The sequence below is a fragment of the Micromonospora sp. CNZ295 genome (genome assembly GCF_004217535.1).
The window spans coordinates 737,667-793,951 of the sequence record NZ_SHKZ01000001.1; the positions used below are offsets into that span (position 1 = coordinate 737,667).

The window sequence follows — 56,285 nt, forward strand, 5'->3', positions numbered from 1 at the left end:
GGTTCCAGGATGCTGCACGAGCCGTACCCGACCCACAGCGGACGCGCCGCGTCCAGCCCGTCCTCGATGGGCTCGAGCAGTGGCCGCGGGTCGGTGGCGGTGAGCAGCTCGGTGACCCGCTCCACCGCGGCGCCCCGCGCGGCGGCGAGCGCGGCGGCCAGCACGTTGGCGAAGCCGTGGTGGGTGAAGCCGGTCGGCGGATCCAGGTGCCGCACCGCGTGGTGCAGCCCGGCGGTCAGCTTGAACGGCAGCCCCCGGTCCCGGCAGCCGCAGATCACTGCGGCCAGCTCGGCGGGCGTGGGGAACAGCTCGGCGGCGAGCCCGCCGGTGCGGAACTTGGCCGCGACCGGGAGCCCACCCGCGCGCGCGTCGGCGAGGGTGTCCAGTGCGCCCATCAGGCCGAAGGCCAGCGGGATCTCGGCGTAGACGGGGGTGCCGCCCAGCCCCTCGGTGACCTTCCGCAGCTCGGTCAGGCCCGGCTGCGGGTCCTCGCCGCGCTTGGCGACCGGCACCTCTACCTGGCGGAGGCTCACGCCGGCCGGCAGCGCCGCCAGTGCGGCCGGGAGGCCGGGCAGACCGGTGTCGCCGATCAGTCCGATCACGAGGCCCTCGGCCGGGTCGACCTCGGGATGCAGCTCACGGGCGGCCACCGCGGACGCGGGCACCAGCAGCGGGCCGACCAGGTCGGCGTACCAGGCGGTGCGGTGCTCCCGGTGGGCCCGGACGGCGTCGGGCAGCGGCGCGCTGCCGGGCGGGAAGACCGCGGCGTCGTCGACGAGACCGGCCAGGAGCCGGGGCAGCTGCGTTGACACGACACAAGAATGTACGGGACGCTACAAGGAGCGGACAACCGCGTCCGATAATCGGACGCCTCGGTCTACGGGAGGGCGAGATGCCGTACTACCGCCGCGTCGGCGAGGTGCCGCGCAAACGCCACACCCAGTTCCGTCAGCCCGACGGGCGCCTCTACGCCGAGGAGCTGATGGGCCAGGAGGGCTTCTCCTCCGACTCCTCCCTGCTCTACCACCGGCACGCGCCGACCGCGATCGTGGCGGCCGAGGAGTTCACCCCGCCGGCCGTCACCCGAACGCCGAACCTCCCGCTCAAGCCCCGCCACCTACGCACCCACAAGCTGGACGCCGCCGGCGCCGACCCGGTGCTCGGCCGGCAGTACCTGCTCGCCAACGACGACGTCCGCATCGCGTACGTGCTGGCCGACCGGCCATCCCCGCTGTTCCGCGACGCCACCGGCGACCACTGCCTGTACGTCGAGTCCGGTGCCCTGCGGGTCGAGTCGACGTTCGGCGTGCTCGACGCGGTCGCCGGTGACTACGTGATCATCCCGACCTCGACCGTCCACCGGCTCGTCCCGACCGGCACCGAGCCGGTCCGGCTGCTCGCGATCGAGGCGGCCGGTCACATCGGCCCGCCCAAGCGGTACCTGTCGGTGCGGGGCCAGTTCCTGGAGCACTCGCCGTACTGCGAGCGCGACGTCCGCGGGCCGGACGCGCCGCTGCTGGTCGACGGCACCGACGTGGAGGTGCTGGTCCGGCACCGGCGCGGGTGGACGCGCCACGTCTACGCCAACCACCCGTTCGACGTGGTCGGCTGGGACGGGCACATGTACCCGTGGGCGTTCTCCATCCACGACTTCGAACCGATCACCGGCCGGATCCACCAGCCGCCGCCGGTGCACCAGACCTTCCAGGGCCCGAACTTCGTGGTCTGCTCGTTCGTCCCGCGCAAGGTCGACTACCACCCGGACGCCATCCCGGTGCCGTACAACCACCACAACGTCGACTCGGACGAGATGCTCTTCTACACCGGCGGCAACTACGAGGCCCGGCGCGGCTCCGGGATCGAGCAGGGCTCGATCTCGCTGCACCCGTCCGGCTTCACCCACGGCCCGCAGCCCGGTGCCGCCGAGCGGTCGATCGGTGTGGACTTCTTCGACGAACTGGCCGTCATGGTCGACACGTTCCGCCCGCTCGACCTGTGCGACGCCGCCACGACCTGCGCGGACGACGCCTACGCCTGGACCTGGGCGCGCCGGGCGTGACGGGTTACCGGGCGACCGGGCGGGCGATCACCGTCAGTTCGGCGACGGTCGCCACGGCGATCGCCAGGACCAGTGGCCACGGCGTCCCGACCAGGGCGTAGATCAGGATCAGCACCGGGGCGGCGGCAGCCGCGTACACGGCCATCGCCAGGCCGCGGTCCGAGCGCAGCAGGCTCGGCAGGATCGTGCGCGCCGGGGCGGGCAGCTTCGCGGCGTACCGCCACAGCACCAGCGCGCCGCCGAGCGCCGCGAACACCGCGGCGACGCGCGACAGGCCCCCACCGCCGAGGGCGACGCACGCGAGCACCACGGCCGCGACGATCGACCAACCGGCACCGAACACGACGAGCTGGCGCAGGCCGACGGAGATCGTCCGGCCCGAGTCGACCCGGCCGGGGCTCATCGCCGCGGCCTCGGCGAGGTGCTCCAGCGCCTCACTCCAGCGGCGCTGCTCCAGCCGCAGCACACCGATGTCGTGCCGCGCCTCGGCGAGCTGCGGGTCCAGCCGCAGGGCCTCGGCGTAGGCGCGCTCGGCCAGGTCGTACATCTGCATGTTCGCCGCGACCAGCCCGAGCACCAGATGCGCCTCCGGCTCCTCGGGGGCCAGCTCCACACCCCGCCAGGCCGCGTTCAGCGCCGGCTGGCCGTTCCGGGAGCCGGCCAGGATCGCGGCGGCGCTGCGCTGGGCGTACGCGTCGTCCGGGCCCAGGGCGAGGATGCGGTCGGCGGTACGGGCGGCCTCGGCGTACTCCTCCAGGTCGGCCAGTGCCATCGCCCGGGCGACCAGGGCGGGAACCCAGTCGGGGGCGGCGGCGACGGCACCGTCGGCGGCGGTGCGCGCGTCGGCGGGCCGGCCGGCGGCCAGGTGTACGCGGGACAACGCGGTCAACACCGCGGCGTTCTCCGGTTCGAGCGCGACCGCGTAACCCAGCTCGGCGGCGGCCTCGTCGTAGCGGCCCAGCTCGGCGAGGAGCTGCGCGCGCTGGAGGTAGCCGTCGGCGGCGGAACGGTCGGCGGGGGCGTCGCTGGACATCGCGGCGAGCCTAAGCGGCCGACGCCTCGTAGACCAGGGCCACCGCGATGCCGGTCAGCCCCTCCCCACGGCCCGGGAAGCCGAGCCCGTCGGTGGTCGCGGCGGAGACGCTGACCGGGGCGCCGACGGCCGCCGACAGCACCCGCTGCGCCTCGTCCCGGCGTGGACCGATCTTGGGGCGGTTCCCGATCACCTGCACCGACACGTTGCCGATGGCGAAGCCGGCCGCCCGGACCCGGCGGGCGCTCTCGGCGAGCAGGGCCACTCCGGAGGCGCCGGCCCACTCCGGCTGGCCCACGCCGAAGTTGGCGCCGAGGTCGCCGAGGCCGGCGGCGGAGAGCAGGGCGTTGCAGGCGGCGTGCGCGGCCACGTCGGCGTCCGAGTGCCCGGCCAGACCGTCCTGGTCGGGCCAGTGCAGGCCGGCCACCCAGCACGGCCGACCGGCCTCGAAGGCGTGCACGTCCGTGCCGATGGCCACCCGCGGAACGATCATGACCAGAGCGTACGCGTCAGGCGCCGGTGTTCAGCAGGTGCTCGGCCAGCGCCAGGTCGAACGGCCGGGTGATCTTCAGGGCGTACTCCGATCCCGGGACGCACACCACCGGGACGCCGAGCTTCTCGACCAGGCCGGCGTCGTCGGTGAGCGGGTCGGTGGCGGCGGCGTGCGCGGCGGCCAACACGGCCCGGCGGAATCCCTGCGGCGTCTGCACCGCCCGCAGGGCCGCCCGGTCGACCGTGCCGAGGACCTGCTCGCCGGCACCGACCTCCTTGATCGTGTCGACCACCGGCAGGACGGGGATCACCGCGTCATGACCGGAACGGACCGCCGCGGCGACGGACTCGACCAGCCCGGGCGGAGTCAGCGCCCGGGCCGCGTCGTGCACCAGGACGATCTCGGGGCCGGCGGGCACCGCGGCCAGCGCGGCGGCGACCGACGCCTGCCGTTCGGCGCCGCCGGGCACAACGGTGACCGGCGCCACCGGCGCGAGCAGCTCCCGGACGGCGGCCAGCTCCCCGGCCGGGGCGGCCACCACGACGGTGTGCACGGACGCGGCGGCGGCGAGCCGGCGGACCGCGTGCACCAGCAGCGGCTCGCCGCCGAGCAGGCGCAGCGCCTTCGGCCGGCCGGGGCCCAGGCGTACACCGGCACCCGCCGCAGGCACGAGGACCGCGACGTCACCGCGCGGATTGAGCTGCGCGGTCACGTCGCGGTCCTCGGTGGTTTCTTCGCTTCGAATCGGGTACGACGATGGGGTGCGGATCAGGCCTCGGTCAGCACCTTGTCGAGCAGCGTCTCCGCCTCGTCCTTGGTGCTCTTCTCGGCCAGCGCGACCTCGCCGACGAGAATGTCGCGGGCCTTGGCGAGCATGCGCTTCTCGCCCGCGGACAGCCCCCGCTCCCGCTCCCGGCGCCACAGGTCGCGGACGACCTCAGCCACCTTCAGCGGATTCCCGGAGGCCAGCTTCTCCAGATTCGCCTTGTAACGCCGCGACCAGTTGGTCGGCTCCTCGGTGTGCGGAGCCCGGAGAACGTCGAAGACCTTGCCGAGGCCCTCTTCGCCGACCACCTCGCGCACACCCACGATCTCGGCGTTCTCAGCGGGCACCCGGACCGTAAGGTCACCCTGCGCGACCCTCAGGACGAGGTATTGCTTCTCCTCGCCCTTGATGACCCGAGTCTCGATTGCCTCGATGAGTGCGGCCCCGTGGTGGGGGTAAACAACGGTCTCGCCGACACTGAAAACCATAGGTTCGAAACCCCTTTCGCTGTGTCTAGAGTAACACGCTCAGACACCGATGTCTCACCGCTGTCCTGACCGTTGGCGCAGCTCAGGGGCCCTGTGAGAGGGATTTCTTCAGCTTGACAGGCCGCCAGACCGAAGAATCGAACACGCTCCGTGACGCTCTTGTGACGTCCCGGTACGGGTGACGGAAACCCGAGATCAAGGGCGTTGCGCTCGCCCCATGGTATCCCGCGGCGCGGGTACGCGCCCAGGTGTAGCGGGAGGAGGCCCGGTGGGGGAGGCTGGACATGAGCCGGGAGACAACTCCAGGGGGTGGTCCGATGGGCAAGCCCGACGCAGACGACCCCGGCCTGCCTGACCTGCCCCCCGAGTGGGGCCGGGTGGTCGTACCGGACGACGCCTCGGCGCTGGCGGCCGAGGCCGAGCAGGTCCGCCGGGAGCTGAGCGGGCGGGCGCGGGAGGCCGTGCCGGGGTCGCCGCCGCCGCTCGCCCTGCCGCTGCTGGTGCTCCTGGTGGCCGTGGTCACCACGCTCGCCGGGCTGGTCGCCGTCAGCTGGTCCCGCTCCCCCCGATCGGCGGCACCGGCGTCGACGCCCGCCCCGCACGCGCCGCCGCCCGGGCTGTCCGGCCGTCCCCTGCCCGCGCTCGACCTGGTCGACGACGGGCAGCCGGTGCCGCTGCGGGGCCTGGTGCCGGCGCTCATCGTGCTGGCCGACGCGTGCGCCTGCGCGGCGGAGCTGACCGGCGCCGCCTCGGTGGCGCCGCCCGGAGTCACCGTGGTCACCGTCGACGCCGACCCGGTGGTACACGTGCCACCCCCGCCCACGGGGGCGACCCTGCGCGCGCTCGACGACCCGGCCGGCGGCCTACGCGCCTTCCTGCACCTGCCGCCCCGGGCCGGGGCGGCCACCGCGCTGCTGGTCGACCGCACCGGCACGCTGGTGAAGGTGGTACCCGAGGTCCGGTCGACCGCCGACTACGAACCCGAGCTGGCCCGCCTGGCCGGCTGACTCCGGCTCAGGGGACCTCGATCAGCTGCGCCTCGACCCGCAGCGGCTGGTCGTTGACCGTCGAGAAGGAGACCTGAATCGGCCCGCCCGCGCCGGTCACCTCGGTCGCGGTCGTCACCGACGCGCCGCAGCCGCTGGTCAGCGGGCCGGCGTACCGGGCCCCGTCGATCACCACCAGCAGTTCCCCGGGGCCGGTGCAGCTGAACCGCAACACGTGGCGGGCGCCGGTCTCGGCCGTCGACGACCGGCGGACCAGGCCGTCCCGGGGAGTGATCGTGGCCCGGTCACTCCAGATCACCGCACCACGCCACGACCTGCGGTCGTCGGGCTCGACCCGGGAACCCGGCGCCAGGCCGGCGCGCCCCGCCGCGACCGTTCGGCCGGTGACCGGATCCACGACGACCCGGCTGCCGCTCCGCTCGTCGCGGAGCACCACGCCGCTCGTCGGCGCGCTCGCCACCGCCGGGACACGGGCGGCCCACCAGATGCCGCCGGCCGCCAGCACGATCAGCGCGGCCAGCAGGAGAACCAGACCGCGCACCCGGTCGCCGGGGCCCGTTCCGATCGGCGGGCAGCGGACCCCCGGCTCGGCGTCCATGCGCCGAGGGTAGCGCCCGACGCTCAGCCCTGCCGTTCGAGCAGGGCCGCGTACAGGGTCAGGCCGGGGCCGAAGGCCAGCGCCACCACCCGCCGGGGCGGTACGGGAGCCCGGCGGAGCCGGTCCAGGATCAACAGCACCGTCGGCGAGGAGCAGTTGCCGTGCTCGGCCAGCGTCGCCCGGGACGCCGCCAGCCCGTCCGCCGGCAGGGCCAGTTCCCGCTCCACCACGTTGAGGATGCGCGGACCGCCCGGGTGGACCGCCCAGCCGTCCACCGCCGACCTGCTGGTGCCGTGCCGGGCCAGCAGGTCGTCGACCAGCCCCCGGACGTGCCTGGAGAGCACCTGCGGCACCTTCGGTGACAACCCCATCCGGAACCCGGTGTCGGTGACGTCCCAGGTCATGTGGTCGGCCGTCGACGTGTCGGTGACCGAGGTGACCTCGCGCAGCGCGTACCCCGGGCCGCCGGGCAGGACCACGACGGCGACGGCGGCGTCCGAGAAGAGCGCGTGGGAGACGATCTGCTGGGTGTCCACCCGAGCGGTGGAGGGCTGGATGTGCAGGCTGGTCAGCTCGGCGCAGAGCAGCAGCGCGGGCCGGCCCCGCGCGGTCACGAAGTCGCTCGCCGCGCCGAGCCCGGGCAACGCCGCGTAGCAGCCCATGTGCCCGACGAACATGCGCTGCGTCCCGGCGGCCATGCCCAGGTCCCGGGCGAGCAGGATGTCCAGGCCCGGGGTGGCGTAGCCGGTGCAGGAGCAGACCACGAACAGCCCGATGTCCCCGGCGGCCAGGCCGGCGGCGGTCAGCGCCCGGCCCACCGCCTCCTTGCCCAGCGGCAACGCCTCCACCTGGTAGCGGCGCATCCGCCGCTCGGTCGGCCAGTCGGAGACGTCCTCCAGCAACGGGTTGACCGCGGCCTGCCGGCGGGTCACGCCGGAGTTGGCGAAGACGCGCTCGGCCAGCGCCCTCGTCGTACCGGAGAAGTGCTTCGAGAAGAAGCCCTCCCACAGTTCGTCCTGGTTGGCCGACGGCGGGTGCGCCGCACCGACCCCCGCGATCACCGGCTCGGCCACGGTGCCCACCTCTCGTCGTGATAGCCCTGCACGTTCACCAACGAGGGGCCGACCCGTCGCGGTCCGGGTCGCCGCCCAGTGCCGCGATGCCGAGCCAGTCGGCGCAGACGTCGGACGTCGCGGGGTGCAGCGAGCCGCAGCGGGCGTCCCGGTACAACCGCTCGAGCGGGTGCCCGCGCCGGGTGGCCGCCGTCCCGGCCGCCTCCAGCACGGACGCCGCCACGTCGGCGGCGGTGGTGCCGGCGAGCAGCTTCGCCCGCCAGACCCACCGGTTGGTCTCGGCGTCGCCGGACGCCTCGTCGACGCGGCGGGCCGCCTCGGCCACCGCCAGGCCGGCCGCCGCGACCGCCGCGTCGGCCCGCCCGAGCCGGGCCCGGACCGCCGGCAGGCCGCCGAGGTTGCGGGCGTTCAGGTGCTCGGCCGCCGCGTCGATCGCGGCCCGGGCCACCCCGACGTACACGGCGGCGTAGCTGGCCACCAGCCAGTGCGGCATCAGCTGCGCGACCACCAGGGCGAGCCCCTCCACGCCGCCGAGCAGCCGGTCGGCCGGCACGGTGACATCCACGTGCAGATCATGCGAGGAGGTGGCACGCATGCCCAGCGAGTCCCACGTCTCCTCGACGGTCAACCCGTCGCCGGCCGGCACGAGGAACTGGGAGACCACCGACGGGTCGGCGGCGCTCCGCGCGGCCACGAGGTAACCGTCGGCGTGCCCGGCGCCGGAGCAGAACGTCTTGCTGCCCTTGATCCGCCAGCCGCCGTCCGCCGGCTCGTAGACCGTGCTGAGCTGCGAGAGCCGGGCGCCCGCGCCGCGCTCGCTCATCGCCACCGCGTACCAGGAGCCCTCGGCCGCCGCGCGCAGCAGCCGGTCCCGCGCCGCCAACGCCTCCTCCGGTACGCCGAGCGCCTCGGCCAGCTCCTCGGTCACCGCGCCCAGCGCGCCGGTCACCGAGGCGTGCATGTTGAAGACCAGGGCCGTCGCGCCGTTACCCCGGGCCAGCTCGGTGGCGACCGCCGCGTACTCGGCGAAGGTGGCACCCAGGCCGCCGAGGTCGCGGGGCACCATCAGGCCGAACAGGCCGGCCGCCCGCAGATCCCGGAAGTCGTCGACCGGGAAGGTGCCGTCCCGGTCGTGCTCGGCCGCCCGGGCGGCGAACCGCGGCGCCAACCGGCGGGCCGCCTCCACAGCCTGCGTCATACGTCCCCCTTCTCCGCGTCCCTGTACCCCCGCACCGGGCCCGGCTACCCCTTCCGGACCCCCCAGCCCTGGTAGAGGACCGCCGTCGACCAGGTCGGCACGATGCGCGGCGGCGCCCCGCCGCCAGCACCCCGCAACCGCCGGGCCAGCCAGCCGACCACGCCGGCCAGCTGCGGCCGGACGCCGCGTACCCGCAGGTCCACGCCGTGCCGCGCGCACTCGGCGACCAGCGCGCGGTCGTCCACGAACAACCGTGGATCGTGGATCCCGCGCGGCACGGTGGGCAGCCGCTCCCCGATGTGGACGGCGACCAGGCGGCTCAGCGCGGTGTCGTTGAGGGTGTCGAGGACGAGCAGGCCGCCCGGGCGGAGCAGCCGGCAGGCCTCGGCCACCGCGCGCCGCCACTCGGGAACGTGCTCCAGCAGCTCGCCCGCGGCCACCACGTCGGCGCAGCCGGCCGCCAGCGGCACCGCGGTCACGTCGGCGTTGACCACGGTCACACCGTGCGCCGCGGCCTGGCGCAGCGCCGAGACGGTGAGGTCGACGCCCACGTGCCGGTAGCCCTTGCCGGCCAGGTGCGGGGCGAGCAGCCCGGCACCGCAGCCGAGGTCGACCAGGACGGCGCGGGGGCGGGACGCCACCGGCACGAGGGCCGCCCGCGCCTCGGCCAACCAGTGCAGCATCGCGAAGACGCCGTCCGGCCGCCACCACTCGCCGGCCAGGTCGTCGTACTGGCGCGGATCGTTGCGCGGCAGGGTGCGGCCCGCATCTCGCATGGACACGAGCGTGGCACGACTGTCCGGTAACGACCAGACTTCCCTCATGTCGTTCTCAGTGCTAGGGCGTGTCGCGCGGGTGCCCGCCCTGGTCCGGGCGAGCCACCCGGAGCCGGCCGCGGCGGTGACCGCGGTCGCCGGCCTGCTCGCCTGGGGGGTCGGGCACCGGCCGGCCGGCATCCTCGCCGTCGTGCTCACCGTGGCCGCCAGCCAGCTCGCCGTCGGCTGGGCCAACGACGCGCTCGACGCGGAACGGGACGCCGCGGTGGGGCGTACCGACAAGCCGGTCGCCGCCGGCGCGGTGAGCCGGCGCGCCACGGCCTCGGCCGCCGCGGTGGCCGCGCTCGCCACGCCGGCGCTCGCGCTGGCCACCACCCCGCCCGCCGCGATCGTCGCCACCGCCGGCCTGGTCTCCGCGCTGCTCTACGACTGGCCGCTGAAGTCGTCCCCGCTGTCGGTGCTCCCCTACGCGGTCTCCTTCGGTTCGCTGCCCGCCTTCGTCGTGCTGGCGCTGCCCGGCGCGCCGGCGCCGCCGGTCTGGCTGGTCGCCGCCGCGGGCCTGCTCGGCGCCGGTGCGCACTTCGCGAACGTGCTGCCCGATCTCGCCGACGACGCCCGCACCGGCGTGCGCGGCCTGCCCCACCGCCTCGGGCCGGCCGGGAGCCGGGCCGCCGCCGCCGGGCTGCTGCTCGCCGCGACCGCCACGCTGGTCCTCGGGCCGCCCGGGCCACCGTCGCCGGTCGGGCTCGCCGCGGTGGCGGCCGCCGTCGTGGTGCCGCCCCTGACCTGGTACGCCGCGCGCGCGACCGCCCGGGCCGGAGCGCGGTCGGTGGCTGCCTTCCGGGCGGTGATGGCGATCGCCCTCGTCGACGTCGTCCTGCTCGTCACCAGCGGCCCGGTGGTCTGACGAGCACCCCGGCAGGTGGCATCCCCGGGTCGCCGTGCGGCAGTCGATCAGGCCCAACTACCCTTAACGGCGGTCTGCGCGGGCATGGCCACCGTGCCCGGCGTACGGCCGGGTGGATCGTGACGAGGAGGACCGACGTGACGCGCTCGATCAGGGGTTCCCGACGGGCGGCCCTGCTGGTTACCGGCGTGGCGGCGACGACCGGACTGCTGCTGTCCGGGTGCGGCGCCGGCCAGGTCTCGGAGACCGCCAACAAGGTGCCGTCGGTCCAGGGCGTGAACGTCCAGACCGCCAACGGTGAGTACGCCGTCCGCGGCCTGCTGCTCGCCTTCCCGGGCACCGAGGGCTACCAGGCCGGCGCGAACGCCGTCCTGAACGCGGTGATCTACAACGACTCGGCGGACCCGGTCACCGTCACCGTCACCACCGACGACGCCCGCGAGGTCGTCATCACCGGCGCCGACGCCACCGCCGCCCCCTCGCCGTCGGCCACGCCGTCGCCGGAGGGCACCGGCTCGCCGGGCCCGGACGCCAGCCCCACCGAGAGCCCGTCGCCGACCGCGTCGGCCACGCAGCCGGCCCGGATCGACATCCCCGCGCTCAGCTACGTGCGGCTGAACACCGAGGGCCAGCAGGTGCTGCAGCTCATCGGGCTGAACGAGGCGCTGCGCTCCGGCCAGAACATCTTCGTGACCTTCGACTTCGGCAACGGTCACACGATCACCGCCCCGGCCCCGGTGGCCGTGCCGCTGACCCCGGCCGCCCGCCCGTCCCCGATCATCGAACGTGAGGGCGGCTACGAGGGCCAGGAGGGGCACGGCGGCGAGGGCGGCGCCGGGCACTGAGCCACCCGTGATCCATGACACCGCCGGCGCTGGTGCGACACCGCCACGCCGGCGGTGTCCGCGTCGTACCCGGGGTCTAACGTCCCCGGTGTGACCACCTCACGATCCACCTCCCCGCGCGCCGGCGCGACCGGCGGGCGCGGCCGTGCCGGCGCCCGCGAGCCCCGCCCGGCCTACGAGTGCGACGCCTGCGGCCACCAGCCGCCCAAGTGGGTCGGGCGCTGCCCGGAGTGCGGCGAGTGGGGCTCGGTCGTCGAGTGCACGCTGACCGGCCCGACCGTCTCCGGCCGGGTGGTCAGCTCCCGGATGCCGGCCGAGCCGGCCCGCCCCATCGCCACCATCAGCGCCGCCCCGGCCCGGGCCCGCCCGACCGGGGTGAGCGAGCTCGACCGGGTGCTCGGCGGCGGCTTGGTCCCGGGTGCGGTGGTGCTGCTCGCCGGGGAGCCCGGGGTCGGCAAGTCCACCCTGCTGCTCGACGTCGCGCAGCAGTGGGCCGCCGGTGGCGGCAGCCCGTCCCTGGTGGTCAGCGGTGAGGAGTCGGTCAGCCAGGTCCGGCTGCGCGCCGAGCGGATGGGCGCGCTGGACGACCAGCTCTACCTGGCCGCCGAGAGCGATCTCGCGGCGGTGCTCGGTCACCTCGACGCCGTCAAGCCCGGCCTGCTGGTGCTCGACTCGGTGCAGACGATCTCCACCACCGGCACCGAGGGGGTGCCCGGTGGCGTCACCCAGGTCCGCGCGGTGACTGCCGCGCTGGTGGCGGTCGCCAAGGAGCGCGGCATCGCGACGGTGCTGGTGGGGCACGTCACCAAGGACGGGCAGGTGGCGGGCCCTCGCGTCCTGGAGCACCTGGTCGACGTGGTGCTGCACTTCGAGGGCGACAAGCACTCGTCGCTGCGGATGGTGCGCGGTGTGAAGAACCGGTTCGGCGCCGCCGACGAGGTCGGCTGCTTCGAGATGCACGAGGGCGGCATCAGCAGCCTGGCCGACCCGTCCGGGCTCTTCCTGACCCGCTACTCGGAGCCGGTGCCGGGCACCTGCGTGACGGTGGCGATGGAGGGGCGCCGGGCCCTGGTCACCGAGGTGCAGGCGTTGATCGGTGCGACGGTGGCCGGGTCGCCGAGGCGTACGGTCTCGGGCCTCGACTCGGCCCGGCTGGCCATGGTGCTGGCGGTGCTTCAGCGGCGCACCGAGCGGCTGACGCTGCACGACCGGGAGGTCTTCGCGGCCACCGTCGGGGGGATCCGGGTCGTCGAGCCGGCCGCCGATCTGGCCGTCGCCCTCGCGGTCGCCTCCGGCGGGCTGAATCTCGCGATCGCCCCGCACCTGGTGGCGATCGGGGAGGTCGGCCTCACCGGCGAGGTGCGGCGGATCGGTGCCGTACCTCGCCGGCTGGCCGAGGCGGCCCGGCTCGGCTTCCGGCTGGCGCTCGTGCCGCCCGGTTGCGGTCCGGAGAGCACCGGCGTGCGCACCGAGCAGATGCGGGTGATCGAGGTCACGGACGTCCGGGCGGCCCTCCAGGCGGTGGCGAGGGCGTCCGCGGAGTGACCGAGCACGGACCCCGAGGGCGATACCGGGTCAGCCCGGACAGGTGGTGCGGTCGGGTCGGAGCGCGGCATCGTGACACATCACAGTAACCACGACAGCACCCACCGCAGGGCAGTCCGTAGACTGTGCCCGTGCCGATCGACCGCGACACCACCAAGCCTGCCGGCGCGACACCCCACGCCCGCACCGGCGCCGTGGGTTCGCCCGCCCGTCCGATCAGCGTGAACGTGACCGGAGGCGCGGTCGGCGACCCGCTGCGCGCCAACCTGGCCCTGATGGCGCCGGGCACCGCCCTGCGCGACGGTCTGGAGCGGATCCTGCGCGGGCGCACGGGCGCCCTGATCGTCCTGGGGTACGACAAGGTCGTCGAGAGCCTCTGCACCGGCGGCTTTCCGCTCGACGTGGAGTTCTCCGCGACCCGGGTCCGGGAGCTGTGCAAGATGGACGGCGCGGTGGTGCTGTCCAGCGACGGCACAAGGATCGTCCGGGCCGCGGTGCACCTGATGCCCGACCCCTCCATTCCCACCGAGGAGTCCGGCACCCGGCACCGCACGGCGGAGCGGGTGGCCCGGCAGACCGGCTACCCGGTCATCTCGGTGAGCCAGTCCATGCGGATCATCAGCCTCTACGTCAACGGCCAGCGGCACGTGCTGGACGACTCGGCCGCGATCCTCTCCCGGGCCAACCAGGCCCTCGCCACCCTCGAACGGTACAAGCTGCGGCTGGACGAGGTCTCCGGCACCCTGTCGGCCCTGGAGATCGAGGATCTGGTCACCGTCCGGGACGCGGTCGCCGTCGTCCAGCGGCTCGAGATGGTCCGCCGGATCGCCGACGAGATCGCCGGTTACGTGGTCGAGCTGGGCACGGACGGTCGCCTGCTCGCCCTCCAGCTCGACGAGTTGATGGCCGGCGTGGACGCCGACCGCACCCTGGTGATCCGGGATTACCTGCCCGCCGGCCGCAAGTCACGCACCCTCGACGAGGCGCTGGTCGAGCTGGATCTGCTGACCGCGACCGAGCTGATCGACCTGGTCGCGGTCGCCAAGGCGATCGGCTATCCGGCCGCCTCCGACGCGCTCGACGCCGCGGTCAGCCCGCGGGGGTTCCGGCTGCTGGCCAAGGTGCCGCGGCTGCCGGTGGCGATCGTCGACCGCCTGGTGGGGCACTTCGGGAGCCTCCAGCGGCTGCTCGGCGCGACCGTGGAGGATCTCCAGGCCGTCGAGGGAGTCGGGGACGCCCGCGCCCGGGGCGTCCGGGAGGGCCTGTCCCGGCTCGCCGAGGCGTCGATCCTCGAACGCTACGTCTGACGGCCGGCACCGGCACGGCTGGGCCGGCCCTCGATCCGGGCCGGAGGCGCTCCGGTCGGCCCTCGATCTGGGCGGGGTGGTCCGGGCAGCCCTCGATCCAGGTCGGGCGGACGCTCCTGCCGGCCCCTCGATGCCGGGAGCCTGGAGCGGTCGGCCCGGCACCCGGTTCCCGCGTCAGCCGGTGATGGTCAGTCGCACCGGTTCGCTGAGCTTGGTGCCGACCCGCGCCAGCACCTGGTAGGTGCCGGCGGGCGGGACGGGCCCGGCGGCCACGCCGCCAGCGCAGCGGGTGGCGTCCTTGCCGTTCCAGGTGAGCTGGTAGGAGCGCTCGAAGTTGGGCGTGAACGACTGCACGTCGGAACCCTTGCCGGTGCCACAGGTGTCGGAGGACCAGACCTTCGCGGCGCCGGACTTGATGAACAGCTCCTGCAGGTCGGCGCCGACGTCCCGGCTGCACGTCCGGTCCGAACTGTTCCTGATCTTCAGCTGCAGGTCGACGGCCGCGCCGCGGCCCACGGTGGCGGGTCGGGCGACGGCGGTCACCTTGATCTCCGCGTCGGTGCAGGTGCCCGCGTCGGCGACCGGGGCGACCGGGACCGGGCCGTTCGTCGTGGTCTCCTCCGACGACGGGGTGGCGGACGGGCCCTCCCCGCCCGCGTCGCCGGAGCCGTCGCCCGGTGACGGGGTGCCCGTCCGCGGTGTGAGTACCGAACCGGTGGGCTCGGGCGTCGCGCCGGACGACGACGCGCTCCCGCCCGAGCGGCCGGAGCCGTCGTCCGTACCGTTGCACGAGTAGAGGACGACAATCAGGAGGAGAAGCACCGCTCCGAGCACGACGGCACGACGCCGCCAGTAAACGGCGGGGGGCAGTGGGCCGACCGTCAGACGCATGATGCCCCCACCGTAGCGGCGCCACGCACGGCGTACCGCAGCGACGCGCCGGGCCGTCGGCAGCTCATCGGAGCGATCCTCCACTCACGACAGTCAGGGCCGCCCAGGGTGCTTCCCCGGCGACGCACGGTGCCGGCCACCGGCCGTCAGAGGTAGACCTTGCGCTGGTACACGGCGTGTGCGCCGGCGACCCGATCGAGGAAGAGCAGACCCGCGCAGTGGTCGATCTCGTGTTGCAGCGCACGCGCCTCGAACGCGTCGGTCGCCAGCCGGACCACCTTCCCGGTCCCCGGCAGCGCACCCTCCACCACCACCCGGCCGGCCCGCTTCACGTCGCCCGTCAGGTCCGGTACGGACATGCAGCCCTCACGGCCGACCTTCCACCGGCTGGCCTCCACCACCGTCGCGTTGCACAGCACGAAGGTGCCGTGCACCGTGGCGGCCTTCGGATGACCGGTGACGTCCACCGCGAACACCTGCGCGCCGACACCGATCTGCGGCGCGGCCAGACCGACGCAGCCGGGCGACACCCGCATGGTGGCGACCAGGTCGGCGGCGAGGCGTACGGTCTCCTCGGCGGTCGGGTCGACCTCCTCGCCGGCCCGGCCGAGAACCGTGGCCGGGGCGGACACGACCGCCCGCACCTCGCCCGGCACGCCCAGGACGTCGGGTGTCCAGTCGCCCAGGCCGGCGTACTCCTCCCCGCTCACAGCACGTCCGGATCGGCCGGCCGGAGAGTGACGCCGACGCCCAGGTCGGCGGCGGCCGACGCGAGCCGCCCCGCCGCCTTCTCGGCCGCCCCCGGCGGCAGGTCCACCTCGGCGACGACGACGTAGAGCGAGCCCGCCAGCCGGGTGCTCAGGTCGGTGACGTTGCCGCCCGCCTCGGCGAGCACCCGGGTCATGGCGGCGACGATGCCCATCCGGTCCGCCCCGTGCACCGCCATCACGTACGGCTCGCCGCTCGGCACCGCCTCGCCGTCCGCCGTCACCTCACGTACGGTCGCCAGCAGTTGGCCGTCGGCGGCCAGCGGTGCCAGCGCCGCCTCAACCTCGGCCGCGCCGGGGCCCACACAGATCAGGGTCATCGCGAAGTGGCCCCGCAGCCGCGTCATCGTGCTGTCGGTGAGATTCGCGCCGAGGCGGGCGAGCGCCTCGGCGACGTCGGCCACGATGCCCGGCCGGTCCCGGCCGATGACGGTGATGGCGAGCTCGTTCATGCCGGCATTCTCCCCGACCGGCCCCGCGCCGCGTCGCGGGACCTGCCCCGGTGGCCAGTGACCGGGACAGGCGGGCGCGGTCGTCGCGCTCGGAGCCGCCGGGCGCGCCGTCGGGATCCGGCCCGGCCCGTGACATGATCGGCGGCGCGATGACTGAACCGACCTTCGCCGACCTGGTCAGCCGGTGGTACGAGCGCAACGCCCGCGACCTACCCTGGCGTCGCCCCGACGTCACCCCGTGGGCCATCCTCGTGAGCGAGGTGATGCTCCAGCAGACTCCGGTCGTCCGGGTGGTGCCCGCCTGGGAGGCGTGGCTGGCGCGCTGGCCCGAGCCGGCGCACCTGGCGGCCGACACGCCGGCCGAGGCGATCCGGATGTGGGGACGGCTCGGCTACCCGCGACGGGCGGTACGGCTGCGGGAGTGCGCGGTGGCGATCGTGGAACGGCACGGCGGGCAGGTCCCGGACCGGTTGGAGCAGCTGCTGGCGTTGCCGGGCGTCGGCACGTACACCGCCCGGGCGGTGGCGGCCTTCGCGTACGGACAGCGGCATCCGGTGGTGGACACCAACGTACGGCGGGTGGTCTGCCGGGCGGTCGGCGGCGAGCCGGACGCCGGCTCGACCACCCGTCCCGCCGACCTCGTCGCGACCGAGGAGCTGCTGCCGGCGGAGCCGGCCGCCGCCGCGCTGGCCAGCGCGGCGTTCATGGAGCTGGGCGCGATGGTCTGCACCGCGAGGTCACCGCACTGCGCGATCTGCCCGGTCGAGGCGGTGTGCGCGTGGCGCGCCTCCGGGCAGGAAGCGCCCGCCGGCCCCACCCGGCGTCCCCAGCGGTACGCGGGCACCGACCGTCAGGTACGCGGACTGCTGCTCGCCGTCCTCCGGGAGGCCACCGCGCCGGTGCCCCGGCAACGTCTCGACCAGGTGTGGGCCGACGACGTGCAGCGGTCCCGGGCGCTGGCCGCGCTGGTGGACGACGGGCTGGTCGAGCCGGTCGGCGCGATGTCCTTCCGCCTGGTCGGCGACGGTCCACCGGTCCCGGTCGCCTGACCCACCCCGGGCCGCCCGCCCGCGCCGGCCCGGGATGCACCCGTGACCTCGGGCGAGGCGTCCACCGCCTGCGCCGCACTCCTCGCGCGCGGTCGCACCGGCACGCCCGCCGTGCGCCCGGTCACCCCCGCGGTGACCTGGCCGATGTCGCAAAGGGCCACGCCGGCAGGCGGTGAGCGCCGCCCGGCCCGGGTCGGGCCAGTGGTGGCAGCGCGGGCACGGCAGCGCGGCACGGCAGCACGGCACGGCAGTGCGGGCACGGCAGTGCGGGCACGGCAGTGCGCCACCGCGGCACGGCAGCACGGCAGTGCGGCACGGCACGGCAGGGCCGCAGGGCGGCAGGGCGGCAGGGCGGCAAGGTAGCAGTTTCGGGGAAGGTGCTGCTTCGGTCGGTGTTGGGGGGATGTCTTCGCTGATGTTGTCGTCTCCTTGGGGGGAGGCGGGGGTGGGGATGGCGAACGGGCCGGCCCCTGGTGGGGGCCGGCCCGTTGGTGGGTGGTGCGGGTGTCAGTTGGTGGAGTAGCCGCGGGTGGCGATCCAGTCGGCGAGGGCGTCGGTGGTGATCCAGTACTCGGCGGTGTTCGGGTTCGCCGAGTCGGCGATCTTGACCTCGTGGCCGCTGTCGCGGTAGCCGGTCACGGAGATGTAGTGTCCGCCCTCGAAGGAGTGCAGGCCGCCGTCGACGTCGGTGGCGGTGCCGGCGATGTTGGCCACCACGGCCCGGCCGTCGTCGATGGTGCGCACGATGTCGGCGCGCAGCTTGTCGGTCTGCTTGTCGTCGGCGCGCGGCGAGCTGATCTCGACGCTGCGGTAGACGTCCTTACCGGTCTCCTTGTTCAGTACCGGGGTGATGTCGTTGATCGAGTTGGTGCCGGCCTCGGTGGTGCCCATCCGCTCGGCCATCGAGTCGACGTCGATGTCCTTGCCCTGCACGGACAGGGCGTTACGGGCCGCGGCCGGGCCGCAGTAGTAGAAGTTCGGCTGTGCCTGGTAGTCCACCCGCAGTTCCCGCTCGCCCTTGCGGTCGGCCTGCACGGCCGCCGGCTTGTCGGTGGTGGGGGCGGCGAACACGGCGGTCGCGGGGGCGGCCACCGCGCCGCCGGTGACGAGGACACCAGCGGTGGTCAGCACGGTCTTACGCAGCAGATCGGTACGCATGATCGAAGCCCTTTCACTCGGGGGTACACGCCACCGGCGAGGGGGGATGCCGTGCGGCGCGGTCAGGAAAGGTGGATCAAGAAGGGACCAGCCCGGCCGGGGTGCTCCGGGGGTCCGGGGAGATGTAACCGTCGGGGGTCCCGGGTCATTCCCGGCGGCCGGCCACCCCGAGACGGGGGCGGGGCCAGGGTCCCGCGGTCACGACCATGTACAACGACCCGGCCCACCCACCCATTCCACGACCCGGGTGACCCCCACCACCCGACACCGCACCCCAAACCGGACAACCGCGCCCGGGATGTCCGGCGGAAACCGCACACCGCATGCCAGGCGGCGAATCAGCCCGACACGCGACGCCGGGGCACGGGAGTCGCCGCGGCACGCCGATGCACCCGAACCGGAGTCGACCACGCGGGAGCGGAACGGGCGACGGCCCGGTGGCTTCCGCCACCGGGCCGTCGCCCGTTCCAGACCTGCCCGACTTACGCCGCGTCGTCCGCCCCCGTGGCGGCGGTGCCGCCGAGGTCGGCCGGGACGGCGTCCGGCACCTCGACCGGCTTCTCCGCTCCGCGGAAGACGAGCTTGGACTTGTCGATGTTGTTCGGGTCGCCCTCGCAGTCCACCACGACGATCTGACCCGGGGTCAGCTCGTTGAAGAGGATCCGCTCGGACAGGTTGTCCTCGATGTCGCGCTGGATCGTGCGACGCAGCGGCCGCGCGCCCAGCACCGGGTCGAAGCCCTTGACCGCCAGGTACTTCTTGGCGTTCTCGGTCAGCTCCAGGCCCATGTCCTTGTTCCTCAGCTGGGCCTCGATGCGGGAGATCATGATGTCGACGATCGACAGGATCTCCTGCTGACGCAGCTGGTGGAAGACGATGGTGTCGTCGATCCGGTTGAGGAACTCGGGCCGGAAGTGCTGCTTGAGCTCGTCGTTGACCTTCTGCTTCATCCGGTCGTAGTTCGACTCGGAGTCCTCAGAGGCCTGGAAGCCCAGCGACACCGCCTTGGCGACGTCCCGCGTACCGAGGTTGGTGGTCAGGATGATGACCGTGTTCTTGAAGTCCACGATCCGGCCCTGGCCGTCGGTGAGACGCCCGTCCTCCAGGATCTGGAGGAGCGTGTTGAAGACGTCCGGGTGGGCCTTCTCGATCTCGTCGAAGAGGACCACCGAGAACGGCCGACGTCGCACCTTCTCGGTCAGCTGCCCGCCCTCGTCGTAACCGACGTAGCCGGGAGGGGCACCCACCAGCCGGGAGACCGTGTACCGGTCGTGGAACTCGGACATGTCCAGCTGGATCAGCGCGTCCTCGCTGCCGAACAGGAACTCGGCGAGCGCCTTGGACAGCTCGGTCTTACCGACGCCGGACGGGCCGGCGAAGATGAACGAGCCGGACGGGCGCTTCGGGTCCTTCAGGCCGGCCCGGGTACGCCGGATCGCCTTCGAGACCGCCTTGACCGCGTCCTCCTGGCCGATGACGCGCTTGTGCAGCTCGTCCTCCATGCGCAGCAGGCGCGAGGTCTCCTCCTCGGTCAGCTTGTAGACCGGGATGCCCGTCCAGTTGCCGAGCACCTCGGCGATCTGCTCGTCGTCGACCTCGCTGACGACGTCCAGGTCGCCGGCCTTCCACTCCTTCTCCCGCTGGGCCTTCTGGCCGAGCAGCTGCTTCTCCTTGTCGCGCAGCTGGGCGGCGCGCTCGAAGTCCTGCGCGTCGATCGCGGACTCCTTGTCGCGGCGCACGTGGGCGATGCGCTCGTCGAAGTCGCGCAGGTCTGGCGGCGCGGTCATCCGCCGGATCCGCATCCGGGCGCCGGCCTCGTCGATCAGGTCGATCGCCTTGTCCGGCAGGAAGCGGTCGGAGATGTACCGGTCGGCCAGGGTGGCCGCGGCGACCAGCGCGGCGTCGGTGATGCTGACGCGGTGGTGCGCCTCGTACCGGTCCCGCAGGCCCTTCAGTATCTCGATGGTGTGGGCCAGCGACGGCTCACCCACCTGGATCGGCTGGAAGCGGCGCTCCAGCGCGGCGTCCTTCTCCAGGTGCTTGCGGTACTCGTCGAGGGTCGTGGCGCCGATGGTCTGCAGCTCGCCACGGGCCAGCATCGGCTTGAGGATGCTGGCGGCGTCGATCGCGCCCTCGGCGGCACCCGCACCGACCAGGGTGTGGATCTCGTCGATGAACAGGATGATGTCGCCCCGGGTGCGGATTTCCTTGAGCACCTTCTTGAGGCGCTCCTCGAAGTCACCGCGGTAGCGGGAGCCGGCCACCAGGGCACCGAGGTCGAGGGTGTAGAGCTGCTTGTCCTTCAGCGTCTCGGGCACCTCGCCCTTGATGATCTTCTGGGAGAGGCCCTCGACGACGGCGGTCTTGCCGACGCCGGGCTCACCGATCAGGACCGGGTTGTTCTTGGTACGGCGGGAGAGCACCTGCATGACCCGCTCGATTTCCTTCTCGCGCCCGATGACCGGGTCGAGCTTGCCCTCGCGGGCGGCCTGGGTCAGGTTGCGGCCGAACTGGTCCAGCACCAGGCTGGTCGACGGCGCGGCCTCGCCCGGCGCGGCGCCCGCCGCGGCCGGCTCCTTGCCCTGGTAGCCGGAGAGCAGCTGGATCACCTGCTGGCGGACCCGGTTGAGGTCCGCACCGAGCTTGACCAGCACCTGGGCGGCAACGCCCTCACCCTCGCGGATCAGACCGAGCAGGATGTGCTCCGTGCCGATGTAGTTGTGGCCGAGCTGCAGCGCCTCGCGCAGCGACAGCTCCAGCACCTTCTTGGCCCGCGGCGTGAACGGGATGTGCCCGCTCGGCGCCTGCTGACCCTGGCCGATGATCTCCTCGACCTGCTGACGGACGCCCTCGAGGGAGATGCCGAGGCTCTCCAGGGCCTTTGCCGCGACACCCTCACCCTCGTGGATCAGGCCCAGCAGGATGTGCTCCGTACCGATGTAGTTGTGGTTGAGCATCCGGGCCTCTTCCTGGGCCAGGACGACAACCCGTCGCGCTCGGTCGGTGAACCGCTCGAACATGCCCTCGTGCTCCTCACGTGCCGTGCGCCTTGATGGTCTAGATCTTGGCGGGGCCGGTGCGCGGACGTCCGGGACGGCGTCCGTGCCTCATTACTCTATCGCCGCGGACCGACTCAGCTGAGGTCGTGTGTCTCCGCCAAATGCCGGGTACGCGTCGTTTTGCACAACCGTCCGCGCTCAGTAGGTGTTCCGGTAGCCCCACCGCTACGCGCAGAGCGAAATTCGGAGACCGCCGCACACCGTCCTCTGGGACGGTCGGGGCGCCGCGCGACTCCGGTCCGGGTCGCCGGGACTCATCCACAGGCTGTGGACAGAATCTCCACCGGCTGTGGACAACGCGGGCCCCCGGGGATTTCTTCCCGCGGTCGAGCCACGGATCCACCGGTGGCACCGGCTCGCCAGCCAGGCGCTGGCGGCTGCCCACGGAAACGACGACGCCGGCCCGGAGCGGTGCTCCGGGCCGGCGTCAGGTCTCGCGCCGGTCAGTGGCCGGCGCGGGCGTGGTACTCGTCGACGATCTCCTGCGGGATGCGGCCCCGGTCCGAGATCTCCTTGCCGGCCTTCTTGGCCCAGGCTCGGATCGCCTTGTTCTGCTCCCGGTCGGCGGTCGCGCCGCCCCGGCCGCGGGCGGCCCGGCCACCCACGACCACGCCGCCCCGACCCACCTTCGTGCCGTGGGCGATGTACGGCGCGAATACGTCACGCAATTTCTCGGCGTTGGCGGCCGACAGGTCGATCTCGTACTGAACACCGTCGAGGGCGAACTTGACGGTCTCGTCAGCGTCCCCGCCGTCCAGGTCATCGACCAGCTTATGAATGATCTGCTTGGCCACGTCCCACATTCCTTTCAAGCAGGGGGTGCGCCTGCGAACTCGCAAGAGCACAATAACCTGTATGACGCTCGGCGCGTCAATAGGATGCGGTAAACAGCCGGGGAAGGTCGACCGGTCACTCGGGCCGGACCAGCGGGAACAGGATCGTTTCCCGAATTCCCAGGCCGGTCAGTGCCATCAGAAGCCGGTCGATTCCCATTCCCATGCCACCGGCGGGCGGCATTCCGTACTCCATGGCCCGGAGAAAGTCCTCGTCAAGCCGCATGGCCTCGTCGTCGCCGCGCGCCGCGAGCTGCGCCTGCGCCAGCAGGCGCTCCCGCTGGACCACCGGATCCACCAGCTCCGAGTAGCCCGTGCCCAGCTCGAAGCCGAGGACGTAGAGGTCCCACTTCTCGGTCAGGCCCGGCTCGGCGCGGTGGGCCCGCACGAGTGGGCTGGTCTCCTCCGGGTAGTCGCGGACGAAGGTGGGCTCCTGGAGGCCGGGCACGACCAGTTCTTCGAACAGTTCCTCGGCGAGCTTGCCGGGCCCCCACTTCGGGTCGACGGCCAGGCCGACCTTGTCGGCGTACTCGACCAGGCGCGCCCGCTCGGTGCGGACCGTGACCTCTTCGCCGAGCGCCTCGGAAAGGGATCCGAACAGGGTCACCGAACGCCACTCACCACCGAGGTCGAACTCCCGACCGTCGGCGTGGGTCACCACGGTTGAGCCGGCGACCGCGACGGCGGCCTGCTGGACGAGATAGCGCGTCAACTCGCCGATCGTGTCGTAGTTGCCGTACGCCTCGTACGCCTCCAGCATCGCGAACTCGGGCGAGTGCGAGGAGTCGATGCCCTCATTACGGAAGTTGCGGTTGATCTCGAAGACCCGGTCGACGCCGCCGACCAGCGCGCGCTTGAGAAACAGTTCCGGCGCGATTCGCAGATAGAGATCTGTGCCCAACGCATTGCTGTGGGTCACGAATGGGCGGGCGGCGGCTCCACCGTGCAGCAACTGGAGCATCGGGGTCTCCACCTCGATGAAAGCCCGCTCGTGCAGCGATTCCCGGAGGCTACGGACGGCGGTCGCGCGGGTCCGCACCATCTGGCGCGCCTGCGGGCGGACGATGAGGTCCACGTAGCGCTGGCGGACCCGGGCCTCCTCGCTCAGCGGCTTGTGCGCCACCGGCAGCGGGCGGAGAGCCTTGGCGGTGACCGCCCACTCCGAGGCCAGCACGGACAGCTCGCCGCGCCGGCTGGTGATCACCTCACCGGTCACCCCGACGAGGTCGCCGAGGTCGACGAGCCGCTTCCAGTCCTCCAGCCGCTGGGCGCCGACCCGGTCCAGGGAGAACATCGCCTGCAGCTCGGTGCCGTCGCCGTCCCGGAGGGTGGCGAAACAGAGCTTGCCGGTGTTGCGGATGAAGATCACCCGGCCGGTGACCGAGACCCGGTCGCCGGTGGCCGTGTCGGTGGGCAGGTCCGCGTACCTCTGCCGGATCTCCGCCAGGCTGCTGGTCCGCGGGTAGCCGAGCGGGTACGGCTCGACGCCCTCGGCGAGCATCCGGTCCCGCTTCTCCCGGCGGACCTTCATCTGCTCGGGAAGGTCGTCGGCGGGATCGACTGGCACGGCGTTCTGCTCGGTCACGGCACGCTTCCTCGGCGGGAGAATTCGGGCGGGGTCTGGCCCCGAGCGTACTCAAGGGGTCCCGGTGGTCGTTACCGGATAACCTGCCCGCCATGACCAAGCCCACCGAAGCGCTCTCGTTCGGCGCCGCCGCGGCCGACTACGACCGGTACCGACCCCGCTATCCGGAGGCGGCCGTGCGCTGGGCGGTGGACGGCCTCCCCGCGCCGGCGCGGGTGGTCGACCTGGGCGCGGGCACCGGGATCCTCACCCGGGGGTTGCTGGCGCTCGGCCACGAGGTGACCGCCGTCGAGCCCGACCCCGGGATGCGCGACCGGTTCGCCGCGGTCACGCCGGGCCCGCCCGCGCTGGCCGGCAGCGCCGAGTCGGTCCCGCTCCCCGACGGGTACGCCGAGGCGGTGCTGGTCGGTCAGGCGTACCACTGGTTCGACCGGGAGCGGGCGCACCCGGAGATCGCCCGCGTGCTGCGGCCCGGCGGCGTCTTCGCCGCGATCTGGAACCTGCGCGACGACCGGGTCGGGTGGGTGGACGAGCTGAGCCGGATCGCCGAGATCGGCGACACCGTCGACCACCTGCGTGAGTTCATGGCCGGGTTCGGTGGGCCCTTCACCGAGCCGGAGTGGGCCGAGTTCCCGCACGTCACCGCGCTCACCCCGGACGAGCTGATCGCGATGGTCCGGACCCGCTCGCACTACCTGGTGGCCGACCGAAGGCGACGGGCGCGGGTCGAGGGTGAGCTGCGCGACCTGTTCGCCACCCACCCGGACCTGGCCGGACGGGAGACGATCGAGCTGCCGTACCGCACCCTGGCGATCCGCGCTCAGACGTTGCGGTCGTAGACCATCCGCAGCCCGATCAGGGTGATCATCGGCTCGTGGTGGGTGATCGTCCGGCACTCGTTGAGCACCAGCGCGGCCAGGCCACCGGTGGCGATCACCGCCCGCACCTCGCCCAGCTCCTCGGTCATCCGCTCGACGATGCGGTCCACCTGCCCGGCGAAGCCGAAGTAGAGGCCGGCCTGGAGGCACTCCACCGTGTTCTTGCCGATCACCGAACGCGGCCGGGTTGCCTCGACCTTGCGCAGCTGGGCGGCCCGGGCGGCGAGCGCGTCGAAGGAGATCTCGATGCCCGGGGCGAAGGCGCCGCCGAGGAACTCGCCGCGCTCGCTGATCACGTCGAAATTGGTGGTGGTGCCGAAGTCCACGACGATCGACGGGCCGCCGTAGAGCGTGTACGCGGCCAGCGTGTTGACCACCCGGTCCGCCCCGACCTCCTTGGGGTTGTCGATCGCGAGCTGAACCCCCGTCCGCACCCCGGGCTCGACGATCACGTGCGGCAGATCGGCGTAGTAGCGGTCGAGCATCGTCCGCAGCGAGCGCAGCGCGGCGGGCACGGTCGAGCAGGCGGCCACCCCGGTGATCTCGACCGCGTCCCCGGCCAGCAGGCCACGCAACTTCAGGCCCAGCTCGTCCGCCGTCGACCGGGCGTCGGTCTTGATCCGCCACGAATGCACCAGCTTGTCGCCGTCGAAGGTCGCCAGCACGGTGTTGGTGTTTCCGATGTCGATGCAGAGCAGCACGAACGCAGCCTAGACAACGGCCGACCGGACGGAGCGCGCAGCGGCCGGCGGACCGTATGCTGGTCGACATCACGACATGAACATCAATCGATTCCACGGCGCGCCGGACGGGGAGCGGACATGTCGGGGATGTGGTGGCTCCGCGCGCGAAACGCCCTGCGCCGGCGCCGCCGGCACGTGCTCGTCCTCGCCGCCCTGGCCGGCGGCGCGCTCTGGATGATCATCCAGAGCTGGCGCTCCGGGCAGACCTTCCGCGGCGAGCTCTACCTGGACGTCGGCGCCGCGCTGATCATGACGCTGCTGACCTACGTCGTACTGAACCCGCTGTTCCGGGAACTCCAGACGGCCAGCATCATCGAACATCCGCGGCTCGACCGGGACGCCCTGATCGAGCGGGTGGCCCAGTCCCGGGAGACGGTGGCGATCCTGGAGACCTGGACCAGCATGCTGGAGGGCCCGTACGCCGCCCGCTTCGCCGAGGCCCTGCGCTGCGCCCTGGCCAACGGCGCCGTGGTCCGGCTCCTGCTGCTGGACCCGGACTCGCCCGCGGTTCGGCTGCGCGGCGCGGAGCTGCGCCGCCGGGACGCCTCGGTGGCGATCCTCAACAACGTCTGGCACCTCGCCCGCCTGCGGGAGGAACTGCCGGAGTCGAGCCGCGCCCGGCTACGCGTTCGCATCTACAACGCCGCGCCGTCGGTCCAGATGTACCGCTGGGACGGCAAGGCGTTCATCTCGTTCTTCCCCGTCCGGGGCAGCACCTTCGACACCCAGCAGATCGAGGCGTACGTCTCCACACCGCTCGGCGAGTTCGTCGCCGACCGGTTCACCGAGCTGTGGGAGACCGCGCTCGTCCGGGACCTGGACGCCTGCCTCACGCTGCGACTCTGCCTGCGGCAGGGCGGCCGGGAGCTGGAAACCTGCGAGGCGCTCTACGTCCAGGTCGACGGCGCCTGGTACATCGCCGGGCGAGACCTGGTCCGCAACGTCGCCCGGCACGGCCTCGCCGGGCTGACCGTGGTGCTCGACCGGCCCGAGGTGGCCGGCGAGGTGTTCGACCTCGGGGAGGCCGACGAACTGGCCCCCGAGGTCTACCGCCGGGTGGTGGAGCTGTTCCGCGCCAAGTACGGCCTCGACGGCCGGCACGACACCGAGAACCGGGTGATCTTCAACCTGGTGGCCACGCGGCTGACCCGGGCCGCCTGACTCACTCCGTCCGCAGGTCCAGCGCGATGTCCAGGATGGGCGACGAGTGGGTGAGCGCGCCGACCGACAGGAAGTCCACGCCGGTCGCCGCGTACTCGGCCGCCATGCCCAGGGTCAGCCCGCCGGTCGCCTCCAGTTCGGCCCGGTTCCCGACCGCGCACACCACCTCGCTGAGCATCGCCGGGCTCATGTTGTCCAGCAGCAGGAAGGTGGCCCCCGCCTCGACCGCCTGGATCGCCTCGGCGACCGTGTCGACCTCCACCTGCACCGGGACGTCCGGGAACGCCTCGCGGACCCGCTTGAACGCCGCCGCCACCCCGCCGGCCGCCAGCTTGTGGTTGTCCTTGACCATGGCGACGTCGTGCAGGCCCATCCGCTTGTTGGTGCCGCCGCCCGCGCGGACCGCGTACTTCTCCAGGGCCCGCAGGCCCGGGGTGGTCTTGCGGGTGTCGAGCACCATCGCCTTCGTGCCGGCCAGCGCGTCGGCCCAGGCCCGGGTGTGGGTGGCCACCCCGGACATCCGGGAGAGCAGGTTCAGCGCGGTGCGCTCGGCGGTGAGCAGCAGCCGGGTGGGGCCGGTCACCGTCGCCAGCACGTCGCCGCGCGCCACCCGCTGCCCGTCGCGGGCGACGAGCGACACCTCGGCCGTACGGGCGGCGCCGGTCACCTCGCCCACCAGCTCGAACACGGCGGCGGCCACGGGCAGTCCGGCCACCACGCCGTCGGCGCGGGCCACCAGGTCGGCGGTGTCGGTCTGGGCGTCGGGGATCGTGGCGACGCTGGTCACGTCGAGGAAGTCCGGACCGAGGTCCTCGACGAGCGCCTCGGTGATCACCCGGCGTACCCGCTCCGGGTTTAGGCCCCCGTCACGCAACGTCCGTTCGGTCTCCTCGGTCATGCCGTGCCTCCCTCCGCCGCCGACGGCGTGGCCCGCGGCTCCGTCTCCTCCCACCGCCGGGTCAGCCGGCCCTGCACCCCGATGCCGGTGACCAGGTGGCCGCGCCACCGCTCGTCACCGACCGGGAAGTCCTCCCGCCAGTGGCAGCCCCGGGTCTCCTGCCGGGCGTACGCGGCGGCGACCAGCGTCGACGCCACGGTGAGGAGGTTCGTCGCCGCCCAGTCCGGAGTGCGGGGCACACCCCGGCCGGCGCCCAGGTCCGCCAGCGTGGCCGCCGTCTCGGCCAGGGTCGCGGCCGACCGCAGCACGCCGGCGCCCCGCGTCATCGCCCGCTGGAGGGCGGGCGTGCCGCCGGCGGGCGACACCCGACCGTCGCCGCCGGTCCAGGCGCCGGTCGGCGCCGGCTTCGGCTGCTCCGGCAGGCCGGTCGCCAGGTCGTCGGCGATCCGGCGGGAGAACACCAGCCCCTCCAGCAACGAGTTGCTGGCCAGCCGGTTCGCGCCGTGCACGCCGGTACAGGCGACCTCGCCGCACGCGTACAGGCCGGGGATGGACGTCCGGCCGCGAAGGTCGGTGCGCACGCCGCCGGAGGCGTAGTGCGCCGCCGGGGCCACCGGGATCAGGTCGGTCGCGGGATCGACGCCGATGGCCAGGCAGGACGCCACGATGGTCGGGAACCGCCGGGCCAGGAAGTCGCCGCCCAGGTGGCGGGCGTCGAGGAAGACGTGGTCCGCGCCGGTGGCGAGCAGCACCCGGTGGATGCCCTTCGCGACCACGTCCCGGGGAGCGAGTTCGGCGAGCTCGTGCTGCCCCACCATGAACCGCTTGCCGTCGGAGTCCACCAGGTACGCACCCTCGCCCCGCAGGGCCTCGGAGACCAGCGGCTGCTGGGCGTGCCCGGCGCCGGGCACCCGGGCGGCCTCCGGGACGATGAGCGCGGTGGGGTGGAACTGGACGAACTCCACGTCGGTGACGGCGGCCCCGGCCCGCAGCGCGAGCGCCACGCCGTCGCCGGTCGAGACCGCCGGATTGGTGGTGGCCGCGAAGACCTGGCCCATCCCACCGGTCGCGAGCACCACCGCACGGCCCAGGATCGCGCCGACGCCGTCCTCGCTGCCCTCCCCCAGCACGTGCAGCGTGACGCCACAGGCCGGGCCGAGGCCGTCCCGACCGTCGCCGGGGGCCCGGAGCAGGTCCAGCACCAGGGCGTGCTCGACGAGCCGGATCCACGGGTCCCGGTGGACCGCGGCGTGCAGGGCCCGCTGCACCTCCGCGCCGGTGGCGTCGCCGCCCGCGTGCACGATCCGGTCCGCCCGGTGGCCGCCCTCCCGGGTGAGCATGAGCGAGCCGTCCGGGTTCCGGTCGAACTCCGCGCCGATCCGCATCAGTTCCCGGAGCCGGGTCGGCCCCTCCTCGACGAGGACGCGTACGGCCGCCGGGTCGCAGAGGCCGACACCGGCGATCTCCGTGTCCGACGCGTGGGCCGCCGGGCTGTCGTGCGGGTCGAGCACGGCCGCGATGCCGCCCTGCGCCCAGCGCGTCGAGCCCTCGTCCATGGCGACCTTGGTGACCACCGTGACGTGCAGCCCCGCCTCGCGCAGGTGCAGCGCGGCGGTCAGCCCCGCGACACCGGAGCCGACGACGACCACATCGGTCGTCTCCACCCAGCCCGGCGCCGGCGCTGCCAGCAGGCGGGGCAGGGCCGGCAGGTCGACGGTCGGTAGATCCATGCCCCCCAGTCAACCCGAAGGCCCCTCGCGAGGGGCGGCGGGGGCGGGACGAGTGGTTTGGGCTACCCCGTGCCGCCGGCCACCCGCCCGGCCGCTTTCCACCGGGTACGCACCGGAAACCCGCGTCGGTAGGGCGTCCGGTCACCGGTACGCACCGGCGGCCCGGCCCTGTTCGGCACCGGCGCGGGCCGGTCGGCCCGGTCCTTCATCGGGTGCGGACCGGTAGCCGCGCCGGGCCCGCGCCTTTGAGCGAGCCGTCGACCTGCCGGTCACTGAGCCACAGGTAGCAGCGGACGCCCCGGTCGCCCACCCGCCACCGCCCGGCACCGGGCGGGCGGACCACCACATCGGCGCGCAGGCGAAGCGTCACGTCATCGGGCAGCGCGGCGTACCGGGCGATGGCGCTGCGACAGCCGGCGTAGAGCGGAGCCCAGTCGGCGTCCTTCGCCGGGTACGGACGCTCGGGAGCGTGCCACACCCCGGCGAACTCGGCGTCGTGGCGGACGCCGCACTCCACCGGCAGCAGCGTCTCGACCCCACCGCCGCCCCGGTCGCGGCGGGTCTGCTGGCAGCCGAGGCGCAGCGGCGACGGCCCGGTCAGGGCGTTCCGCAGGCTGCCGGTGCGGGTGACCACCGTGGCGGCGGCCTCGGCGGTGGTCACCTCGGTCAGGTCGCAGCGGTACCAGCGGGAGCCGGACGCCCAGCCCGGCGCCGACGGCACCGCCACCGAGAGACGCAGCCGCCCGGCCCGCCAGTCGTCGCCCAGGTACGCGTTCGCGCTGCTGTCGCACTCGGCGAACGCACCCCGGAAGTCGGTCGAGCCGGCGGCCGGCCGGTCCGCCTGCCCGGCCGGGAAGGTCCCCACATGCACGGTCTCGACCCGGTGCGGGGTGGCGCAGTCCACCGGCTGGTACGCCGCCAGGGTCACCTCGGCGACGAAGTCCGCGACGTGACAGACCCCCGCCTCGGGCGTGAACGGCCCGGCGGTGGGCAGCGCTCGCCAGTCGTCGGTCAGGTCGCCGTCGGTGGGCGCGACACACCCGGCCAGCAGCGCTCCCACCACCAGGAAGACGCAGAAACCAAGCCGCTGCCGCACGCCGCCTCCCCCACCGGCCACCCCGCGTCTCAGCGTAACGCTGAATAACCCTCCGGTGACAGACCGGATGTGCGCGCCGGAACCTCGCGATCTCGGACTTGTGCCCCGACAAGCCGGTCGTGATCGCCGAAGCGGGGCCGGAGGTGCGAGCTCGCGGGGAAACCGGGGTCAGGAGAGCGGGATTGCCGTCAGGGGGTTCGGGATCGGGTCGCCGGCGGTGCCGGGAGCCGCGGTCGCCGGGTCGGCCGTCAGGTCGACGATCCGGTTCGCCGCGTCGACGTGGACCACCTTCGGCCGGTACCTGCGGGCCTCGGCGTCGTCCATCTGGCCGTACGAGATCAGGATGACCAGGTCGCCGGGGTGCACCAGGTGGGCGGCCGCACCGTTGATGCCGATCACACCGCTCCCCCGCTCACCCGGGATCACGTACGTCTCCAGCCGCGCGCCGTTGGTGATGTCCACGATCGCCACCTGCTCACCGGGCAGCAGGTCGGCGGCGTCGAGCAGGTCCTGGTCCACCGTCACCGAACCGACGTAGTGCAGGTCGGCCTGGGTCACCGTGGCGCGGTGGATCTTCGACTTGAGCATGGTGCGCAGCATCGGAGCGCCTTTCGAGGTGGTGGGGTCAGGAGCGCGGGGCCAGGTGGACGGGCGCGTTGTCGATCAGCCGGGTGGTGCCGACCCAGGCGGCGACGAGCAGCCGCGCCGGACCGGCCACCGGCCCCGGCTCCAGGTCCGGGTCGGTGAGCACCAGGTAGTCCAGTTGCGCGCCCCGCGTACCGGAGCCGAACGCGGCGTGCGCGGCGGCCAGGACCGACCCGGCGTCCGCGCCCGCGTCGGCGGCCTCGGCACCGGCCCGCAGCGCCGCCGACAGGCTCAGCGCGGCCGCCCGCTCGGCCGGCGAAAGATACCGGTTCCGGCTCGACAGGGCCAACCCGTCCGGCTCCCGGACGGTCGGCACGCCGACGATCTCCACCGGCACGTCGAGGTCCCGGACCATCCGGCGCACCAGGGTCAGCTGCTGGTAATCCTTCTCCCCGAAGAACGCCAGGTCCGCGCGGGTCAGCTGGAGCAGCTTCAGGACCACGGTCAGCACCCCGTGGAAGAAGCCGGGCCGGCTCTGCCCCTCCAGTTCCTCGCCCAGCTGGCCCGGGTTGACCCGCACCCGGGGCTGGCCACCCGGGTACATGTCCCCCACCGACGGCGCGAAGACCACGTCCGCGCCGGCCCGCCGGCAGATCTCCAGGTCGGCGTCGAGGGTGCGCGGATACCGGTCGAAGTCCTCGTTCGGCCCGAACTGGAGCGGGTTGACGAAGATCGTGACGAGCACGCTGTCCGCCTGCTCCCGGGCGGCGCGCAGGAGCGTCTCGTGGCCGGAGTGCAGGGCGCCCATGGTCATGACGACCCCGACGGTGCCCTTGAGCCCCTCGCGGGCCACCGCCAGCTCGGCGCGCGTGTGCACCAGCTCGGTCACGCGGCCACCTCCCGGTCCCTCCCGCCCAGCACGTCGAGCAGCGACTCCGCGTCCACGGGGCGCAGCCGTCCGGCCGCGATCGCCCGGTCCGCGGTCCTCCGTGCCAACGCCAGGTAGGGGGCCACGGATTCCGGTGCGGTCCCCGCCAGGTGGGCCAGGTGCCGCTCGACCGTGCCGGCGTCGCCCCGGGAGACCGGGCCGGTCAGCGCGTCGTCGCCGAGGCGCAGCGCGTTCTCCAAGGCGGCCCGCAGCAGCGGGGCGAGCACCTTCTCCGGCTGGGCGACACCGGCGTCGCGCAGCCGGTCGGCCGCCTCGTTGACCAGGGTGACCAGGTGGTTGGCGCCGTGCGCCAGCGCCGCGTGGTAGAGCGGCCGGTCCGCCTCGCCGATCCACTCCGGCACGCCGCCGAGGTCGGCGACGAGGCGGGCGGCGAGCGGGCGCAGCTCCGCCGGGGCGGTCACCCCGTACGAGATGCCGGCCAGGCGGGCGAGGTCGTCCGGCGTACCGGTGAAGGTCATCGCGGGGTGCAGGGCCAACGGGCGGGCGCCGACCTCGGCGGCCGGGGCCAGGACCGCCAGCCCGTGCGCGCCGGACGTGTGCGCGACGACCTGGCCGGGGCGCAGCGCACCGCTGCCGGCAAGGCCGGCGACCACGCCCGCGAGCGCGTCGTCCGGCACCGCGACCAGCAGGAGGTCGGTGGCCACCCGGGCCACCGAGGTGGCCGATCGGCGGGGGACGGCGGGAAGCAGCAGCGCCAGCCGGGCCCGGGACGCGCCGGAGACCCCGGCGGCGGCGACCACCCGATGGCCGGCGGCGGCGAGGGCGGCTCCCAGCACGGCGCCGACCCGGCCGGCGCCGATCACGCCGACGGTCAGGGAACGGGGGGCGGGCGCGTCGGCCGGCCGTACGGCGGGCCCCGGACGCGGGCGCAGCGGAGCGCTCATGGCGATGATCCAGTCCTCGAGAAGGGGTACCGGTCGATCGCAAGTATGCGCCGCTGCGACGCAGTCGAAACAAGAAGGTGTGAAAACGTTCACCAGCGACGCGGACTGGTGTTAACAAGGGACCCCTGCGCTACCGGAGGCGTTGACCGGGGCCCTTCCTCGAGGGGAGACGAGATGGCGATCCGCTGGCGGGACGCGATGGACCGGGCGCTGTACGGCCCGGCCGGTTTCTTCGTCGCCGGCCCCGGACCGGCCGCCCACTTCCGCACCAGCGTGCACGCCTCGCCCGCCTTCGCCACCGCCCTGCTCCACCTGATCACCACGGTCGACGCGGCCCTGGAGCACCCGGACCACCTCGACCTGGTGGACGTCGGCGCCGGCCGGGGCGAGCTGTTGCGATCGCTGGTCCAGGCCGTGCGGGAGCCCGGGCACTCGCCGCCCGGGCCCGCCGGCACCCCGCCGGTCCCGCTCGCCCAGCGGGTACGGTTCACCGCCGTCGAACTCGCCCCGCGCCCCGGAGACCTGCCGCCGGAGATCACCTGGGTCGACGAGATCCCCACCGGCGTCACCGGTGTACTCCTGGCCACCGAATGGCTCGACAACGTCCCCCTGGACGTCGCCGTCCCCCGTGGGGACGGCTGGCACTACCTCCTGGTCGACCCCACCTCCGGCGAGGAGACGGTCGGCCCGCCGGTCGAGCCGGCGGACGCCGACTGGCTGACCGCCTGGTGGCCCGCCCCCGCCACCGCCCGGATGGAGATCGGCCGGACCCGGGACGACGCCTGGGCCCGGGCGGTCAGCCACGTCGACCGGGGACTGGCGGTGGCCGTCGACTACGGGCACCTGCGCGACGGCCGGCCGGTGGACGGTTCGCTGACCGGGTACCGGGCCGGACGGCAGGTGCCGCCGGTGCCGGACGGGTCGTGCGACGTCACCGCGCACGTCGCCCTGGACTCGGTCGCCTCCGCCGGTGAGCCGGTCGGGCGGCGCGCGTACACCCTGGTCTCGCAGCGGGAGGCGCTGCGGGCGCTCGGGGCCGACGGCGGCCGACCGACGCTGAGCCGGGCCGCCACCGACCCGGCCGGGTACGTGCGGGCCCTGGCCGCCGCGTCGGCGGTGGCCGAGCTGACCGACCCGGCCGGCCTCGGCGGGCATTGGTGGCTGCTGCAACCGGTCGGCGTCGCCCTCGACCCGCTCGTGGCACGATGACGGGCATGACCACGGACGCCGACCTCCGCGAGCTGACCGTCGGCACCGGCGCGGGCGGGGAGCAGCTCGGCACCGACATGGTGCTCAACATCGGTCCGCAGCACCCCTCCACGCACGGCGTGCTGCGGCTGCGACTGGTGCTCGACGGCGAACGGGTGGTCAGCGCCGAGCCGATCGTCGGGTACATGCACCGGGGCGCGGAGAAGCTGTTCGAGGTGCGCGACTACCGGCAGATCATCGTCCTGGCGAACCGGCACGACTGGCTGTCCGCGTTCGCCAACGAGCTGGGCGTGGTGCTCGCCGTCGAGCGGCTGATGGGCATGGAGGTGCCGGAGCGCGCCACCTGGCTGCGCATGGCGCTCGCCGAGCTGAACCGGGTGCTCAACCATTTGATGTTCCTCGGCTCGTACCCGCTGGAGATCGGCGCGATCACCCCGATGTTCTACGCGTTCCGCGAGCGGGAGACCCTCCAGGCCGTCATGGAGGAGGTGTCCGGCGGGCGGATCCACTACATGTTCAACCGCGTCGGCGGGCTCAAGGAGGAGGTGCCGTCCGGCTGGACCGGGCGGGCCCGCGCGGCCATCGGCGAGGTACGGCGGCGGATGCCGGACCTGGACCACCTGATCCGGCGGAACGAGATCTTCCTGGCCCGCACCGTCGGCGTGGGGGTGCTGTCGGCGGCCGCCGCCGCCGCGTTCGGCGCGTCCGGACCGGTCGCCCGCGCCTCCGGGCTCGACCTCGACCTGCGCCGCGACGAGCCGTACCTGGCGTACGACCAGCTCGACGTGCCGGTGGTGACCCGGACGGCCGGGGACTGCCACTCCCGCTTCGAGGTGCTGCTCGACCAGGTGTACGTCTCCCTCGACCTCGCCGAGCAGTGCCTGGACCGGGTGGACCGGCTAACCGGACCGGTCAACACCCGGCTGCCGAAGGTGCTCAAGGCCCCGGAGGGCCACACCTACGCGTGGACCGAGAACCCGCTCGGCATCAACGGGTACTACCTGGTGTCCCGGGGCGAGAAGACGCCGTGGCGGCTCAAGCTGCGCACCGCGTCGTACGCGAACGTGCAGGCCCTGGCCACGCTGCTGCCCGGCTGCCTGGTGCCGGACCTGATCGCCATCCTCGGCTCGATGTTCTTCGTGGTCGGCGACATCGACAAGTGACCGGCCGCGGCGCTCAGCGAATCGCGGTCCGGCGGCCCCGGCGCTCAGTGTTCGCCGTCCGGCGGCCGCGGCGCCTCAGCGGGTCGCGTCCGGCGGCGACGCTCGCCGTCCAGCGCCCCGGCCCGCGCGGTCAGCGCCAGCGATCGTCCGCCGAACCGTACCGGCCCGGCTCCGGCGACCAGTGTGGTTCCGGCTGCCGCTGCCGGGGCACCCGCCACTCCTCCGGCACCGGTACGCCACCGCTGGGCAGCGCGGGCCGCTCCTCCGGCTCGTCCCAGCCGCCCCGCCAGGACTCCTCGCGATCGCGCCCCGGGTCGTCCCGGCGGACCGAGGCCCACCGGTCCGCCACCCGGAACTCGGCGCCGCTCCGGTCCGCGAGCACCTCCGCCTGCCGCTCGCCCATCCGCAGCTCGCGGCCCCGGTCGTCCTCGCGAACGGCGGCCCACCGGTCGCCGGCGCGCAGCTGCGACCAGTACTCGCCCTCGGCACCGCCGTCCGGCCCGCGTCCCCGGCCGGGCTGGTCCGCCGGGCGGTCCCAGGACCGCTCCGCGTCCCAGCCGCGGTCGTCGCGCCGGTCGGCCCAGCCGCGGTCGTCCCACTGCTGACCGGACCGGGCGGGCTCATCCGGCCCGGCCCACCGGCGATCGTCGCGGGCCCGCTCGTCGCGGCCCGACCACGACCGCTCGTCCGCCTCGGCGGGGCCCGACCAGGAGCGGTCGTCACCGTCCCCGGCCCACGGCCGCTCCTCCGCGCCGGGGGACCGGTGGCTGCCGTAGCCGCCGTACCGGGTGCCGGTCTCACCGAGGCCGCCGTCGACGATGGTGTGCCGGGTGGTGACGTGCACGGTCTCGGTGTGCCGCACCACGCCGAGCGGTCGGGGCGAGGGCTGACCCTCGGTCTCCGGCGTCCACCCGCCGTAGCCGCCGCCGGCGCGCTCGGCGCCGTACACCCCGGCCGACTGCTCGCCGCTTCCGTACCCACCGGCGGCCGACCGGTCCCCGCCGCCGTAGACACCCGCCGCTCGGTCGCCGCCGTAGACACCGGCCGCCCGCTCGCCGCCGCCGTAGACACCGGCCGAGCCGCCGGCCGGGCGCTCGGCGCCGTAGCCGGCGGACGTTCCCGCGTACGGGCGGTCGCCCGGGTAGCTGTCGGAGGTCGGGCGGTCGGCCCGGCGGGCCCGGTCGTCGTCCTGGTCACCCCATTGCCCGCCGTCCGGTGCGTAGACCTGCCCGGCCGGCTCGTCCGCCGGCACCCGGGACCGGCCGGCCGGCTCGTCGGCCGGCACCCGCGCCCGGCCCGCGCCGCCGACCTCGGCCGGGCCGGACAGGGCGGCGGTGCCGGCGTCGAGACGCCGCCGCAGTGCGGCGACCGCCTCGTGGGCACGCTGGGCCTGGTCGAACGCCTGGTTGCCCCGCTGGGCGGCGGCCACGACCTCCCCGCGCAGCTCGCGGCGAAGCTGCTCGATCTCCTCCCGCATCTCCTCGACTTCGGAACCGCCGTCGGCACGGAGCGCGATGGACAGACCGATCAGCACGACGGCCAGGATGGCCAGCACCGCTGCGAACCGTAGTGGGCCGTTACCGTCAGCGATGAGCAGGATCAGCGCCGCCACGGGAGCGAGGGCCACGCCGATCCAGAAAAGCGCCGTCAACAGCGAGGGATTGCGCGTGTCGTCGGTGGCGACCGGGGCCGGCATGGCTGTGCAGCCTACCGAGAGTTGCGCTGCGTGGGAACGGCCGAAAGCGCCCTCCAGCATGGTTACTCGGCAGTAGATTCGCAGGTCGGGCGCCGGGCGCCGGCGACCCAGCCGCCGGCACCCGGTCGTGCTCGTCCCCGGCCGGTCAGCCGGCGGCGAGCGCTCCGTCGGAGGAGAGGACGAGGCCGACGCTGGCGGCACCGGTCTTCAGGGCGTTCTTCGTCTGCGGCCCGGCGGCGTCGAGCGAGCTGAACGAACCGGCCCGGAAGTCGTAGACCTCGATCAGCCCGGCCTGGCACTTCGGCCGCTGCGGGCACTCCGGCGGGCCGGCCAGGACCGTCGCCTCGCCAGAGCACTTGTCAGCCAGCTCGGACAGGGTCCGCACGCCGTGCTTGTCGGCGAAGGCGCGGGTGACGGCGAAGGCGTTCTGGTCCTGAGCGGCGGAGGGCGTGCCGAAGACCAGGTTGACCTTCTCGCCGGCCGCCTTCAACACGGCGACCGTCTTCTCCAGGTCGGGCGAGGAGACCGGCTGGGCGTCCGGCCCGTTGGCCTTGGTGTTGAGGAACTCCGCCATGGTGGCCGCGTACTCGGGGAAGACCTGGATCTCGCCCTTCTCCAGGGCCGGCTCGTACAGCTCGCGGCTGCCGACCTGCTGCACCGTGACCTGGTAGCCGGCCGCGGTCAGCGCGATCTTGTAGAGCTCGGCGAGGGTCTGGCTCTCGCTGAAGTTGGCGGCGCCCACCACGATCCGCCCGCCCGGGCCCTTCGCGATGCCCGCGGTCAGGTTGTTGGCGCCGGCGAACTCGCTCGCCGCCACCGCCGGCGTCCGGCGGTCGACGTCGACGGCCTTGTTGAGCTGGATCAGCTTCGGCGTGTCGAGCGCGGCGGAGACCTTGTCCAGCGCCGCGAGAAGCTGCGGCGTGGCGACGTCCGCGTTGACCGCGGGGAGGACGTTGTCGCTGTTCTGGAGCTTCTTGTCGTCTTCCAGGACGACCAGCTCGTCACCGGCCACCGGGGCGCACCCGGCACCCGACGCGGCCGACTCCGGCGCTTCGGTGCCGGACGAACCGGCCGCACCGCAGCCGGTCAGCAGCCCGGCCGCGGTGAGGGCGCCGACGGCGCCGATCGTCAAACGTGTGCGTGCGCGCATGGCTGCCCGCCTTCCGTGTCCCGGCGCGACCCTTCCGGGCCGGCCGCGTGTCCGACGGACGACCCGCGCCGCCCGCACTTTCACACAACATCCTCCTGGACGGGTACGACAAACCCGTGGGCCGCTTCGTCACCGGATCGTCACCGGCCCCCGGTCGCTGAGTCGACGCTCAGGCGCCGGTGACCGCGTCGGCGGCCCGGCGGCTCGCGCGCCGTCGTCCGGTTCGCAGCGGACGCGGTGTGACGAGCCGCTCGACCAGCGCCAGCACCAGCTCAACCAGCACCGCGAGCCCGGCCACGAGCAGGCCACCGGCGAGGATCTGCCCGCCGCCGGCGGCGATGTCGAGGCCGAACCCGGCCCGGATGATCTGGCCCAGGCCGCCGCCGTTGACGAAGGAGGCCAGTGCGGCGGTGGCGACCACCTGCACCGCCGCCGTCCGGAAGCCGGCCGCCAGGTACGGCACCGCGAGCGGCAGCTCGACCCGGCGCAGCAGCTGCCAGCCGGAGAAGCCCATCCCCCGGGCCGCGTCCCGGGCCTCCGGGTCGGCCTGCCGCACCCCGGTGTACGCGTTGGCGAGCAGCGGCGGCACCGCGAAGACCGCCAGTGCCACGACCACCGAGGGCCGGCCGAAGCCGAGGAAGGTCAACGGCAGGATGGTGAGCAGCGCCAGCGTCGGCACGGCGAGCGTGAGGTTGGCGACGAGCACGACCAGCCCGCCGCCGCGTCCGGTGTGCCCCAGCCAGAGCCCGATCGGCCAGGCGACCAGGCAACCGAGGGCCACCGCCGCCGCCGACATCGACAGGTGCTCGCCGATCCGGTCCAGGATGCCACCGGGGTTGGTCCAGTTCAGCGGGTCGTTGAGCCAGACCACCGCCGCCTCGATCGGGTTCGCCGCGCTCATGCCGGGCTCCGGCGGCGCAGCCACGGGGTGAGCAGGCGCCCGGCGCCGGCCAGGGCGAGGTCGAGCACCAGGGCGAGCAGGACGCAGAGCAGCGTCCCGGTCATGATCTGCGCCTTGTAGAAGTTGTTCTGGAAGCCACCGAAGATCAGCTGGCCGAGCCCGCCGCGCCCGACGACCACGCCCACCGTCACCAGGGCCACCGTGGAGACCGTCGCCAGGCGCAGCCCGGTCAGGATGCCGGGCAGGGCCAGTGGCAACTCGATCCGGAACAACCGGCCCCACCGGCCGTACCCCATGCCCTCGGCCGCCTCCCGCACCTCGGGCGGCACCTGGGTGAGCCCGGCCAGCGCGTTGCGGACGATCACCAGCAGCGCGTAGAGCGCCACCACGCTGAGCACGGTCAGGGCGCCGATGCCCAGGTACGGCGCGAGGAACGCGAACAGGGCCAGCGACGGCACCGTGTAGAGCACGCCGGTGACCGCCAGGATGGGGCCGGTCAGCGGGCGGAACCAGTACGCCGCCACCGCCAACGGCAGCGCGACCAGCACGGCGATGAGCACCGCCCGCGCGGTCAGCGAGGTGTGCTCGCGCAGCGCGGCGAGGATCGTGTCAGAGTTGTCCCGCACGTACTGCCACGAGAACCACGGGTTGCCCGGATCGGTCCGGTAGCCCAGGCGGAAGGACATGTGTGGACGTTACCCCGCAGGGATCCGGCGGCGACGGGACGCGTGCGGCGTCGATCTCGCTCGACGGGATCAGCAAGCGTTACCCGGGCGGCACCGAGGCGGTCCGCGAACTGACCCTGGACGTCGCCGCCGGCGAACTGGTGGTGCTGATCGGTCCGTCCGGCTGCGGCAAGTCGACGGTGCTGCGGATGGTGAACCGGCTGATCGAGCCGAGCGGCGGCCGGATCCTCCTCGGCGGGGAGGACGTGACCCGGGTCGACCCGGTCCGGCTGCGCCGCCGCATCGGGTACGTGATCCAGAACGTCGGCCTGTTCCCGCACCAGACCGTGAGCGCCAACGTGGCCACCGTGCCCCAGTTGCTCGGCTGGTCCCGGGAGCGCCGCCGGCACCGGGTGGCCGAGCTGCTCGAGCTGGTCGGCCTGGATCCGGCGCGGTTCGGCGGCCGCTACCCGCACGAGCTGTCCGGTGGACAGCGCCAGCGGGTGGGCGTGGCCCGGGCGCTCGCCGCGGACCCGGTGGTGCTGCTCATGGACGAGCCCTTCTCGGCCGTCGACCCGATCGTGCGTACCCGACTGCAGGAGGAGTTCCTGCGCCTGCAGGCCGAGGTACGCAAGACGATCGTGCTGGTGACCCACGACCTCGACGAGGCGGTCCGGCTGGGTGACCGGATCGCGGTGCTCTCGCAGGGCGGTCACCTGGAGCAGTACGACACGCCGGCCGCCGTCCTGGGCGCGCCGGCCACCCCGTTCGTACGCGAGTTCGTCGGCGCGGACCGGGGCATCCGCCGCCTGGCGGTCACCCGGGTCACCCGGGCGGCGGTGGAGCCGCTGCCCGCCGCCGCGACCGTGGCCGGGCTGCCCACGTTCCCGCTGGGCGGGTCGGCGTACGACGCGCTCGGCGTCCTGCTGACCTCCGCCGCCGAGCGGGTCGTGGTGACCGAGGAGGAGCGGCCGGTGGGCCTGCTCACCCGGGCCGGGCTGCTCGACCTGGGCCACGCTCCCGACCGCCGGCCGGCCGGTTGACGCCCGGCCGGTGCCCGGTCACCTCGGGTGCTTCAGCAGGTAGTCGATGAAGGCCGCCCGCAGCAGTGGGGCCGACTCCTCGTAGCCGTGACCGGTCAGCTCCCGCCACAGCGCCACCGCCTCTTCGATGGTCGGCCCGACGGAGTTCGGCGCCCCGTCCAGGGCGGCCGCCTCGTCGGCGTTCGGCAGATGGCGCAGCACCGACCAGAAGAACCCCACGTCGCGGTGCTCCCGGGCCACCGCGAACGCCTGTTCCCGCAGATCCTCCGTGGACAGTGCGTCGAGCTCCTCGAACGACCGGCCGCCGGCGGACGTCGATGGTGTGTCGGTCATGCCGCCGAGCCTAACCGCCGAGATCACCGCTGGCTCGACGGACGCGAGGTCAGCGGTCGCCGGCGTCCCAACGCCGGCCGGCGTCCCACTCGGGGAGGTCCCAGCGATCCGCCGGCCGCTCCACGGGCTGGGTCGGCAGGGAGGGTGGCCAGTCGCCGATCGGGTCGGCGCGCTGCACGCTCCAGCCGGTGCTGATCCGACCGTCGGGGTCGGGACCGTCGAGCATGAGCGCCCGGCCGGCCCGCGGCCGGCCGAACGCCTCGACGAGCCGGGTCACCACCAGTCCGACCGCGAGCGCCGCCGCACCGACCGCCCACCGGCTCACCGAATGGCCCTCCGCCCGCAGGTCCGCGAGGACGAGCGTGACCAGGGACACCGCCAGGAGGGTGCCGAGGACGCCGCCACGGCGGCCGAAGGCGCTGGTCCCCGCGAGCAGTGCCGTGCCGACCGCGAGCACCGTCCAGCCCAGGCCCGTCGTCGGGGCGACCGGATCGGCGCCGGCGGTCCCCAGCAGGGAGCCGGCCAGCACGGCCAGCACCGTGGACGCGAGCAGCGCAGCGCCGGCGACCACCGCGGCGAGGGCGCCCCGGCGGCGGGCCGGGTCGGCGACCGGCCGGAACCGGCCGACCAGCCGGCGGACCGGTCGTAGCGTGCCGAACAGCCCGCCGAGCACCGCGACCGCCGCGAACCCGGCGAACAGGTACAGCGCGTCCGGGGCCGGGTCGTAGCCGCCCTGCGGCAGCACCGGCGCGGTGCGCAGCTCGATGTACCCGATGACCGCCCCACCGGCGGCCAGACTGGCCGCCCAGGCGGGGACGTGCAGCACGCCGACCACCAGCGCCAGGACCAGGCCGCCGAGCGCCGCGACGGCGATCGCGGGGCCGACCGCGGCGGCCACGCCCCGGTCGCCCTGCTCGGCCATGTGCAGGGCCGCCGCGACGGTCACCGGCCCGATCGCCAGGTTCACCGCGGCGGTACGCAGGCTCAGCCCGGCGGCCAGGGCCAGCAGCCCGAGCACGACGGCGTCCACCAGCAGCCCGCGCAGCCCGTCGCCGCGCAACGTGTCCGGGTCCGTACGCCAGAGCAGGTACGCGACGCCGGCCAGCCCGGCCAGGAGCAGGATCTCCCACACGACGTGCACGGCGAGCCGGTCCCGGCCGGGCTCGCCGTGGGCCGGGTCGTCGAAGACGTTCTCCAGCTCCGTGGCGGGGATCCCGGACGAGGTGTCGGCGGCGTCCCGCCCCGGTTCGTCGTACCCCATGCACCCGCCTTCCAGGTGGCCGCCCGTCCAGGGTCCGACACGCGCGGGCGGACCGGCGCGGCCGTTGCTCTCCGGTCGCAGGCACCGTACCCGCGCGGAAAGCCTGGCGAAAGCCCCTGCTCAACGCCGGCCCGGGCGGCCCTCCCGGTCGCCGGGCTCGCGGTCCTCGTCGTCCTTCTGCTCCGGGACCCGGCAGGACCGCTCCAGCCAGAGGGCGGCGGCCACCAGCGCCACGGAGGCGAGCAGGCCGGCACCGGCCACCGTGCGGTCGTCCGCGGCGGCCTCGGTGCTCTCCACGAACAGCCAGCCGGTCAGGCCGGCGTAGAACCCGGCGAAGATCGCGCCGGCCAGGGAGGACGCCTTGGCCAGCACCACGAAACGGGCGACGAGCAGCGCGTTCACCGGTTCGCGGCCGGGTCTGCGCTCGATCCGGGCGCGGGTGTTGGCCGCCGCGTACGCCTCCAGCACGGCGAGCGCGGCCAGCGTGACCACCGGCAACCAGGGCAGGTCGTCGGGCAGGTAGTCGTAGTAGAGGAAGCTGATCAGCAGCCACGCCACCGCGGCGGCCGCGAGGGCGGCGACCACCAGCGTCGAGATCCGCGTGGGGCCCATCCGGCCGGGGCCCGTGCCGCCCGGTGGCGGCGACTTCGCCTGCGTCATGCCGGTCGGCTCCACTGCCTCATGCCGTCGACTCTAGCTCCAGATCCGGACGGGGACGCAGTTCCAGCGCGTCCGCGGCGACCGGCCCGGCGTTCAACAGGTCGGTGAGCCAGCCGTGCCCGGGCAGCAGCGCGTACGGCTGGATGTCGATCCACGGCCGCAGGACGAAGGCGCGCAGGTGGGCACGCGGGTGCGGCAGCGTGAGCTCGGGATCGTCGCGGAGCACCGGTTCACCGTCGTCCGTCCAGACCGCGATGACGTCGACGTCGAGGGTGCGGGGCCCGAAGCGGCGCGCGGGGTCCCGCTCCCGCCCGGCCGCCCGCTCCGCCGCCCGGGCCCGCGCCAGCCAGTCGTCGGACGTCGCGGCGGGATCCTGCGCCAGCACGACCGCGTTGAGGTACGCGGGCTGGTCGGTGTCGCCCCAGGGCGGCGTCTCGTACACGCCGGAGACCAGCAGGACGGACACGCCCAGCGCGGCGACGGCCGACCGCAGGTGGCCGAAGCGGTCACCCAGGTTGCTGCCGAGCGAGAGCAGGGCCCGGGTCACCGGCCGCGCTCCCGCCTCAGCGTGACGGCGACGTCGGTGAAGGCGTGCGGGACGGGGGCCTCGGGCTTGTGGACGGTGACCGTGGCGGCCCGCACCCGGGGATCCTCCAGGCAGATGGCGACGAGCCGGTCGGCGAGCGTCTCGATCAGGTTGACCGGTTCCCCGGTGACCACCGCGACCAGCCGCTCCGCCAGCTCGCCGTAGTGGACGGTGTCGGTCACCTCGTCGGAGCGGGCGGCCGGGGCGAGGTCCAGTTCCAGGACGGCGTCGACGACGAAGTCCTGGCCCTGCGCCCGCTCGAAGTCGTACACCCCGTGCCGGCCGTGCGCGCGCAGGCCGGTGAGCTGGATGCGGTCGGTCATTCCTCTCCTCCCGGGATCCCGGCGGCGGTCGGGGTGGCTGCCGCCAGCCGGGGCGCGCCCGTGGCGCGCCAGACGGCGAGCGCGTCCACCGTGGCCCGGACGTCGTGCACCCGGACGCCCCAGGCGCCGGCCGCCACCGCGAGCAGGCTGGTGGCGACGGTGGCGACCTCCCGCTGCCCGGTCGGCCGCGGCGTGCCGTCGGGCGCGGCCAGCAGCGCACCCAGGTAGGACTTGCGGCTGGCGGCGAAGAGCAGCGGGTAGCCGAGGTCGAGCAGCTCGGACAGGCGGGCGCTGAGCTCCCAGTTGTGCGCGGCGGTCTTCGCGAACCCGAGCCCCGGGTCGATGACGATGCGGTCGGCCGCGACCCCGGCGGCGAGCGCGGCGTCGACCCGCTCGGCGAGCTCGGCCCGGACGTCGGCCACGACGTCGCCGTAGCGGGCCAGCTCGCTCATCGTGCGCGAGTGGCCGCGCCAGTGCATCAGCACCCACGGGCACCCGGCGTCCCGGACGACGCGGGCCATGTCCGGGTCGGCGAGCCCGCCGGACACGTCGTTGACCACCGTCGCGCCGGCGGTGAGCGCCAGCTCGGCGACCCGGGCGCGGGTGGTGTCGATGCTGACGGCCACCCCGGCGGCGGCCAGCTCGCGGATCACCGGCAGCACGCGGGCGGCCTCGGTCTCCGCGCCCACCCGGTCGGCGCCCGGCCGGGTGGACTCGCCGCCCACGTCGACCAGGTGCGCGCCCTCGCCGCGCAGCCGGACGCCGTGTGCGACGGCGGCGTCGAGGTCGGCGTACCGTCCGCCGTCGGAGAAGGAGTCCGGCGTGACGTTCAGGACGCCCATCACCACCGGGGCCGCGGCTCGTACCAGATCGGTCACGGATAGACCGTACCGGTCACCGCGGACGGCCCGGCGCGGCCCGGACCATGGGCGCTGACATGCACGTTAGAACACGTGTACGATCGGACATCGGTACCGGATCGACCCCAGTCTTCGCGCCTTGTCGCAGACCGTGGGTGGCCGTACGCTTTGGAATTGCCCAGCATCGAGATGGCGAAGCCTGGAGGGAGGGCCGAAGCGGGAAAATCCGCCCAGAGCTCACCACTCGCCGTGGTGGGTGACGAACGCGGCGTCGTGGCCGCGCGACGTTGAGCACCGTTCCCGCCAGGCATGCCTACTGCACCGCCGCGGCGCCGCCGGCCGCGTTATGGGGAGGTTCCAGTGATCGCCATCGAGCTGATGGAGACGGCGTCGTCCGCCGCCGCCCACGCTCTCTCGACCCTGGGGTCGACGCCACTCGCCGAACCGGCGCCGAAGGGCATCGACACCGAGGGCGTTGTCACCTTCTTCGCCAGCAAGATCGCCCCGATCCTGCTCGCCGTGCTGGGCGTCATCTTCATCGGGCGCGCGAGCCGGGGCGAGATCTCCAAGGTGCTGACCAGCTCGGCCATCGCGATCGTCGGGCTGGCGTTCATCGCCGGAGCCGCCACCCTCTTCTTCGTCGGCGACTACCTGATCGACCTGATCTTCGAATAGGCGCGGGCAGGACATGCGGCTGCGCACCGACGACGACATCTACCGGGCACGCCTGGTCTACCTCGGGCCGCCCGGCTACACCCTTCCGGTCCACCTCCCGTACGCGCAGTACGGGCTGTTCATGCTGCTCGTTCCCCTCTACATGTTCATCCACTGGTTGTTCACGCTGCGGGTCGAGCTCTTCCCGGCCTGGGAGATCGCCCTCGCGATCGTGACGACCTCGTTCGTCTTCCGGTACGTCGACCCGGACCGGCCGGCGCGGATGGTGATCCGCACCGCGCTGACCGACTGGCGGCGCACCCGGGAGCCGGCCGCCGAGCTACGCGACCCCCGCCTGGTCGGCAGCCGGATCAGGATCCGGGAGGAACTGGCATGACCGGGCAGTGCAACGACGCGGGTGAGGCGGTGGCATGAGTCGCTCCTCCACGCCGGGATCCCCGGCCGGGCGCCCGCCCGCTCCACACAGTGACCCTACGCGGTCGTACGACTACGCGGACGCGACCGACGTCGACGAGACCGCGCTCGATCCGGCCCTGGCCACGACGCCGAGCCACGGCGGGGTCGGCGTCTTCCAGGCGCCGCGCCCGCTGCAGCGGCGGGCCTCCGCGGAGCCCGCCCCCGGCGACGGCACCGACATCGACTCCCCCTTCCTCGACCTCTTCGGGGCGACCCGTCCGGCCCGGGGCACGCCGGCGCGCCAACCGGCCCGGGAACAGCCGGCGATCCCACTGCAACCCGCCGCGGGTTCGCCACCGCACCAGCCGGCCAGGCCCGCCGTGCCCGCACCACGGGTCCAACCGGCCCGGCCCACGACCGCACCGGGCCAGCCGAATGCTGGCAACGGCGGGTGGTCCACCGGCGAGCAGCCGGCGGTCGACCCGCCCCGGTCCCGCTCCGGCTGGGCCACCGGTGAGCAACCGACGATCGCGCCGCCACGAGCGCGCATCGCACGGGCCGCCGGCGAGCCACCGGCCGGTCCGGCCACGGCACCCGCCGAGCGGACGCCGGCGGTCGCGCGACCCGCCCGGCGGGCGCCGGTGGCCGAGCCGTCCGGTGCGGAGGCCGAGCCGTCCGCACGGCCGGCCCGGGTGCCGCACCAGACCGGCGGCCGCCCCTCCGCGGTCCACGCCCCGGCGGACGAGCCCGCGCCGGCGACCGCCGTGCCCGTCGAGCCGCGGCACCGCCACGCCGGTGAGCAGCTGCCCGAGCGGACCGGCACGCGGGACCTGGCCCCGCCCCGGCAGCGCTCCGCCAGCCGTCGGGACCGCCCGACCAAGCCCGTACGGGTGCGCGCGCCGAAGATCAAGTTCGGTGACCGGGACCCGTCGGTGGAGCTGGCCATCACCGAGATCGCCGGCCACCTGACCTTCACCCCCAACACCGTCACCGCCTGGTACTGGCTGCCCGAAGTGCGGTGGGCGTTCCGTCCCGACGCCGAACGGGAGGCCCTGCTCTCGGCCATCTCCGAGCAGTACGCCGGCCTGGCCGGGTTCCGCCTGCACCTGAGACGCACCACCCGCCCGTTCCCCGCCGACGAGTGGGCGCGCGCCATCGACTCGCACACGCCGTTGCCGCTGCCCGACGTCCCCGGGACGCCGGGCTGGGCCGACCATCTCGTCGCGGCACAGCGGCACCTGCTGTCGGTCAACCATGCCGAGGGGCAGACCTACCTCGGCGTGACGTTCGCCCGGCGGTCGCTGGGCGACTCGCTGGTGGAACGGATGCTGCGCACCTTCGGCCGGGGCGTGGCCGAGGGCGAACGGCGCAAGCTCGGCCGCACCGTCGAGCAGTTCGACGAGGTGCTCGCCGCCTTCGGCATGCGCGGCCGGCGGGTCACCGCACAGGAACTGGAGTGGCTGCTCTACCGCTCGGTGGCGCTCTGCATGGCACCGCCCGGGCAGCTCTCCCCGGTCACCGACGGGCGCTGGGAGCGCGGCGATCTGCTCGCCCTGACCGAGCAGGTGGAGCGCTACCGCACGCCGTACGGGTCCACCGTCAAGCTGGTCAACCGGATGACCGGCGAGGAGCGGCACGTCGCCGTGCTCGCCGTGGGTCGGATGGAGCCGCTGGAGATCCCCGAGCGGCACGAGCCCTGGCTGCACTTCCACGAGCGGCTGCCGTGGCCGATGGAGCTGTCCAGCCGGGTCGACATCCTGGGTCCCGGCGACTCCTTCCGCAACCTGGAGCACCGGCTGCGGATGATTCGGTCCCAGCAGCTCGACTACGCGGAACACGGCATCGACGCGCCGCCGGAGCTGGAGCGGCTCGCCAAGCGGGCCCTGGTGATCGGCGACGAGATGACCACCGGGCTGCCGGTCGACTCCGCGCGGGCCCACGGCTGGCACCGGATCGCGGTCGGCGGCCGGACGCGGGAGGAGTGCCTGGAGCGCGCCCGGCGGCTGATCCAGCTCTACTCGCGTGAGCTGCGCATCTCGCTGCAGCACCCGAAGAACCAGGACTGGCTGGCCCGCGAGTTCATCCCGGGCGAGCCGATCGCCAACACCGGGTACGTCCGCCGGATGCCGGTCAACCTGCTCGCCGCCGCCCTCCCCCAGGCCGCCTCGACCGTGGGCGACCGGCGCGGCGACCTGATCGGGCGTACGGCGGGCACCTGCCGCCGGCCGGTCTTCCTCGACCTGCACTTCCCGATGGAGGTCCGGGAGCGCTCGGGGCTCGCGGTGTTCGTGGCGGAGCCCGGCGGCGGCAAGTCGACGCTGCTCGGCGCCCTCGGCTACCTCGCTGCCCGGCGAGGTGTCCAGGTGACGCTGCTTGACCCGTCCGGCCCGCTCGCCCGGCTCTGCGCGATGCCCGAGCTGGCGCCGTACGCGCGGGTGCTCAACCTGACCGGCTCCGAGCCCGGCACCCTCGCACCGTATTCCCTCATCCCCACGCCGCTGCGCAGCGAGTTCGGCACCGGTGCGGCAGGCGACCGGGAGTTCCAGATCGCGGTCTCCAACGCCCGGGCCGAGCGCCGGATGCTCGTCCAGGACATCTGCATGATGCTCGTGCCGCCGCAGGTGGCCCGCGAGGCGTCGACGGCCACGCTGTTCCGGCACGCCGTACGCCAGGTGCCGGCGGAGGAGACGTCCACCCTGGACGACGTGGTCGCCACCCTCGGGCAGCTCGACGACGACGCCGGCAAGGAACTGGCCAACCTCCTGCTGGACACCGCCGAGATGCCGCTCGCCATGCTCTTCTTCGGCCGGCCGCCGGAGGGGCTGCTCGGGCCCGATGCCGCGCTCACGGTGATCACGATGGCCGGGCTCCGCCTGCCCGATCTGAAGATCGAGCGCGAGTACTGGTCGGCCGAGGAGGCCCTCGCCCTGCCCATGCTGCACACCGCCCACCGGCTCGCGGTCCGCCGCTGCTACGGCGGGTCGATGTCGTCGCGGAAGCTGGTCGGCCTGGACGAGGCGCACTTCATGGAGGGCTGGCGCTCCGGCCGCTCGTTCCTCGTACGCCTCGCCCGCGACTCCCGCAAGTGGAACCTCGCCGCCCTGGTCGCCTCGCAGAACCCGAAGGACATCCTCGGCCTCGACGTGCAGAACCTGGTCTCCACGGTCTTCGTGGGCCGGATCGCCGAGGACGCGGAGATCGCCTCCGAGGCGCTGCGCCTGCTGCGGGTGCCGGTCAACGACGGCTACGAGGCCACCCTCGCCTCCCTCTCCACCGCCGACGCCACGTCGGCCTCCCGGCTCGGCTTCCGGGAGTTCGTGATGCGCGACGTCGACGGCCGGGTGCAGAAGGTCCGGGTCGACGTCTCGTACGTCGACGGCCTGCTCGACCACCTCGACACCACCCCGGCCGCGGTGGCCGCCGCGGCCGGGGTGCTACCCGCCATCGCACCGGATCTGGAGGCGTGACATGGGCGGCGCCCGGGCACGGACGGCGGCGCTCCTGCTCGCCCTCGGCATCCTGGCCGGCGCCACGATCGGCTGGCCGGCGGTCGGCGCGGCGGCGGCACCGGTCGCGCCGCTGACGGCGCAGGCTCCGGCCGACCTCTGCACCACCCAGGAGTGGCAGGCCGACTTCCGCGCCTGTGTGGGAAAGCTCAAGGATGTGACAGGGGCGCGAGCAGAGTGCCTCGAGCCGCCGGTGCCGGGCGCACCCGATGCGGGACTCGCCGGATGGTTTGCGGGATCACCGCCCGAGTCGCATTCAGGAGGTGTCACCGGTCGATACAGCCTCTATGGGTATGCCGGGTACAGCTACACCACCTACGACATCGGTTGCGCCGCAACTGTCCTTCATCCGGACTACAAGTTCACGACGACGGTCGCGAATGGTGAGTTCATGCTCGCCACTGCGGTGATCGGCGCATCAAACGCTCTGCGGGAACGGGCCTGGGATCCACGTACCATGTGGGGCTGGGCGGACCCACTGGTGGAGCAGGCGACGAAGGCCGTCTACCAGAAGGTGTTCACCGTTTTTGGCATCATCACCCTCTGCGTGGTCGGTCTTTACCTGCTGTGGCGCTCACGCCAGTCAGACATGAGCAACGCGATGACGACCGCAGGCTGGGCCCTCCTCGTCATGGTGGCGGTGACCGCGCTGGCCGCCTGGCCCGCGAAGTCCGCCAACATCGCCGATGGCACCCTGATCACTACGTTGGGTGTCGTTCATGAGGCTGTGGGCCCGCCGGCGAAGACACCCGGCCGGTGTATCGATCCGAATCCAGATCGCTGTAAGGATCTTCGTTCTCCGGCTGTGCGAGCGAGCGACACCGCCACCGAGTCCATGCTCTATCGCAACTGGCTCCGTGGTGTACTCGGCTCAGCCGACAGTGAAACGGCCAAGAAGTACGGGCCCGCCCTCTACGATGCACGCGCTCTTACCTGGGGAGAGGTGCAGTCGATCAGGGCCAATCCGGCAACCCGTCAGGCGACGATCGAAGCCAAGCAAAAACAGTGGATGAAGGTCGCCGAGCAGATTAGGGAAGAGGACCCGGAGGCGTACGAGTACCTCCAAGGCGTCCGGGACATGGACCGGGTGGGCGCCGGGTTCATCGCGGTGCTCGCGGCGCTGCTCTTCGCGATGTTCGACCTGACCGCGTCGGTGCTGGTGCTGCTGGGCTTCCTGATCTTCCGATGGGCGGTGATCGCCGCACCGATCCTCGGCACGGTCGGGCTGCTGCGCCCGGCCAGCGCCGGCCTGCGCCGGTTGGGCAACGCGGTCGTCGCGGCCGTCTTCAACATCGCCATCTTCGGCACCGGCGCGGCCATCTACCTGTTCGCCGTCGACCTCATCATGAGCACGCCGACCCTGCCCGGCTGGCTCCAGGTGGTGCTGGTCTGGCTCTGCGGCGTGGTCGGCTGGCTGCTGCTGCGCCCGTACCGGCGGATCACCCAGCTCGGCGGCAAGGACAGCAGCGAGGCGGTCAGCTCCGCCGGCTCCTGGCACCGGCGGTTCTTCCGCGACATGCGCACGGCGGCGCGCCTCGACGTGGTCGAGCCGGGAGGCACCGCCGAACCGGCGATGGGGCGTCGCCGGCGGGTGGTCGCCGAACAGAGCACCCTGCGGCCGGAGGCCCGGCGGGAGGATCCGGTGCACTCCGGCGAGCAGGGCGGCCGACCCGACGGCCACGAGCGGCGCGGGGAGGTCGAGCCGGCGCGTGCGGAGCGGCAGGCCGCGGGACGGCCGGCGACCCCACGGCAGCGGCGGCAACCGGCCACCTGGACGGAGCCGGACGTTCCGCAGGAGAGCCCGTCGTTCGTCATCTACCGGCCGGGCTCCGCGGAGGCCGTTCCCGACCGCAACGCGCCGCGGATCCGCTCCGAGGCTCGGTGATCGCGGTGCGGCGGGCGATCGAATCCCTGTTCACCCGGGTCCTGCGGTCCCGACTGGGTATCGCGCTGGCGCTCGCCGTCGTGGTGTTCGGCATCATCGGAGCCGCCCGGCTCGTCGCCGGTCCGCCTGATCCGGGGGCGGGGCTCAGCAACCGGCCGGACCGGCCCATCACCACGGTTCCCCCGACCGCGGGTGACGACGGGGCGATCGCCACCGGTGCCCCCACGCCCGTCACCCGCCCCGGAGAGCCGACGCCGCAGCAGATCGCGGAGCGGTTCGTCGGCGCGTGGCGTGCCGAGCCGGGCACCACCCCGGAGGAGTGGCACGCCGGCCTGCGCCCGCTGGCCACGCCGGCGCTGGCCGAACAGCTCGTCGGCGCCGGGCCGGCCGACGTCCCGTCCGGGCAGGTGACGGGTGATCTGACGGTCGAGCCCCGCTCGGACACCGTCGTCGAGGTGCGGGTGCCGTTCGACACCGGGCGGCTCCGGTTGGAACTGGTGGCGCCTGACGGCCGATGGCTGGTGGACGCGATCGACTGGGAGCAGCAATGAGCGGAGTGAGCCGGCCCCACCGTCGTCCGGTCCGTGCCGGAGCGCTGGCCGCCGCGCTCACCGCGACCCTCGCGCTGCTCTGCTGCACCGGGGGGGCGGGTGCCTTCTTCCTCACCGACCTGGGCGGCGACGGCGGCGACCGGCTGCGGCTGGCGAACCAGGACTGCACCGGTGACTTCCGCGTCGAGATCACCGGTGAGATGCCCCGGATGTCGCAGTACGGCGAGGTCCAGCTCCGGAACGCCGCGCGCATCATCAAGGTCGGGCAGGAGATGAAGGTACCGCCGCGCGGCTGGGTGATCGCCGTGGCGACCGCCATGCAGGAGTCGCGCTTGCGCAACCTCGCGAACCCCACGGTGGCCGGGTCGCAGACGATCCCCAACGAAGGTGTCGGCTCGGACCACGACTCGGTCGGGCTGTTCCAGCAGCGGGCGAGCTGGGGCTCGGTCGCGCAGCGGATGACCCCGGAGTACGCGGCCCGCAAGTTCTACGAGAAGCTGCTCAAGGTGCCCGGCTGGGAGCGGATGCCGCTGACCCGGGCCGCGCAGGCCGTGCAGATCAGCGCCTTCCCGGACGCGTACGCCAAGCACGAGACCCTCGCCGCCACCATCGTGAACGCGCTGGCCGGCGGCGCGGCCCGGACCGTACCCGTCGCCGGTGGCCAGGCCTGCGACGCGGCGGAGGACGGCCGGATCGCCGCCTCCGGCTGGACCGCGCCCATTCCCGGTGACGTCGGCTCCGGCTTCCGCACCGCGGAGCGGCCGGCCCACAACGGCGTCGACATCGGAGCCCGCAAGGGCACGCCGATCCGGTCCGCCTCCAGCGGACGCGTGCTGGTCTCCCGCTGCGATCCGGACCGGGCCGGGCGCCTGAGCTGCGACGTGGACGGCTGGCCCGGCAAGGGCGGCTGCGGATGGTTCGTCGACATCCTGCACGCCGGGGAGATCATCACCCGCTACTGCCACATGGTGAGCAAGCCGCGGGTCCGGGTCGGCCAGACGGTCAGGGCCGGCGAAGTGATCGGCGAGATCGGCAGCAGCGGCAACTCGTCCGGGCCCCACCTGCACTTCGAGGTCCACACCGACGGTGACCGCAGCAGCCGCGGCGCGATCGACCCGGTACGGTTCATGCGGGAGCGCGGCGCGCCGCTGCGGAGTGTGGAATGAGGCGTCGACAGCCATGACCGATCCGCTGCCCGACCCTTTCGCGGGCCAGCCGGACTGGGCACCGCTGCCGCCCCGACCGATCGAGATCGTGCCCGCCACCGGCGGCGTCGAGCTGCGCGGGCGCCGGGTGCTGGTGGGGTTGGCCGGCCTGGGCTGGCGAGGAGATCTCCGGGCGGACGACCGCGTCGTCCAGGGCAGTCGCACCTACGTACCGGTCATTCCGGAACACGAGTGGTACCGCGCGGAGGCCGACCAGGTGGAGGTCTTCGCCCCGCTCGTGCCGGTGGACCGGGTCTGGGTGGAGACCGTCGGCGCCCGCCGGGAGCCGGCCGCCCGGGACGGTGACCGCCTCGTGTCGCTGGACGCCCCGGCCCGCCGAGCGCCGACACCGGTCTTCGAGGCCGACGCCGTCGCCGGCCGGCGGGTCGTGCACGTGGTCGACTCGGTCGAGCACCGGGACCTGCGTGCGGTCACCGAGACCTACTCCGGTGCCGAGGGCGACATCTGCGTCCGGATCACCCGGGAGATCGAGTGGTACCGGTGGGCCTGGCGCGGGCAGACACCCACCACCATGGAGGTTCCTGTCCATCTGCTTTGGATTGAATGAACCCGTCAGCCGACAGGTGCGGCATCGCAGACCCGCCACCCCTCCTGGTCCTGAACGTCAAAGGTCCAGGAGTCGGTAAGACTCTGTTGGACACCGTCGATCACGGCGCTTCGGCGGATGACAGCGGTGACGCGGGCTCGCGAGGCGCCATCCTTAGAGACCGCAACGTTCTCTATGTTGATCGAAAAGCCAACACCGAGTTCCCGCTCGCGCCGCTCGAGTTGAGCACGGAACTGCTCAACTGAAGACAGGGACCGCTTACACGTGAACAGCGCAGCTCGGTTCTCGTCGCGTGCCACGAGCGAGGCCTGCAGGTAGTTGACCACTGCGACGTCAGGTGAGCTGCGGTCGGGGGTGGTGGCGCGGTCGTACAGCAGGTAGCCGCCGACGATCCCGCCGAGCAGGAGCGCCGTCAGAACGGAGCCGACCACGGTGAGGATCGTGCGGAGCCGGCGGCGCGGCCGGACCGGTGCCGGCGTCGGGGTCGGCGGCGCCAGGTGGTCGGAGGGGGGCCGCTGCGCCGGTACCCGGGAGACCTGGGAACCGGCGGGGGGCTGCACTGATTCCACTCCCTGAGGCTATCGGCTGCCGACGGCAGACCCAATGCCTCAGATTTGGCGGATCGTGACGGACCCCTCCCCACCGGTGACATCCACAACAAACACCGGCGCACCGCCGCCGCACGTCCGTCGGGAGCGGGTCATCCTGGGTTACCGTCTCTGCGCGGGGAGGTGTTACCGACCTCGCGGAGGGGGTGGACGCGGTGGCCGGTCCGAGGGCGCGGGCGAGCCGGGCCGCCGCGCTGCACCGCCGGGCCGCCGCCACCGTGACGGCCGCCGCCGACGTCCTCGACGGCATCCGTCCCGTGCCCGCCGACCACGGCCGCCAGTACGAGCTGGCCAACCGTCTCCGCACCGCCGCCGGCCTGCTCGCGCCGGGGTGGGCGGGCGCCGCCCTGGAAACCCTGACTCCGTCCACTCCGGCCGGTGACGGTCCGCCGGCCTTCGTCCGGGTCGGCACCGCGGCGCCCCTCGACGACGCCCGCTTCCCTGCCCTGGTCCCGCTGGTCGGCACCGGGAACCTCGTGATCGACGCCGACGCCCGGGATCCCCGGGTGGCGGGCCTGCTGCGGGCCGTCCTGCTGCGGCTGCTGGCGGCCACGCCCGCCGGAGCGTTGCTGGTCCGGGCGGTGGACGCGACGGGCACGGCGCTGGCGTCGTTCGCGGCGCTGGCCGACGCCGGTCTCCTGCCGCCACCGGCGACGGACGTGGCCGGGCTGCGTGCGGTGCTGTCCGAGGCGGAGCAGTGGGTGGCGCCGGGTACGAGCGGCCGCCGCCGGCACGACCGCGCCCTGCTGCTGATGATCGCCGCGCTGCCCGATGGCACCGGGCCAACCGACCTGAGCCGCATCGAGGCTCTCGCCGAGCAGGGCGCCGCCAGCGGTCTGCACCTGCTCGTGGCGGGCTGGTCGGCCGGGCGGGCGCCGGTTCCGCGGGCGACTCCGCTCGCCGTCCGCACGGCGTACGCGCTGCTCGGGGACCCGCCGGGCACCTCCTTCGGCGGTCCGCGTACCCCCGGGCAGCGCGCCCCGGAGCAACGCACCGCCCAGGCCGGGCCGCCGGCCACCCGGAGCGGATCGCACACCCCGCCGGACGGGCCGGACACCGACCCTCCCGGCGGGCTGAACTCGCCGGTCTTCATCGAGCCGGATCCGCCCGCCGACCTCATCGAGAGGGTCTGCCGCCGACTGGCCGACCAGGTGGAGGCGGGTTCCCGACTGGCCCTGACGGATCTGCTTCCCGACCCGGCCGAGCCGCTCTGGACGGCGAGTTCGGTCGACGGCCTGTCGACGACGGTGGGGGACGCCGGCGGCCGGCCGGTGTCGTTGGGGTTCGCCGAGCTGACCCCGCACTGGCTGGTGAGCGGCCGGTCGGGGGCCGGTCGGTCGACCTTCCTCACGACCGCCCTGCTCGGCCTGACCGCCCGGTACGGTCCGGGCGACCTGGTCCTCTACCTGGCCGACCTCGGTGCCGGGGAGTCCTTCGCGGAGTTCCTCCAGACCGAACGTGACCGGTCCTGGATCCCCCAGGTACGGGCCGCCGCGATGGCCGCCGACCGGGAGTACGTGCTGGACCTGTTCGACCTCCTCGCGACCGAGGTGCGCCGCCGGGAGGAGGCGGCGGCGCGGGCCGGCGGGCAGCGCTACGCCGAACTTCGGCAGCACCGCGAGCTGCCCCGGGTCGTCTGTGTGGTGGACAACCTCCCGCTGCTGCTCACCGGGCGGGACCGGATCGCCACCGAGGCCGCCGCCCGGCTCGACGCCCTGGCCCGGGCGGGCCGGTCGTACGGGGTGCACCTGGTCCTGGCCGGCGAGGGTGACCTGGGCCTCGGCTCGCGGACCGACCGGGACTCGGTGCTCGGGCAGTTCCCGGTGCGGGTGGCGCTGCCGGGTGGCGGCGCGGTCCTCGAGCCGACCAACGACTCGGCCGCCGGGCTGCCGGTGGGCAGCGCGGTGGTCAACACGGCGGGTGGGCTCGGCGGGCCCCGGGGGGCGATTCGTGGGCACGAGCGGATGGTCCGCTTCCCCGATCCGCAGGACCATCCCGATGTGGTCGAGGGTCTGCGGCACCGGCTGTGGGAGGCCCGGCCGGAGCGGGCGGCGCCACCGGTCGTCTTCGCCGGGTACGCACGCCCGCTGCTCCGCAACGATCCCCGGTACCGGGCGGCGGTCGCCGGTGGGGCGGCGGGCTCGGCGGCGTTACTGGGCCGGGCGGTGGACGTGACCCGGTCGACGGTGGCGGTGCCGCTGGGGCCTTCGCCGGGCCGCAACCTGGCG

The 56,285-nt window shown here is 73.9% G+C and carries 54 protein-coding genes (2 of these 54 cut by a window edge); 20 read left to right on the forward strand and 34 right to left on the reverse strand.

Going from position 1 to position 56,285, the window contains the following annotated elements; genetic code table 11:
• Positions 1 to 812: the 5' portion of a hypothetical protein gene (locus EV376_RS03465; RefSeq protein ID WP_130320706.1), read on the reverse strand. It extends 52 nt beyond the left edge of the window; the window shows 812 of its 864 coding nt (coding positions 1–812); its start codon is at positions 810 to 812; the stop codon falls past the left edge of the window.
• Positions 813 to 892: 80 nt separating this feature from the next.
• Here EV376_RS03465 and EV376_RS03470 point away from each other — a divergent pair, with 80 nt between their 5' ends.
• Positions 893 to 2,059, forward strand: a complete 1,167-nt coding sequence (locus tag EV376_RS03470) for a cupin domain-containing protein (RefSeq protein WP_130320707.1) — start codon at positions 893 to 895, stop codon at positions 2,057 to 2,059.
• Positions 2,060 to 2,063: 4 nt separating this feature from the next.
• On the opposite strand, the gene EV376_RS03475 is transcribed toward EV376_RS03470, so the two are convergent.
• From EV376_RS03475 to EV376_RS03490, 4 genes are read right to left on the reverse strand one after another with little or no spacing between them, the layout of a single operon-like run.
• Positions 2,064 to 3,092, reverse strand: a complete 1,029-nt coding sequence (locus EV376_RS03475; protein WP_130320708.1) for a tetratricopeptide repeat protein — start codon at positions 3,090 to 3,092, stop codon at positions 2,064 to 2,066.
• A gap of 10 nt (positions 3,093 to 3,102) precedes the next feature.
• Complete coding sequence (gene ispF, locus EV376_RS03480; RefSeq protein WP_130320709.1) at positions 3,103 to 3,585, reverse strand: 2-C-methyl-D-erythritol 2,4-cyclodiphosphate synthase; 483 nt, start codon at positions 3,583 to 3,585, stop codon at positions 3,103 to 3,105.
• A gap of 16 nt (positions 3,586 to 3,601) precedes the next feature.
• Positions 3,602 to 4,297, reverse strand: coding sequence for a 2-C-methyl-D-erythritol 4-phosphate cytidylyltransferase (gene ispD, locus EV376_RS03485; protein ID WP_130320710.1), 696 nt, complete (start codon positions 4,295 to 4,297; stop codon positions 3,602 to 3,604).
• Positions 4,298 to 4,353: 56 nt separating this feature from the next.
• Positions 4,354 to 4,839, reverse strand: a complete 486-nt coding sequence (locus EV376_RS03490) for a CarD family transcriptional regulator (RefSeq protein WP_012015454.1) — start codon at positions 4,837 to 4,839, stop codon at positions 4,354 to 4,356.
• Positions 4,840 to 5,156: 317 nt separating this feature from the next.
• Here EV376_RS03490 and EV376_RS03495 point away from each other — a divergent pair, with 317 nt between their 5' ends.
• Positions 5,157 to 5,846, forward strand: coding sequence for a hypothetical protein (locus EV376_RS03495; RefSeq protein WP_130320711.1), 690 nt, complete (start codon positions 5,157 to 5,159; stop codon positions 5,844 to 5,846).
• Between the two features lie 7 nt (positions 5,847 to 5,853).
• On the opposite strand, the gene EV376_RS03500 is transcribed toward EV376_RS03495, so the two are convergent.
• The 4 genes from EV376_RS03500 to EV376_RS03515 are packed head-to-tail and all read right to left on the reverse strand — an operon-like array spanning position 5,854 to position 9,491.
• Positions 5,854 to 6,444 (reverse strand): hypothetical protein, encoded by a 591-nt coding sequence (locus EV376_RS03500; protein ID WP_130320712.1) that lies wholly within the window; start codon positions 6,442 to 6,444, stop codon positions 5,854 to 5,856.
• Between the two features lie 23 nt (positions 6,445 to 6,467).
• Positions 6,468 to 7,517 (reverse strand): type III polyketide synthase, encoded by a 1,050-nt coding sequence (locus tag EV376_RS03505; protein WP_130320713.1) that lies wholly within the window; start codon positions 7,515 to 7,517, stop codon positions 6,468 to 6,470.
• A 34-nt stretch (positions 7,518 to 7,551) separates the two neighbouring features.
• Entirely contained in the window at positions 7,552 to 8,715 is a 1,164-nt protein-coding gene (locus EV376_RS03510; protein ID WP_130320714.1) for an acyl-CoA dehydrogenase family protein, read from the reverse strand.
• 44 nt (positions 8,716 to 8,759) lie between these two features.
• The gene (locus EV376_RS03515) at positions 8,760 to 9,491 is read right to left on the reverse strand and encodes a methyltransferase domain-containing protein (protein ID WP_130320715.1); all 732 of its coding nucleotides are present in this window, start codon (positions 9,489 to 9,491) and stop codon (positions 8,760 to 8,762) included.
• A 46-nt stretch (positions 9,492 to 9,537) separates the two neighbouring features.
• Between EV376_RS03515 and EV376_RS03520 the strand changes: the two genes are divergently transcribed.
• The 4 genes from EV376_RS03520 to disA all read left to right on the forward strand — a co-directional run bounded on the left by EV376_RS03520 (position 9,538) and on the right by disA (position 14,095).
• Entirely contained in the window at positions 9,538 to 10,398 is an 861-nt protein-coding gene (locus EV376_RS03520) for a UbiA family prenyltransferase (protein WP_130320716.1), read from the forward strand.
• Positions 10,399 to 10,535: 137 nt separating this feature from the next.
• A complete protein-coding gene (locus EV376_RS03525) occupies positions 10,536 to 11,243 on the forward strand; it encodes a hypothetical protein (protein ID WP_130320717.1) in 708 nt (235 codons plus the stop codon).
• Between the two features lie 90 nt (positions 11,244 to 11,333).
• Entirely contained in the window at positions 11,334 to 12,788 is a 1,455-nt protein-coding gene (radA, locus tag EV376_RS03530; protein WP_130320718.1) for a DNA repair protein RadA, read from the forward strand.
• Positions 12,789 to 12,919: 131 nt separating this feature from the next.
• On the forward strand, positions 12,920 to 14,095 hold the full coding sequence (gene disA, locus EV376_RS03535) for a DNA integrity scanning diadenylate cyclase DisA (protein ID WP_130320719.1): 1,176 nt from the start codon (positions 12,920 to 12,922) through the stop codon (positions 14,093 to 14,095).
• A 174-nt stretch (positions 14,096 to 14,269) separates the two neighbouring features.
• On the opposite strand, the gene EV376_RS03540 is transcribed toward disA, so the two are convergent.
• The 3 genes from EV376_RS03540 to EV376_RS03550 all read right to left on the reverse strand — a co-directional run bounded on the left by EV376_RS03540 (position 14,270) and on the right by EV376_RS03550 (position 16,205).
• Entirely contained in the window at positions 14,270 to 14,986 is a 717-nt protein-coding gene (locus tag EV376_RS03540; protein WP_130320720.1) for a hypothetical protein, read from the reverse strand.
• Positions 14,987 to 15,132: 146 nt separating this feature from the next.
• A complete protein-coding gene (locus EV376_RS03545) occupies positions 15,133 to 15,696 on the reverse strand; it encodes a peptide deformylase (RefSeq protein WP_130320721.1) in 564 nt (187 codons plus the stop codon).
• Positions 15,693 to 16,205, reverse strand: coding sequence for an ACT domain-containing protein (locus tag EV376_RS03550; RefSeq protein ID WP_130320722.1), 513 nt, complete (start codon positions 16,203 to 16,205; stop codon positions 15,693 to 15,695). The genes EV376_RS03545 and EV376_RS03550 overlap by 4 nt, the downstream gene beginning before the upstream one ends.
• 149 nt (positions 16,206 to 16,354) lie before the next feature.
• Between EV376_RS03550 and EV376_RS03555 the strand changes: the two genes are divergently transcribed.
• A complete protein-coding gene (locus EV376_RS03555) occupies positions 16,355 to 17,254 on the forward strand; it encodes an HhH-GPD family protein (protein WP_130320723.1) in 900 nt (299 codons plus the stop codon).
• Between the two features lie 507 nt (positions 17,255 to 17,761).
• Here EV376_RS03555 and EV376_RS03560 read toward each other — a convergent pair.
• From EV376_RS03560 to lysS, 4 genes are all read right to left on the reverse strand, one after another.
• Entirely contained in the window at positions 17,762 to 18,412 is a 651-nt protein-coding gene (locus tag EV376_RS03560; protein ID WP_130320724.1) for a C39 family peptidase, read from the reverse strand.
• A 482-nt stretch (positions 18,413 to 18,894) separates the two neighbouring features.
• Positions 18,895 to 21,432, reverse strand: coding sequence for an ATP-dependent Clp protease ATP-binding subunit (locus tag EV376_RS03565; protein ID WP_130320725.1), 2,538 nt, complete (start codon positions 21,430 to 21,432; stop codon positions 18,895 to 18,897).
• Between the two features lie 482 nt (positions 21,433 to 21,914).
• Complete coding sequence (locus EV376_RS03570; RefSeq protein ID WP_165437944.1) at positions 21,915 to 22,265, reverse strand: histone-like nucleoid-structuring protein Lsr2; 351 nt, start codon at positions 22,263 to 22,265, stop codon at positions 21,915 to 21,917.
• A 115-nt stretch (positions 22,266 to 22,380) separates the two neighbouring features.
• Positions 22,381 to 23,889 carry a lysine--tRNA ligase gene (gene lysS / locus EV376_RS03575; RefSeq protein WP_130320727.1) on the reverse strand — a complete coding sequence of 503 codons (1,509 nt, stop codon included), beginning with the start codon at positions 23,887 to 23,889 and terminating at the stop codon, positions 22,381 to 22,383.
• A gap of 92 nt (positions 23,890 to 23,981) precedes the next feature.
• Here lysS and EV376_RS03580 point away from each other — a divergent pair, with 92 nt between their 5' ends.
• Positions 23,982 to 24,728 carry a class I SAM-dependent methyltransferase gene (locus EV376_RS03580; RefSeq protein WP_130320728.1) on the forward strand — a complete coding sequence of 249 codons (747 nt, stop codon included), beginning with the start codon at positions 23,982 to 23,984 and terminating at the stop codon, positions 24,726 to 24,728.
• On the opposite strand, the gene EV376_RS03585 is transcribed toward EV376_RS03580, so the two are convergent.
• Complete coding sequence (locus EV376_RS03585) at positions 24,710 to 25,468, reverse strand: type III pantothenate kinase (RefSeq protein WP_130320729.1); 759 nt, start codon at positions 25,466 to 25,468, stop codon at positions 24,710 to 24,712. The two genes, EV376_RS03580 and EV376_RS03585, sit on opposite strands and share 19 nt — an antisense overlap.
• 120 nt (positions 25,469 to 25,588) lie before the next feature.
• Between EV376_RS03585 and EV376_RS03590 the strand changes: the two genes are divergently transcribed.
• The gene (locus EV376_RS03590) at positions 25,589 to 26,671 is read left to right on the forward strand and encodes a DUF5919 domain-containing protein (RefSeq protein WP_130320730.1); all 1,083 of its coding nucleotides are present in this window, start codon (positions 25,589 to 25,591) and stop codon (positions 26,669 to 26,671) included.
• A gap of 1 nt (position 26,672) precedes the next feature.
• Here EV376_RS03590 and nadC read toward each other — a convergent pair whose 3' ends face one another.
• From nadC to EV376_RS03620, 6 genes are all read right to left on the reverse strand, one after another.
• Complete coding sequence (nadC, locus tag EV376_RS03595) at positions 26,673 to 27,569, reverse strand: carboxylating nicotinate-nucleotide diphosphorylase (protein ID WP_130320731.1); 897 nt, start codon at positions 27,567 to 27,569, stop codon at positions 26,673 to 26,675.
• Positions 27,566 to 29,299, reverse strand: coding sequence for an L-aspartate oxidase (locus tag EV376_RS03600; protein WP_130320732.1), 1,734 nt, complete (start codon positions 29,297 to 29,299; stop codon positions 27,566 to 27,568). The genes nadC and EV376_RS03600 overlap by 4 nt, the downstream gene beginning before the upstream one ends.
• Positions 29,300 to 29,504: 205 nt before the next feature.
• Positions 29,505 to 30,395, reverse strand: coding sequence for a septum formation family protein (locus EV376_RS03605; RefSeq protein ID WP_130320733.1), 891 nt, complete (start codon positions 30,393 to 30,395; stop codon positions 29,505 to 29,507).
• A 168-nt stretch (positions 30,396 to 30,563) separates the two neighbouring features.
• Positions 30,564 to 30,995: an aspartate 1-decarboxylase gene (panD, locus tag EV376_RS03610; protein ID WP_130320734.1), complete on the reverse strand. Its 432-nt coding sequence runs from the start codon at positions 30,993 to 30,995 to the stop codon at positions 30,564 to 30,566.
• A 25-nt stretch (positions 30,996 to 31,020) separates the two neighbouring features.
• Positions 31,021 to 31,869 (reverse strand): pantoate--beta-alanine ligase, encoded by an 849-nt coding sequence (panC, locus tag EV376_RS03615; RefSeq protein WP_130320735.1) that lies wholly within the window; start codon positions 31,867 to 31,869, stop codon positions 31,021 to 31,023.
• A complete protein-coding gene (locus EV376_RS03620) occupies positions 31,866 to 32,813 on the reverse strand; it encodes a DUF2520 domain-containing protein (protein WP_130320736.1) in 948 nt (315 codons plus the stop codon). Before EV376_RS03620 ends, panC begins: the two co-directional genes overlap by 4 nt.
• 174 nt (positions 32,814 to 32,987) lie before the next feature.
• Between EV376_RS03620 and EV376_RS03625 the strand changes: the two genes are divergently transcribed.
• On the forward strand, positions 32,988 to 34,022 hold the full coding sequence (locus tag EV376_RS03625; protein ID WP_130320737.1) for an SAM-dependent methyltransferase: 1,035 nt from the start codon (positions 32,988 to 32,990) through the stop codon (positions 34,020 to 34,022).
• Entirely contained in the window at positions 34,019 to 35,185 is a 1,167-nt protein-coding gene (locus tag EV376_RS03630; RefSeq protein ID WP_207228029.1) for an NADH-quinone oxidoreductase subunit D-related protein, read from the forward strand. Before EV376_RS03625 ends, EV376_RS03630 begins: the two co-directional genes overlap by 4 nt.
• Positions 35,186 to 35,315: 130 nt before the next feature.
• Here the strand turns inward: EV376_RS03630 and EV376_RS03635 are convergent, their stop codons facing one another.
• From EV376_RS03635 to EV376_RS03650, 4 genes are all read right to left on the reverse strand, one after another.
• Positions 35,316 to 36,881 (reverse strand): 6TM ABC transporter family protein, encoded by a 1,566-nt coding sequence (locus tag EV376_RS03635; protein ID WP_130320739.1) that lies wholly within the window; start codon positions 36,879 to 36,881, stop codon positions 35,316 to 35,318.
• Positions 36,882 to 37,026: 145 nt separating this feature from the next.
• Positions 37,027 to 38,031: a glycine betaine ABC transporter substrate-binding protein gene (locus EV376_RS03640; RefSeq protein WP_130320740.1), complete on the reverse strand. Its 1,005-nt coding sequence runs from the start codon at positions 38,029 to 38,031 to the stop codon at positions 37,027 to 37,029.
• Between the two features lie 169 nt (positions 38,032 to 38,200).
• On the reverse strand, positions 38,201 to 38,956 hold the full coding sequence (locus EV376_RS03645; RefSeq protein WP_207228031.1) for an ABC transporter permease subunit: 756 nt from the start codon (positions 38,954 to 38,956) through the stop codon (positions 38,201 to 38,203).
• Positions 38,929 to 39,618, reverse strand: coding sequence for an ABC transporter permease (locus EV376_RS03650; protein ID WP_130320742.1), 690 nt, complete (start codon positions 39,616 to 39,618; stop codon positions 38,929 to 38,931). Before EV376_RS03650 ends, EV376_RS03645 begins: the two co-directional genes overlap by 28 nt.
• A 2-nt stretch (positions 39,619 to 39,620) precedes the next feature.
• On the opposite strand from EV376_RS03650, the gene EV376_RS03655 reads away from it, so the two are divergent.
• Complete coding sequence (locus EV376_RS03655; protein WP_130320743.1) at positions 39,621 to 40,640, forward strand: ATP-binding cassette domain-containing protein; 1,020 nt, start codon at positions 39,621 to 39,623, stop codon at positions 40,638 to 40,640.
• A gap of 18 nt (positions 40,641 to 40,658) precedes the next feature.
• Here the strand turns inward: EV376_RS03655 and EV376_RS03660 are convergent, their stop codons facing one another.
• The 6 genes from EV376_RS03660 to folP all read right to left on the reverse strand — a co-directional run bounded on the left by EV376_RS03660 (position 40,659) and on the right by folP (position 44,681).
• A complete protein-coding gene (locus EV376_RS03660) occupies positions 40,659 to 40,973 on the reverse strand; it encodes a hypothetical protein (protein WP_130320744.1) in 315 nt (104 codons plus the stop codon).
• A gap of 49 nt (positions 40,974 to 41,022) precedes the next feature.
• The gene (locus EV376_RS03665; protein WP_165437945.1) at positions 41,023 to 42,234 is read right to left on the reverse strand and encodes an ABC transporter permease; all 1,212 of its coding nucleotides are present in this window, start codon (positions 42,232 to 42,234) and stop codon (positions 41,023 to 41,025) included.
• A 120-nt stretch (positions 42,235 to 42,354) separates the two neighbouring features.
• Positions 42,355 to 42,894, reverse strand: a complete 540-nt coding sequence (locus EV376_RS03670; protein ID WP_130320746.1) for a DUF3180 domain-containing protein — start codon at positions 42,892 to 42,894, stop codon at positions 42,355 to 42,357.
• 19 nt (positions 42,895 to 42,913) lie between these two features.
• Positions 42,914 to 43,441, reverse strand: a complete 528-nt coding sequence (gene folK, locus EV376_RS03675) for a 2-amino-4-hydroxy-6-hydroxymethyldihydropteridine diphosphokinase (protein ID WP_130320747.1) — start codon at positions 43,439 to 43,441, stop codon at positions 42,914 to 42,916.
• Positions 43,438 to 43,803: a dihydroneopterin aldolase gene (folB, locus tag EV376_RS03680; RefSeq protein ID WP_130320748.1), complete on the reverse strand. Its 366-nt coding sequence runs from the start codon at positions 43,801 to 43,803 to the stop codon at positions 43,438 to 43,440. Before folB ends, folK begins: the two co-directional genes overlap by 4 nt.
• Positions 43,800 to 44,681 (reverse strand): dihydropteroate synthase, encoded by an 882-nt coding sequence (gene folP / locus EV376_RS03685; protein ID WP_130320749.1) that lies wholly within the window; start codon positions 44,679 to 44,681, stop codon positions 43,800 to 43,802. The genes folB and folP overlap by 4 nt, the downstream gene beginning before the upstream one ends.
• 342 nt (positions 44,682 to 45,023) lie before the next feature.
• Between folP and EV376_RS03690 the strand changes: the two genes are divergently transcribed.
• From EV376_RS03690 to EV376_RS03720, 7 genes are read left to right on the forward strand one after another with little or no spacing between them, the layout of a single operon-like run.
• Complete coding sequence (locus EV376_RS03690) at positions 45,024 to 45,338, forward strand: hypothetical protein (RefSeq protein WP_130320750.1); 315 nt, start codon at positions 45,024 to 45,026, stop codon at positions 45,336 to 45,338.
• Between the two features lie 13 nt (positions 45,339 to 45,351).
• Entirely contained in the window at positions 45,352 to 45,714 is a 363-nt protein-coding gene (locus tag EV376_RS03695) for a hypothetical protein (RefSeq protein WP_130320751.1), read from the forward strand.
• Positions 45,715 to 45,748: 34 nt separating this feature from the next.
• Positions 45,749 to 49,201 carry an ATP-binding protein gene (locus tag EV376_RS03700; protein ID WP_130320752.1) on the forward strand — a complete coding sequence of 1,151 codons (3,453 nt, stop codon included), beginning with the start codon at positions 45,749 to 45,751 and terminating at the stop codon, positions 49,199 to 49,201.
• A gap of 1 nt (position 49,202) precedes the next feature.
• The gene (locus EV376_RS03705) at positions 49,203 to 51,125 is read left to right on the forward strand and encodes an HAD family hydrolase (RefSeq protein ID WP_130320753.1); all 1,923 of its coding nucleotides are present in this window, start codon (positions 49,203 to 49,205) and stop codon (positions 51,123 to 51,125) included.
• A complete protein-coding gene (locus EV376_RS03710; RefSeq protein ID WP_130320754.1) occupies positions 51,122 to 51,676 on the forward strand; it encodes a hypothetical protein in 555 nt (184 codons plus the stop codon). The genes EV376_RS03705 and EV376_RS03710 overlap by 4 nt, the downstream gene beginning before the upstream one ends.
• Positions 51,673 to 52,842 carry a M23 family metallopeptidase gene (locus EV376_RS03715; RefSeq protein WP_130320755.1) on the forward strand — a complete coding sequence of 390 codons (1,170 nt, stop codon included), beginning with the start codon at positions 51,673 to 51,675 and terminating at the stop codon, positions 52,840 to 52,842. Before EV376_RS03710 ends, EV376_RS03715 begins: the two co-directional genes overlap by 4 nt.
• Before the next feature lie 13 nt (positions 52,843 to 52,855).
• A complete protein-coding gene (locus tag EV376_RS03720; RefSeq protein WP_130320756.1) occupies positions 52,856 to 53,449 on the forward strand; it encodes a hypothetical protein in 594 nt (197 codons plus the stop codon).
• A 5-nt stretch (positions 53,450 to 53,454) separates the two neighbouring features.
• On the opposite strand, the gene EV376_RS03725 is transcribed toward EV376_RS03720, so the two are convergent.
• Positions 53,455 to 54,009, reverse strand: a complete 555-nt coding sequence (locus EV376_RS03725) for a hypothetical protein (RefSeq protein ID WP_130328508.1) — start codon at positions 54,007 to 54,009, stop codon at positions 53,455 to 53,457.
• A 194-nt stretch (positions 54,010 to 54,203) separates the two neighbouring features.
• Between EV376_RS03725 and EV376_RS03730 the strand changes: the two genes are divergently transcribed.
• Positions 54,204 to 56,285, forward strand: partial view of an FtsK/SpoIIIE domain-containing protein gene (locus EV376_RS03730; RefSeq protein ID WP_130320757.1) — the 5' portion only. Its footprint extends 555 nt past the window's final position; the window shows 2,082 of its 2,637 coding nt (coding positions 1–2,082); the start codon lies at positions 54,204 to 54,206; its stop codon lies off the right edge, out of view.

Excerpts from the sequence above, each read along its gene's own strand:
- EV376_RS03635 (WP_130320739.1), bottom strand. The coding sequence starts at position 36,881 with ATGCCGGCCCCGGTCGCCACCGACGACACGCGCAATCCCTCGCTGTTG.
- EV376_RS03670 (WP_130320746.1), bottom strand. The coding sequence starts at position 42,894 with ATGACGCAGGCGAAGTCGCCGCCACCGGGCGGCACGGGCCCCGGCCGG.
- EV376_RS03550 (WP_130320722.1), bottom strand. The coding sequence starts at position 16,205 with ATGAACGAGCTCGCCATCACCGTCATCGGCCGGGACCGGCCGGGCATC.
- ispF (WP_130320709.1), bottom strand. The coding sequence starts at position 3,585 with ATGATCGTTCCGCGGGTGGCCATCGGCACGGACGTGCACGCCTTCGAG.
- EV376_RS03700 (WP_130320752.1), top strand. The coding sequence starts at position 45,749 with ATGAGTCGCTCCTCCACGCCGGGATCCCCGGCCGGGCGCCCGCCCGCT.
- EV376_RS03620 (WP_130320736.1), bottom strand. The coding sequence starts at position 32,813 with ATGAGCGCTCCGCTGCGCCCGCGTCCGGGGCCCGCCGTACGGCCGGCC.
- EV376_RS03650 (WP_130320742.1), bottom strand. The coding sequence starts at position 39,618 with ATGTCCTTCCGCCTGGGCTACCGGACCGATCCGGGCAACCCGTGGTTC.
- EV376_RS03705 (WP_130320753.1), top strand. The coding sequence starts at position 49,203 with ATGGGCGGCGCCCGGGCACGGACGGCGGCGCTCCTGCTCGCCCTCGGC.
- EV376_RS03665 (WP_165437945.1), bottom strand. The coding sequence starts at position 42,234 with ATGGGGTACGACGAACCGGGGCGGGACGCCGCCGACACCTCGTCCGGG.
- nadC (WP_130320731.1), bottom strand. The coding sequence starts at position 27,569 with ATGACCGAGGAGACCGAACGGACGTTGCGTGACGGGGGCCTAAACCCG.
- EV376_RS03500 (WP_130320712.1), bottom strand. The coding sequence starts at position 6,444 with ATGGACGCCGAGCCGGGGGTCCGCTGCCCGCCGATCGGAACGGGCCCC.
- EV376_RS03540 (WP_130320720.1), bottom strand. The coding sequence starts at position 14,986 with ATGCGTCTGACGGTCGGCCCACTGCCCCCCGCCGTTTACTGGCGGCGT.
- EV376_RS03520 (WP_130320716.1), top strand. The coding sequence starts at position 9,538 with ATGTCGTTCTCAGTGCTAGGGCGTGTCGCGCGGGTGCCCGCCCTGGTC.
- EV376_RS03695 (WP_130320751.1), top strand. The coding sequence starts at position 45,352 with ATGCGGCTGCGCACCGACGACGACATCTACCGGGCACGCCTGGTCTAC.
- EV376_RS03600 (WP_130320732.1), bottom strand. The coding sequence starts at position 29,299 with ATGGATCTACCGACCGTCGACCTGCCGGCCCTGCCCCGCCTGCTGGCA.
- EV376_RS03720 (WP_130320756.1), top strand. The coding sequence starts at position 52,856 with ATGACCGATCCGCTGCCCGACCCTTTCGCGGGCCAGCCGGACTGGGCA.
- EV376_RS03490 (WP_012015454.1), bottom strand. The coding sequence starts at position 4,839 with ATGGTTTTCAGTGTCGGCGAGACCGTTGTTTACCCCCACCACGGGGCC.
- EV376_RS03590 (WP_130320730.1), top strand. The coding sequence starts at position 25,589 with ATGTCGGGGATGTGGTGGCTCCGCGCGCGAAACGCCCTGCGCCGGCGC.
- EV376_RS03630 (WP_207228029.1), top strand. The coding sequence starts at position 34,019 with ATGACGGGCATGACCACGGACGCCGACCTCCGCGAGCTGACCGTCGGC.
- EV376_RS03565 (WP_130320725.1), bottom strand. The coding sequence starts at position 21,432 with ATGTTCGAGCGGTTCACCGACCGAGCGCGACGGGTTGTCGTCCTGGCC.
- EV376_RS03470 (WP_130320707.1), top strand. The coding sequence starts at position 893 with ATGCCGTACTACCGCCGCGTCGGCGAGGTGCCGCGCAAACGCCACACC.
- EV376_RS03560 (WP_130320724.1), bottom strand. The coding sequence starts at position 18,412 with ATGCGTACCGATCTGCTGCGTAAGACCGTGCTGACCACCGCTGGTGTC.
- folB (WP_130320748.1), bottom strand. The coding sequence starts at position 43,803 with ATGACCGACCGCATCCAGCTCACCGGCCTGCGCGCGCACGGCCGGCAC.
- EV376_RS03555 (WP_130320723.1), top strand. The coding sequence starts at position 16,355 with ATGACTGAACCGACCTTCGCCGACCTGGTCAGCCGGTGGTACGAGCGC.
- EV376_RS03580 (WP_130320728.1), top strand. The coding sequence starts at position 23,982 with ATGACCAAGCCCACCGAAGCGCTCTCGTTCGGCGCCGCCGCGGCCGAC.
- EV376_RS03640 (WP_130320740.1), bottom strand. The coding sequence starts at position 38,031 with ATGCGCGCACGCACACGTTTGACGATCGGCGCCGTCGGCGCCCTCACC.
- EV376_RS03515 (WP_130320715.1), bottom strand. The coding sequence starts at position 9,491 with ATGCGAGATGCGGGCCGCACCCTGCCGCGCAACGATCCGCGCCAGTAC.
- EV376_RS03510 (WP_130320714.1), bottom strand. The coding sequence starts at position 8,715 with ATGACGCAGGCTGTGGAGGCGGCCCGCCGGTTGGCGCCGCGGTTCGCC.
- EV376_RS03495 (WP_130320711.1), top strand. The coding sequence starts at position 5,157 with ATGGGCAAGCCCGACGCAGACGACCCCGGCCTGCCTGACCTGCCCCCC.
- panD (WP_130320734.1), bottom strand. The coding sequence starts at position 30,995 with ATGCTGCGCACCATGCTCAAGTCGAAGATCCACCGCGCCACGGTGACC.
- EV376_RS03660 (WP_130320744.1), bottom strand. The coding sequence starts at position 40,973 with ATGACCGACACACCATCGACGTCCGCCGGCGGCCGGTCGTTCGAGGAG.
- EV376_RS03625 (WP_130320737.1), top strand. The coding sequence starts at position 32,988 with ATGGCGATCCGCTGGCGGGACGCGATGGACCGGGCGCTGTACGGCCCG.
- EV376_RS03715 (WP_130320755.1), top strand. The coding sequence starts at position 51,673 with ATGAGCGGAGTGAGCCGGCCCCACCGTCGTCCGGTCCGTGCCGGAGCG.
- EV376_RS03475 (WP_130320708.1), bottom strand. The coding sequence starts at position 3,092 with ATGTCCAGCGACGCCCCCGCCGACCGTTCCGCCGCCGACGGCTACCTC.